Origin of the sequence: Curtobacterium sp. USHLN213 (assembly GCF_037144815.1) — a bacterium.
In the GTDB taxonomy this organism is placed as follows: Bacteria; Actinomycetota; Actinomycetes; order Actinomycetales; family Microbacteriaceae; genus Curtobacterium.
Map to the genome: position 1 here is coordinate 288,182 of NZ_JBBCYQ010000001.1, position 57,436 is coordinate 345,617.

General features: G+C 72.0%; 53 protein-coding genes and 1 tRNA gene (2 of these 54 cut by a window edge). 19 read left to right on the forward strand and 35 right to left on the reverse strand.

Annotation, left to right across the window (positions count from 1 at the left end; all coding sequences use genetic code 11):
- The 17 genes from WFH25_RS01280 to WFH25_RS01360 all read right to left on the reverse strand — a co-directional run.
- A protein-coding gene (locus WFH25_RS01280) for an Ig-like domain-containing protein (protein ID WP_336696562.1) crosses the window boundary here: on the reverse strand, positions 1-1,226 show its beginning. It extends 4,627 nt beyond the left edge of the window; the window shows 1,226 of its 5,853 coding nt (coding positions 1-1,226); it begins with the start codon at positions 1,224-1,226; its stop codon lies beyond the left edge, outside the window.
- Positions 1,223-2,635: a serine/threonine-protein kinase gene (locus WFH25_RS01285; RefSeq protein WP_071296246.1), complete on the reverse strand. Its 1,413-nt coding sequence runs from the start codon at positions 2,633-2,635 to the stop codon at positions 1,223-1,225. The genes WFH25_RS01280 and WFH25_RS01285 overlap by 4 nt, the downstream gene beginning before the upstream one ends.
- 129 nt (positions 2,636-2,764) lie before the next feature.
- Positions 2,765-3,586 (reverse strand): PP2C family protein-serine/threonine phosphatase, encoded by an 822-nt coding sequence (locus WFH25_RS01290; RefSeq protein ID WP_070416284.1) that lies wholly within the window; start codon positions 3,584-3,586, stop codon positions 2,765-2,767.
- A gap of 3 nt (positions 3,587-3,589) precedes the next feature.
- Positions 3,590-4,498, reverse strand: coding sequence for a hypothetical protein (locus WFH25_RS01295; RefSeq protein ID WP_336696563.1), 909 nt, complete (start codon positions 4,496-4,498; stop codon positions 3,590-3,592).
- Between the two features lie 54 nt (positions 4,499-4,552).
- Positions 4,553-5,110, reverse strand: a complete 558-nt coding sequence (locus WFH25_RS01300) for a hypothetical protein (RefSeq protein WP_139202004.1) — start codon at positions 5,108-5,110, stop codon at positions 4,553-4,555.
- 109 nt (positions 5,111-5,219) lie between these two features.
- Positions 5,220-5,993 (reverse strand): YaaA family protein, encoded by a 774-nt coding sequence (locus WFH25_RS01305; protein WP_336696704.1) that lies wholly within the window; start codon positions 5,991-5,993, stop codon positions 5,220-5,222.
- The gene (locus tag WFH25_RS01310) at positions 5,990-6,253 is read right to left on the reverse strand and encodes a F0F1 ATP synthase subunit epsilon (protein ID WP_022905458.1); all 264 of its coding nucleotides are present in this window, start codon (positions 6,251-6,253) and stop codon (positions 5,990-5,992) included. The genes WFH25_RS01305 and WFH25_RS01310 overlap by 4 nt, the downstream gene beginning before the upstream one ends.
- A gap of 1 nt (position 6,254) precedes the next feature.
- Complete coding sequence (gene atpD, locus WFH25_RS01315) at positions 6,255-7,709, reverse strand: F0F1 ATP synthase subunit beta (protein WP_022905457.1); 1,455 nt, start codon at positions 7,707-7,709, stop codon at positions 6,255-6,257.
- Positions 7,710-7,756: 47 nt separating this feature from the next.
- A complete protein-coding gene (locus WFH25_RS01320) occupies positions 7,757-8,659 on the reverse strand; it encodes a F0F1 ATP synthase subunit gamma (RefSeq protein WP_071296243.1) in 903 nt (300 codons plus the stop codon).
- Positions 8,660-10,288 (reverse strand): F0F1 ATP synthase subunit alpha, encoded by a 1,629-nt coding sequence (atpA, locus tag WFH25_RS01325; RefSeq protein WP_070416289.1) that lies wholly within the window; start codon positions 10,286-10,288, stop codon positions 8,660-8,662.
- 107 nt (positions 10,289-10,395) lie between these two features.
- Positions 10,396-11,190 carry a F0F1 ATP synthase subunit delta gene (locus WFH25_RS01330; protein ID WP_070416290.1) on the reverse strand — a complete coding sequence of 265 codons (795 nt, stop codon included), beginning with the start codon at positions 11,188-11,190 and terminating at the stop codon, positions 10,396-10,398.
- A 2-nt stretch (positions 11,191-11,192) separates the two neighbouring features.
- Positions 11,193-11,756, reverse strand: a complete 564-nt coding sequence (locus WFH25_RS01335) for a F0F1 ATP synthase subunit B (protein WP_070416291.1) — start codon at positions 11,754-11,756, stop codon at positions 11,193-11,195.
- A gap of 9 nt (positions 11,757-11,765) precedes the next feature.
- On the reverse strand, positions 11,766-12,002 hold the full coding sequence (gene atpE, locus WFH25_RS01340) for an ATP synthase F0 subunit C (RefSeq protein ID WP_070416292.1): 237 nt from the start codon (positions 12,000-12,002) through the stop codon (positions 11,766-11,768).
- Between the two features lie 67 nt (positions 12,003-12,069).
- Entirely contained in the window at positions 12,070-12,930 is an 861-nt protein-coding gene (gene atpB / locus WFH25_RS01345; RefSeq protein WP_374115161.1) for a F0F1 ATP synthase subunit A, read from the reverse strand.
- Between the two features lie 104 nt (positions 12,931-13,034).
- Positions 13,035-13,514, reverse strand: coding sequence for a hypothetical protein (locus tag WFH25_RS01350; RefSeq protein ID WP_229085036.1), 480 nt, complete (start codon positions 13,512-13,514; stop codon positions 13,035-13,037).
- Complete coding sequence (locus tag WFH25_RS01355; RefSeq protein WP_070416293.1) at positions 13,511-14,737, reverse strand: MraY family glycosyltransferase; 1,227 nt, start codon at positions 14,735-14,737, stop codon at positions 13,511-13,513. Before WFH25_RS01355 ends, WFH25_RS01350 begins: the two co-directional genes overlap by 4 nt.
- The gene (locus WFH25_RS01360) at positions 14,734-15,408 is read right to left on the reverse strand and encodes an L-threonylcarbamoyladenylate synthase (protein ID WP_070416294.1); all 675 of its coding nucleotides are present in this window, start codon (positions 15,406-15,408) and stop codon (positions 14,734-14,736) included. The genes WFH25_RS01355 and WFH25_RS01360 overlap by 4 nt, the downstream gene beginning before the upstream one ends.
- Before the next feature lie 37 nt (positions 15,409-15,445).
- Between WFH25_RS01360 and WFH25_RS01365 the strand changes: the two genes are divergently transcribed.
- The gene (locus WFH25_RS01365) at positions 15,446-16,138 is read left to right on the forward strand and encodes an HAD family hydrolase (protein ID WP_336696564.1); all 693 of its coding nucleotides are present in this window, start codon (positions 15,446-15,448) and stop codon (positions 16,136-16,138) included.
- A gap of 271 nt (positions 16,139-16,409) precedes the next feature.
- Here the strand turns inward: WFH25_RS01365 and prmC are convergent, their stop codons facing one another.
- From prmC to argS, 9 genes are all read right to left on the reverse strand, one after another.
- Entirely contained in the window at positions 16,410-17,297 is an 888-nt protein-coding gene (prmC, locus tag WFH25_RS01370; RefSeq protein WP_442892394.1) for a peptide chain release factor N(5)-glutamine methyltransferase, read from the reverse strand.
- Between the two features lie 20 nt (positions 17,298-17,317).
- Complete coding sequence (prfA, locus tag WFH25_RS01375; RefSeq protein ID WP_070416296.1) at positions 17,318-18,400, reverse strand: peptide chain release factor 1; 1,083 nt, start codon at positions 18,398-18,400, stop codon at positions 17,318-17,320.
- A gap of 3 nt (positions 18,401-18,403) precedes the next feature.
- A complete protein-coding gene (gene rho, locus WFH25_RS01380; RefSeq protein WP_336696565.1) occupies positions 18,404-20,641 on the reverse strand; it encodes a transcription termination factor Rho in 2,238 nt (745 codons plus the stop codon).
- Between the two features lie 161 nt (positions 20,642-20,802).
- The gene (thrB, locus tag WFH25_RS01385; protein ID WP_071296240.1) at positions 20,803-21,762 is read right to left on the reverse strand and encodes a homoserine kinase; all 960 of its coding nucleotides are present in this window, start codon (positions 21,760-21,762) and stop codon (positions 20,803-20,805) included.
- A 32-nt stretch (positions 21,763-21,794) separates the two neighbouring features.
- Positions 21,795-22,874 (reverse strand): threonine synthase, encoded by a 1,080-nt coding sequence (gene thrC / locus WFH25_RS01390; protein WP_070416299.1) that lies wholly within the window; start codon positions 22,872-22,874, stop codon positions 21,795-21,797.
- A 44-nt stretch (positions 22,875-22,918) separates the two neighbouring features.
- Complete coding sequence (locus WFH25_RS01395; protein WP_071302517.1) at positions 22,919-24,226, reverse strand: homoserine dehydrogenase; 1,308 nt, start codon at positions 24,224-24,226, stop codon at positions 22,919-22,921.
- Positions 24,227-24,270: 44 nt separating this feature from the next.
- Positions 24,271-25,674, reverse strand: a complete 1,404-nt coding sequence (gene lysA / locus WFH25_RS01400) for a diaminopimelate decarboxylase (protein WP_336696566.1) — start codon at positions 25,672-25,674, stop codon at positions 24,271-24,273.
- 58 nt (positions 25,675-25,732) lie between these two features.
- Positions 25,733-26,488, reverse strand: coding sequence for an LmeA family phospholipid-binding protein (locus tag WFH25_RS01405; RefSeq protein WP_070416302.1), 756 nt, complete (start codon positions 26,486-26,488; stop codon positions 25,733-25,735).
- A gap of 234 nt (positions 26,489-26,722) precedes the next feature.
- Complete coding sequence (gene argS, locus WFH25_RS01410) at positions 26,723-28,393, reverse strand: arginine--tRNA ligase (protein ID WP_336696568.1); 1,671 nt, start codon at positions 28,391-28,393, stop codon at positions 26,723-26,725.
- Between the two features lie 59 nt (positions 28,394-28,452).
- Between argS and WFH25_RS01415 the strand changes: the two genes are divergently transcribed.
- The 5 genes from WFH25_RS01415 (at position 28,453) to WFH25_RS01435 (ending at position 35,696) form a co-directional block, all read left to right on the forward strand.
- Positions 28,453-29,028, forward strand: a complete 576-nt coding sequence (locus WFH25_RS01415) for a hypothetical protein (RefSeq protein WP_336696569.1) — start codon at positions 28,453-28,455, stop codon at positions 29,026-29,028.
- Positions 29,029-29,139: 111 nt separating this feature from the next.
- Positions 29,140-29,211: transfer RNA gene (locus WFH25_RS01420), tRNA-Arg, on the forward strand.
- 135 nt (positions 29,212-29,346) lie between these two features.
- The gene (locus WFH25_RS01425) at positions 29,347-30,408 is read left to right on the forward strand and encodes a Gfo/Idh/MocA family protein (RefSeq protein ID WP_336696570.1); all 1,062 of its coding nucleotides are present in this window, start codon (positions 29,347-29,349) and stop codon (positions 30,406-30,408) included.
- Positions 30,409-30,453: 45 nt separating this feature from the next.
- Positions 30,454-34,380: a Pls/PosA family non-ribosomal peptide synthetase gene (locus WFH25_RS01430; protein ID WP_336696571.1), complete on the forward strand. Its 3,927-nt coding sequence runs from the start codon at positions 30,454-30,456 to the stop codon at positions 34,378-34,380.
- Complete coding sequence (locus tag WFH25_RS01435) at positions 34,305-35,696, forward strand: M1 family metallopeptidase (protein WP_336696572.1); 1,392 nt, start codon at positions 34,305-34,307, stop codon at positions 35,694-35,696. Before WFH25_RS01430 ends, WFH25_RS01435 begins: the two co-directional genes overlap by 76 nt.
- 25 nt (positions 35,697-35,721) lie before the next feature.
- Here the strand turns inward: WFH25_RS01435 and WFH25_RS01440 are convergent, their stop codons facing one another.
- A complete protein-coding gene (locus WFH25_RS01440) occupies positions 35,722-36,018 on the reverse strand; it encodes a helix-turn-helix domain-containing protein (RefSeq protein ID WP_071296233.1) in 297 nt (98 codons plus the stop codon).
- A gap of 45 nt (positions 36,019-36,063) precedes the next feature.
- Here WFH25_RS01440 and map point away from each other — a divergent pair, with 45 nt between their 5' ends.
- Positions 36,064-36,831 (forward strand): type I methionyl aminopeptidase, encoded by a 768-nt coding sequence (gene map, locus WFH25_RS01445; protein WP_071302524.1) that lies wholly within the window; start codon positions 36,064-36,066, stop codon positions 36,829-36,831.
- On the opposite strand, the gene WFH25_RS01450 is transcribed toward map, so the two are convergent.
- Both WFH25_RS01450 and WFH25_RS01455 read right to left on the reverse strand, forming a co-directional pair.
- Positions 36,815-37,378 carry a 4'-phosphopantetheinyl transferase family protein gene (locus WFH25_RS01450; protein ID WP_336696573.1) on the reverse strand — a complete coding sequence of 188 codons (564 nt, stop codon included), beginning with the start codon at positions 37,376-37,378 and terminating at the stop codon, positions 36,815-36,817. The genes map and WFH25_RS01450 overlap by 17 nt on opposite strands.
- A gap of 24 nt (positions 37,379-37,402) precedes the next feature.
- Positions 37,403-37,606, reverse strand: a complete 204-nt coding sequence (locus WFH25_RS01455; RefSeq protein WP_022905704.1) for a hypothetical protein — start codon at positions 37,604-37,606, stop codon at positions 37,403-37,405.
- A 274-nt stretch (positions 37,607-37,880) separates the two neighbouring features.
- Between WFH25_RS01455 and WFH25_RS01460 the strand changes: the two genes are divergently transcribed.
- The 5 genes from WFH25_RS01460 to WFH25_RS01480 all read left to right on the forward strand — a co-directional run bounded on the left by WFH25_RS01460 (position 37,881) and on the right by WFH25_RS01480 (position 43,306).
- The gene (locus tag WFH25_RS01460) at positions 37,881-39,806 is read left to right on the forward strand and encodes a TPM domain-containing protein (protein WP_336696575.1); all 1,926 of its coding nucleotides are present in this window, start codon (positions 37,881-37,883) and stop codon (positions 39,804-39,806) included.
- 56 nt (positions 39,807-39,862) lie between these two features.
- Entirely contained in the window at positions 39,863-40,588 is a 726-nt protein-coding gene (locus tag WFH25_RS01465; protein ID WP_070416310.1) for a PspA/IM30 family protein, read from the forward strand.
- Positions 40,589-40,633: 45 nt separating this feature from the next.
- The gene (locus WFH25_RS01470; protein WP_092386930.1) at positions 40,634-41,455 is read left to right on the forward strand and encodes an arginase family protein; all 822 of its coding nucleotides are present in this window, start codon (positions 40,634-40,636) and stop codon (positions 41,453-41,455) included.
- Between the two features lie 88 nt (positions 41,456-41,543).
- Positions 41,544-42,947 carry a dihydrolipoyl dehydrogenase family protein gene (locus tag WFH25_RS01475; protein ID WP_071296229.1) on the forward strand — a complete coding sequence of 468 codons (1,404 nt, stop codon included), beginning with the start codon at positions 41,544-41,546 and terminating at the stop codon, positions 42,945-42,947.
- A gap of 2 nt (positions 42,948-42,949) precedes the next feature.
- Positions 42,950-43,306: a Fe-S oxidoreductase gene (locus WFH25_RS01480; RefSeq protein WP_175496070.1), complete on the forward strand. Its 357-nt coding sequence runs from the start codon at positions 42,950-42,952 to the stop codon at positions 43,304-43,306.
- A gap of 465 nt (positions 43,307-43,771) precedes the next feature.
- Here WFH25_RS01480 and WFH25_RS01485 read toward each other — a convergent pair whose 3' ends face one another.
- Together WFH25_RS01485 and WFH25_RS01490 are read right to left on the reverse strand one after the other, a co-directional pair.
- On the reverse strand, positions 43,772-44,599 hold the full coding sequence (locus WFH25_RS01485) for an ABC transporter ATP-binding protein (protein ID WP_217637400.1): 828 nt from the start codon (positions 44,597-44,599) through the stop codon (positions 43,772-43,774).
- A complete protein-coding gene (locus WFH25_RS01490; RefSeq protein ID WP_336696577.1) occupies positions 44,596-45,492 on the reverse strand; it encodes a siderophore-interacting protein in 897 nt (298 codons plus the stop codon). Before WFH25_RS01490 ends, WFH25_RS01485 begins: the two co-directional genes overlap by 4 nt.
- Before the next feature lie 65 nt (positions 45,493-45,557).
- On the opposite strand from WFH25_RS01490, the gene WFH25_RS01495 reads away from it, so the two are divergent.
- The 7 genes from WFH25_RS01495 (at position 45,558) to WFH25_RS01525 (ending at position 53,222) form a co-directional block, all read left to right on the forward strand.
- Positions 45,558-46,505 carry an alpha/beta fold hydrolase gene (locus WFH25_RS01495; protein ID WP_336696578.1) on the forward strand — a complete coding sequence of 316 codons (948 nt, stop codon included), beginning with the start codon at positions 45,558-45,560 and terminating at the stop codon, positions 46,503-46,505.
- 57 nt (positions 46,506-46,562) lie between these two features.
- Positions 46,563-48,098, forward strand: coding sequence for an ABC transporter substrate-binding protein (locus WFH25_RS01500; RefSeq protein WP_071302530.1), 1,536 nt, complete (start codon positions 46,563-46,565; stop codon positions 48,096-48,098).
- Positions 48,099-48,135: 37 nt separating this feature from the next.
- Positions 48,136-49,089 carry an ABC transporter permease gene (locus tag WFH25_RS01505; protein WP_071302531.1) on the forward strand — a complete coding sequence of 318 codons (954 nt, stop codon included), beginning with the start codon at positions 48,136-48,138 and terminating at the stop codon, positions 49,087-49,089.
- A complete protein-coding gene (locus WFH25_RS01510) occupies positions 49,086-49,985 on the forward strand; it encodes an ABC transporter permease (RefSeq protein ID WP_336696579.1) in 900 nt (299 codons plus the stop codon). The genes WFH25_RS01505 and WFH25_RS01510 overlap by 4 nt, the downstream gene beginning before the upstream one ends.
- On the forward strand, positions 49,982-50,800 hold the full coding sequence (locus WFH25_RS01515; RefSeq protein ID WP_070416319.1) for an ABC transporter ATP-binding protein: 819 nt from the start codon (positions 49,982-49,984) through the stop codon (positions 50,798-50,800). Before WFH25_RS01510 ends, WFH25_RS01515 begins: the two co-directional genes overlap by 4 nt.
- Entirely contained in the window at positions 50,797-51,579 is a 783-nt protein-coding gene (locus WFH25_RS01520) for an ABC transporter ATP-binding protein (protein WP_336696580.1), read from the forward strand. The genes WFH25_RS01515 and WFH25_RS01520 overlap by 4 nt, the downstream gene beginning before the upstream one ends.
- A 107-nt stretch (positions 51,580-51,686) precedes the next feature.
- Positions 51,687-53,222 carry a DUF4832 domain-containing protein gene (locus WFH25_RS01525; RefSeq protein WP_336696581.1) on the forward strand — a complete coding sequence of 512 codons (1,536 nt, stop codon included), beginning with the start codon at positions 51,687-51,689 and terminating at the stop codon, positions 53,220-53,222.
- 52 nt (positions 53,223-53,274) lie between these two features.
- Here WFH25_RS01525 and WFH25_RS01530 read toward each other — a convergent pair whose 3' ends face one another.
- The 4 genes from WFH25_RS01530 to WFH25_RS01545 form a co-directional block, all read right to left on the reverse strand.
- On the reverse strand, positions 53,275-53,943 hold the full coding sequence (locus WFH25_RS01530) for a ThuA domain-containing protein (protein ID WP_336696583.1): 669 nt from the start codon (positions 53,941-53,943) through the stop codon (positions 53,275-53,277).
- Positions 53,940-55,808 (reverse strand): heparinase II/III domain-containing protein, encoded by a 1,869-nt coding sequence (locus WFH25_RS01535; RefSeq protein ID WP_336696584.1) that lies wholly within the window; start codon positions 55,806-55,808, stop codon positions 53,940-53,942. The genes WFH25_RS01530 and WFH25_RS01535 overlap by 4 nt, the downstream gene beginning before the upstream one ends.
- 14 nt (positions 55,809-55,822) lie before the next feature.
- Positions 55,823-56,806 (reverse strand): hydroxyacid dehydrogenase, encoded by a 984-nt coding sequence (locus WFH25_RS01540; RefSeq protein ID WP_336696585.1) that lies wholly within the window; start codon positions 56,804-56,806, stop codon positions 55,823-55,825.
- Between the two features lie 176 nt (positions 56,807-56,982).
- Positions 56,983-57,436, reverse strand: the 3' portion of a protein-coding gene (locus tag WFH25_RS01545; RefSeq protein WP_336696586.1) for a substrate-binding domain-containing protein. The gene runs 656 nt beyond the window's last position; only the last 454 of its 1,110 coding nucleotides appear in the window; its start codon lies beyond the right edge, outside the window; the stop codon is at positions 56,983-56,985.

Here is a 57,436-nt window from a genome sequence, read left to right on the forward strand (position 1 = left end):
TCGTAGTCGTTCAGCAGGACCGGGAGGCTCGTGGTGCGTCCCGGACGAGCGCCCAGGTCGTCGTCGACCGCCACCGGCGGCTTCTGGTCCTTCTCGACCTCGGGGTCGTCGTCGGACACCTGCTCCTGCTGCTGGTCCTCGTCCTTCTTGATGAGGTCGGCCCAGTTGTCGATGAGCTGTCCGCTCCGGTCGATCGCCCAGGAGCGCCCGCTCTGCGGGTCGTTCGCGACGACCGTCTCGCCGTTGTGCAGGATCTGCAGGTCCCCGGTGCCCGCGGTGCTCGCGAGTCGCTGCAGCCCGGACCCCTTGCAGGTGTCGATCGCCTGCCCGCCGGCCCACGCCGCGTACGTGCAGGAGCCGACGACCATCGGTCGTGCAGCACGACCGGAGACCTGCATCGCAGTGCTGCTGACGTCGCCGGATGCCGAGACACGGACGAGCCCGGCGGTGCCGGCGACGACGACCTCGGACGAGCTGTCCGTCGAGTGCTGCAGGGCGGGTGCACTGCCGACGCGGTCACCGAGGTCGACCGTGCGACCGTCCACCGACATCCGGCCCGAGCTGCGGTCGAGCACGGCCAGGTGGTCCCCGAAGGACGCGACCTGGAAGTCGTCGGCGCGGTCCATCTTCACCGTCCACCGTTTCGCGACCGTCGGCGTGGTGCCGACGTCGACGAGTGCGGCGGTGCCGGTCTTCGGCGAGTAGACGGCGACGTGGTCGTCCGAGGCGTCGAAGACGGCATTCGCGCCGAGCGTCAGGTCGGCCTTCGTCGACGCGTCGAACTCGCCGAGGTCCTTCGCCGGGGTCGCCCAGAGCTCGCCGGTGTCCCCGTTGCCGATGACCGCCGTGGACCCCGCGAAGAAGACCTGCGGCGTCCCGGCCGGCAGCGTGACCGGGTCGGCCACCGTGGCGTCGGCCACGTCGACCTTCGCGACGGTGCCCTTCGTCTCGTCGACGCTGTAGACCGTGGAGCCGCGCTGCAGGACGGACAGGTCGTCGCTCGCGGTCTCGACGGCGGTGTTCAGCTGCAGGACCCCGGTGTTCGCCCGGCCGACCGCACCGTACTCGGCGGACGGCACCCACACGGTGCCGTCACCGAGGTCGACCCGCTGCGTGTGGTACCCGGTCGACGCGATGGCCGCGGTGGCGACGACCGCGCCGACGACGACCGAGGCGCCGACCGTCACCGCTGCGGAACGGTGCTTCGCGAGGAACGCCCGGATCACCCGGCGCTCCCGATCGTGGCGCACTTCTGGGCGCTCGCGACCCCGGTCTTGCCGTCACGGTTGACCGCGACGGCGATGCACTCCTCGTCGCCCTTCTGACCCGAGACGACGAAGCTGGTGCCGGTCTGCTGGCTCGCCGCACCGTTCGACGAGATGACGTAGGTGTCCCCCGTGCGCAGGCCCGGGTCGGCCCAGGTGAAGGTCACGGACGACGGTGACGGCTCGGCGCGCACGTCGGCGACCACCGGGATCGCGCCGGAGCCGAGGCGACCGATGACGAGCACGGTGGCGACGGCGAGTGCGGCGACCACCACGACCGCGATCGAGGTCGCCCAGACCAACGTCGACCGCGTGCGGCGGCGGGCGCGCGTGACGGAGCCGGTGCGGTGGACGGTGCCGACGCTCTGCGCCGCGGCCCCCGCCGATCCGCCCTGCAGCGCCTTGCGCGTGCGCCGACGTGCACCCACGCGGGTCGGGGGCTGCAGCTCGCGGATCATCGTCCGGTCACCGTGCGGTGTCGGCGTCGCGACGGCCCACGCCTCGACCGCGACGTCCGCCGAGGTCTGCGGGATGCCGAGCTCGGCCTCGACCTGCTGGAACCCACGGACGAGCTCCATGACGGTGGACGGCCGACCGGCGACCTTGCGCGACATCGCGGATGCGAGCAGCCGCTCGAGCGACGGCGGGACGTCGGTCCGCCCGGTGGGCTTCACACCGCCCTTGTCGATGCGCCCCATGAGGTCGGCCGCGCCGTTCTTGCCGCCGCGGACCTCGAAGGGGCTCCGGCCCGCGAGCAGGGAGAAGACCGTCGCCGCGAGCGAGTAGACCTCGGACTGGATCGTGCCGCGGGACTCGTCGATGAGCACCTCGGGCGCGGACCACGGGATCGACATGCCGATCGGCTCGTCGGGGTCGGCCTCGCCGATGGTCGCCGCGATGCCGAAGTCGGACAGCACCGGGTTGCCGTACGCCGTGAGCAGGATGTTCGACGGCTTGATGTCGCGGTGCAGCACGCCTTCGCGGTGCGCGGTCTCGAGCGCGGATCCGATGCGGATGCCGATCGCGAGCACCTCGGACACGGGGATCGGCTCACGGCGGTACCGCTCGCTGAGGGATGACGAGCAGAGCTCCATCACCAGGTACGGCCGGCCGTCGGAGGCCACGCTCGCCTGGAACACCGTGAGGATCGACGGGTGCGTGCTGAGTCGCGCCATGAGGTTCGCCTCGGCCTGGAACATCTGCCGGACGCGGTCGTCCACGACCTCGTCGAGCAGGACCTTCACGGCGACCTGCCGGCGCGGCATGTCCTGCTCGTAGAGGAAGACGTCCGCGAAGCCACCGGAACCGAGGACGTGCACGGGGCTGAAGCCCGCGATGACGGGCGGGGTGGACGGCAGGCGTCGCGCCATCGTCCCCTCCTCCCCGGCCGAGCGGCCAGCTCTCTCGTCACGGCCATGCCATTGTACGAACCGTGGGTGACCGACATTCCGCACACTGCGCGCAGCCCGAGGTCACCCGTCCCCCAGTTCGGGGGGCACTCAGTGCCGCGGCAGCGTGTCCTCCACGTCGCCGTCGTCCGGGGCGTCGTCCACCTGGAGGACGACGACCGTCACGTTGTCCCGACCGCCCGCGACGACCGCGTCGCCCACCAGACGCTCGGCGAGGTCCTGCGCCGCCGGCACGCGTGCGGCGATCCGGGCGATCCCGGCGTCGCCGAGTTCCTTGGTGAGCCCGTCCGAGCACACGATGTACCGGTCCCCCGCACGGAGCGGCAGGGTCCACCAGTCCGGCTCCGGCGGCTCGCCGAAGCCCACGGCCCGTGTGATCACGTTGCTGTCCGGGTGCCGCTCGGCATCCTCGGCGCGGAGGAGGCCGGCGTCGACCATCTCCTGCACGACCGAGTGGTCGACGGTGACGCGTCGGAGGACGCCGCCCTCGATCCGGTAGGTCCGGGAGTCGCCGACGTTGAAGACGAGCGCGGCCGGCTGTCCCTGCGCGGCGACGAGCGCGATGCCGGTGACGGTCGTCCCGGCGCCGATCGCGTTGCCGCCCGCTGCGCGCTCGATGTCGGCGGTGGCGAGCAGGAGCGCCCGCTGGATGGACTGCCGCGTCGTGAACGCGCTCTCCGTCGCCTGCTCGAGGCGGCGGACCACGGCGTCACTCGCACGGTCGCCCGCGAGGTGGCCGCCCATCCCGTCGGCGACGACGAAGAAGGGCGCCCCGACGATGTAGCTGTCCTCGTTGTGGTCACGGCGCCGACCGACGTCGGTCGCGGCTCCCCACGAGAGCGTCAGGGTGGCGCCGTCGGCACCGGGGACGTCGATGGCGTGCGCAGTCGCTGCTCGGCCGAGTTCGGTCACGTTTCAGGATCGCTCTCTGGGGGTTCGGGGCGTGCCGGCGGGTGGGTCGGTCGGCCACGTGGGAAGGGGTGGGAGGTCCCTCGACGACGGTGCGACCCGCAGGTGTGGCGAGAGGACCTCGATCACGTTGCCGTCACCGATCTCGACAACCGTACCCGTCAGCACGACGTTCGACGCACCCGCCGGCATCCGGAACGGCGCCGACCCGGCGGGCCGCACGACGGTCCCGTTGGTGGACCGGAGGTCGTCGACCACGGCGGCTTCGCCCTCGGCGTGCAGCATCACGTGCGACGACGACACCTGGCCGCTCGACGACGGGACGGACACCAGTTCGGGAGCCGGACCGCGCAGGATCCGCGGCAGCGCGGGCCTCCGGCCGACGATGACGGGGTGGTCGAGTCGGATGACGCGGTCGCCGATCCGCACGGACGGCACCCTGGTCGTCGGTGCGGGGACGTCGGACGGGAGGCGCGGCTCGCCCCCGACGGGCGTCCCGCCCTGGGTGGTGGGGTGCGTCCGGGCCCCGACCACGGTGTCGTCGATCGACCCGTCCCCCGGGCGCGGCGCGCGACCGGGCCGCAGCACCGTGTCGTCGAGGGAACCGGTCGCCGGAGCGGCAGGCGCACCCGGCACGGGCGGCACCGGACGGATCACCGTGTCGTCGACGTCCTGCGCGTCCGAGACGCCGTCCACCACCGGCGCGGCCGGCAACGGCGGCACCGGACGGATCACCGTGTCGTCGACCGAGTCGGTGGCCGGAGCGCCCGGGACTCGGGACGCACCGGGGACGGGCGGGACCGGACGGATCACGGTGTCGCCCAACAGGTCGTCCACCGACGCGTGCACCGGTTCGTGGGACGCGGCGGCGCGGGGTCGACGGACGACCGTGTCGTCGATGTCGTCGTCGCGCACCCGAGCCCTCCAAGCGTGATCGAGACAACCGTAGACGATCCTGTCCGCCCACCGTCATCCACGGTCCCACGCGGGACCGCTCCCCGCCCGGACCGAGCGCAGCACCAGGCCCGCCAGCGGATCGTCCGCCCGGGTGTCGAGGGCGTGCTGCGCCCGCGTCTGTGCCCGCGCGGCGGACCCGAGCGCCCAGGAGCACCACGCCGCCACGGCCAACGCCCCCGCGGCGCCGGCGGCCGAGTCGGCCGACGGGTCCTCCGCACGCCAGTGCCGCCAGGCATCGGCGCACCGGTCGCCGGCGGTCCGGAGTCGCGCCCGGTCCGGCTCGGGACCGAACCCGCACAGCGCCGGCGGTGTCGGGTCGGAGAAGGGGTCGAAGGCGGCCACCGCACGGGGCTCGATCGGCCCGGGCTCGGCGAGGAACCGGATCACCGCAAGCCGGGTCGCCAGTGCTCCGCACGCCGTGACGACCGCGATCGACGCACCACGCGACGACGGTGCGTCGCCGGGCGCGACGAGGGCCGCGCAGGCGGCGGGGAGGGTGACGGCGGCCGCGATCTCGCGCGGGTAGCGCACTGCGGCGTCGGGGTGGCTTCGTGTCGTGACGGGGATCATGCACGTCATCGAAACGCACGCCGCGCCTCCAGGACCCGCCGGCGTGGGCACCTGTGGAACGCGACCCGCCCCACCCGTCCTGTGGAGGACGAGCGGGGCGGAACCGGGATCAGACCGTCGCGGGCTCGAGGCTCTCCGCGACGAGGTCCCACGAGCCGTCGTGCTCCTCGAGGACGACACCGTGCGCGCCGGCCCAGTCGAGCAGCTCGGCCGTCGTCGTGGCCGCTGCGCCCGTCCGGGCGAGGAGCGCGACCAGGCGACCCTTCGCGGTCTTGTTCCAGTGGTTCAGCGCCTTGCGCCGGCCGGAACCGTCGACGCTCACGACGCGCGGGACGACCGCGCCCGTGACGGGGCCGAGTTGCCGGTACCCCTCGGAACGCAGGTCGAGCACGAGCCCGTCCGCCGTGTGTGCCGCGAGCACCCGGGCGGACGGCTCCGGCCAGTGCGACGCGAGCCGGACGGACCCGAGCCGCGAGTCGTGGGAGAGCCGGTAGGCCGGGACGAGATCGCCACCGCGGACGGGACCGAACATCGCGGACTGCACGACCACGTGCTCGAACCACCACGCACGCGTCGCAGCGTCCGCGTCGAGCGAGCCGAGCGGGTCGTAGAGCACACCCGTGTACCGGTCGATCGCCGGCATCGTGCCCGACGTGTCGAGCTCGAGGTTGCGGAACCGCTCCCCGATCGACTTCGGGCCGAGCTTCAGGGCCGTCCGGGCCGAGGACTCCTCGGAACTGACGGAACGGGCCGCGGTGATCACCGCGGCCCGTTCAGCAGCCAGTTCCGGGAACGACAGCGCACGCAGGTCGAGCGTGCGGTCCGTGTCCCCGCCCTCCCGCTTCGTCTCCGAAGGCGGGAGGAGGACGGTCAGTCCGGTCAGGACGCCAGCGCGGCCTGCCGCGCCACGATCGTGACCGTGTCGTGCTCGACCGACAGGAAGCCGTCCTCGGCGTCCGCCGCCACCGTCGAGCCGTCGGCTCGGGTGATGCGGACCTGTCCCTGCGCGAGGGTCGCGAGCAGCGGCTCGTGTCCCGCGAGGATACCGATCTGGCCCTCCGTCGTGCGAGCGACGACCATGGTGGCGTCGCCCGACCAGACCTCGCGGTCGGCCGAGACGACGCTCACGGTGAGTGCCGCCATGTCAGCGGTTCTCCTTCTGGATCTGCGCCCACTTCTCTTCGACGTCGTTGATGCCACCGACGTTGAAGAAGGCCTGCACGGCCACGTGGTCGAACTCGCCGTCGGCGATGGCGCGGAAGGACTCGATGGTGTCCTTCAGCGGGACGGTCGAACCCTCGACGCCCGTGAACTTCTTCGCCATGTACGTGTTCTGCGAGAGGAACTGCTGGATACGACGAGCGCGCTCGACCGTGATCTTGTCCTCTTCGGAGAGCTCGTCGACACCGAGGATGGCGATGATCTCCTGCAGTTCCTTGTTCTTCTGGAGGATCTGCTTGACGCGCGTGGCCGTCTCGTAGTGGTCGGCACCCAGGTAACGGGGGTCCATGATCCGCGAGGTCGACGTCAGCGGGTCGATCGCCGGGTAGAGACCCTGCGAAGCGATCTCACGCGACAGCTCGGTCGTGGCGTCGAGGTGCGCGAACGTGGTCGCCGGCGCCGGGTCGGTGTAGTCGTCAGCCGGCACGTAGATCGCCTGCAGCGAGGTGATCGAGTGACCACGCGTCGAGGTGATGCGCTCCTGGAGCACACCCATCTCGTCGGCGAGGTTGGGCTGGTAGCCCACCGCGGACGGCATGCGACCGAGCAGCGTGGAGACCTCGGAGCCGGCCTGCGTGAAGCGGAAGATGTTGTCGATGAAGAGGAGCACGTCCTGCTTCTGGACATCGCGGAAGTACTCCGCCATCGTCAGCGCCGACAGGGCCACGCGCAGACGCGTTCCCGGCGGCTCGTCCATCTGGCCGAACACGAGGGCGGTCTTGTCGAAGACGCCCGCCTCTTCCATCTCGCCGATGAGGTCGTTGCCCTCACGGGTGCGCTCGCCGACACCGGCGAACACCGACACACCACCGTGGTCCTGCGCGACGCGCTGGATCATCTCCTGGATGAGGACCGTCTTGCCGACGCCCGCACCACCGAAGAGGCCGATCTTGCCACCCTGCACGTACGGGGTGAGGAGGTCGATCGACTTGATGCCGGTCTCGAACATGGAGGTCTTCGACTCGAGCTGGTCGAAGGCCGGGGCCTTGCGGTGGATCGGCCAGCGCTCGGTGATCTCGAGCTTCTCGTCGGTGTTGAGCACGTTGCCCAGCACGTCGAAGACCTTGCCCTTGGTGACGTCGCCGACGGGGACCGAGATCGGAGCGCCCGAGTCACGGACCTCCTGGCCACGGACCAGACCGTCGGTCGGCTTCAGGGAGATGGCGCGGACGAGATCGTCGCCGAGGTGCTGCGCGACCTCGAGGCCGATCTCCTGCGACGAGTCACCGATGGTGATGGTCGTGAACAGGAGGTTGTACATCTCGGGGATGGCGTCGTGCGGGAACTCGATGTCGACGACGGGGCCCGTGACACGGGCGATCCGGCCGACACCGGGCGCCGACGACGTCTCGACCGCGGTGGTTGCGGTGTCGGTCATGGCTGGTGCCTTCCTGAGGGTGGGTAACTGTCCGCGAACGACGCGGACTACTTCTTCTTCGACGAGAGGGCGTCGGCGCCGCCGACGATCTCGGAGATCTGCTGGGTGATCTCGGCCTGTCGGGCGTTGTTCGCGAGACGCGTGAAGTCGCGGATGAGCGAGTCGGCGTTGTCGCTCGCCGCCTTCATCGCCTTCTGCCGGGCGGCGTGCTCGGAAGCAGCCGACTGCAGCATGGCGTTGAAGATGCGGCTCTCGATGTAGACCGGGAGCAGCGCGTCGAGCACCGCATCGGCGTCCGGCTCGAACTCGTAGAGCGGGAGCGGCTCGTCGTTCGACGGCGCCTCGACCCCCTCGACGACCTCGAGCGGGAGCAGCCGGACGACCTGCGGCTCCTGCGTGGCGAGGCTCAGGAAGCGGTTGAAGACGATGTGGATCTCGTCCACGCCACCCTCGGCCGTGTCCTGCAGGAACTTCGCCACGACGGCGTCACCGATCGACTTCGCGGTCGAGAACTCCGGCTGGTCGGTGTTGCCGACCCACTGCTGCTCCGACGCGCGCTCACGGAACGCGAAGTACCCGACGGACTTGCGCCCGACCAGGTAGAACACGACGTCCTTGCCCTCGCTGCGGAGCAGGGAGGCGAGCTCCTCGCCCTGCTTGAGGACGTTCGTGCTGAACGCACCGTTCAGGCCGCGGTCCGACGTGAACAGCACGACGGCTGCACGCGTCGACGACTCCGGCTCGGTGGTCAGCACGTGGTCGACGTTCGAGAACGTCGCCACGGCCGACACCGCTCGCGTCACGGCCCGCGAGTACGGACCCGACGCGGCCATGCGGGCCTGCGCCTTCTGGATCCGCGACGCCGAGATCAACTCCATCGCGCGAGTGACCTTCTTCGTGGTCTTCGCGGACTTGATTCGCTGTCGGTAGACCCGGACCTGCGCTGCCATCTAGCGACGACCCTTGACGATCTGCTCCTGGTCGACGTCGTCGGCCGAGGCGGCCTCGAACTGCTCGGACCCGAGCGTCTTGCCGTCGCTCGTCTGGAAGCTCTTGGAGAACTCGTCGATCTGCTTGGTCATCTCGGCGACGGTGTCGTCGCTGAGCTGGTTCGTCTCACGGAGCGTCGTCAGGACGTCCGAGTTGCGACGCAGGTGGTCGAGCAGCTCCGACTCGAAGCGCAGGACGTCGGCCACGGGGACCTCGTCGAGCTTGCCGTTCGTGCCGGCCCAGATCGAGACGACCTGCTCCTCGACCGGGTACGGCGAGTACTGCGGCTGCTTGAGGAGCTCGGTCAGACGGGCACCGCGCTCCAGCTGACGACGCGACGCCTGGTCGAGGTCGGACGCGAACATCGCGAAGGCCTCGAGCGAGCGGTACTGCGCGAGCTCGAGCTTGAGCGTGCCGGAGACCTTCTTGATCGACTTGACCTGCGCGTCACCACCGACACGGGACACCGAGATGCCCACGTCGACGGCCGGACGCTGGTTCGCGTTGAACAGGTCCGACTGCAGGAAGATCTGGCCGTCGGTGATGGAGATGACGTTGGTCGGGATGTACGCCGAGACGTCGTTCGCCTTCGTCTCGATGATCGGGAGACCCGTCATCGAACCGGCGCCGAGCTCGTCGGACAGCTTCGCGCAACGCTCCAGCAGGCGGGAGTGCAGGTAGAAGACGTCACCCGGGTAGGCCTCGCGGCCCGGCGGACGACGCAGGAGGAGCGACACCGCACGGTAGGCCTCGGCCTGCTTCGACAGGTCGTCGAAGATGATCAGGACGTGCTTGCCCTGGTACATCCAGTGCTGGCCGATGGCGGAGCCGGTGTACGGGGCGAGGTACTTGAAGCCGGCCGGGTCGGAGGCCGGGGCGGCGACGATGGTGGTGTACTCCATCGCGCCGGCGTCCTCGAGCGCACCCTTGACGGAGGCGATCGTGGAGCCCTTCTGACCGATGGCGACGTAGATGCAGCGGACCTGCTTGTCCTCGTCGCCCGACTCCCAGTTGGCCTTCTGGTTGATGATCGTGTCGATCGCGATGGCCGTCTTGCCGGTCTGGCGGTCGCCGATGATCAGCTGACGCTGACCGCGGCCGACGGGGATCATCGCGTCGATGGCCTTGATGCCGGTCTGGAGCGGCTCGTGCACCGACTTGCGGGACATGACGCCGGGCGCCTGCAGCTCGAGGGCACGACGACCCTCGGCCGGGATCTCGCCGAGACCGTCGATCGGAGCGCCGAGCGGGTCGACGACGCGACCGAGGAAGCCGTCGCCGACGGGAGCCGAGAGGACCTCGCCCGTGCGGGTGACTTCCTGGCCCTCTTCGACACCGGCGAACTCGCCGAGCACGATGGCGCCGATCTCGTCCTCGTCGAGGTTCTGCGCGAGGCCGAGCGTGCCGTCCTCGAAGCGGATGAGCTCGTTCGCCATGACGCCGGGGAGGCCCTCGACGTGCGCGATGCCGTCGCCGGCGTCGATGACGTGCCCGACCTCGGCCGTGGAGGCCTTCGTCGGCTCGTAGTTCGAGACGAAGTCCTTCAGGGCATCACGGATCTCATCGGGGCTGATGGTGATGTCTGCCATGGGATTTTCCTTGTTGGTTTCCGGGGCCCTTCGGCTCCGAGAGGGTGACGCTGCCTGACTCGGCAGTTCCCGTTGTGGACTTGGGAGGAGCGGCTTCGACGGTACGCCTAGCCGGCGAGCTGGAGCCGGAGCTCCGAGAGCCGCGTGGACACGGTGCCGTCGATGACGTCGCCGCCGATCTGCACCCGGACCCCGCCGACGACCGAGGGGTCGACCACGTGGTTGATGCTGATGCCCTTGCCGTGCTGCTCCGCGAGGGCCCGGGCGACGCGAGCCGCCTGGCCGTCCGTGAGCGGCGTCGCGGTGATGACCGTCGCGACGAGCTTGCCGGCCTGCTCGGCCACGATGCGCGAGGCGTCGCGGACGAGTTCACCGATGCGACGACCACGCGGCTGCTGCACCAGGTGCGACAGGATCACGATGGTCTGCTCCGATGCCTTGCCGCCGAGCAGCCGCTCGACGAGGGCGCTCTTCTCCGACGGGCTGCCGAGCTTGGTGCCCAGCGCCAGCTCGAGGTCGGCGTCCGAACGGACGGCGGTCTCGAAGGAGAACAGTTCGGCTTCGATCGGCGTGCCGGACGCTGCCGTGGCGGCGACGGCGCGGATGCCCGCGTCCTCGATGCCGACGAGCAGGTCCTGGTGCGAGGACCAGCGCGAGCCGGCCACCGCGGTCAGGACCGCACGCGTCGCGGCGGACTGGCCGGCGAAGACGCGGTCGAGGACCACCTTCTTGCCGGCCGGGTCGGCCGTCGGGTCGGACAGCAGACCGAGCAGCTGCGGCGCACCGGCGATCGCACGCCCTGCGGCGAGGATCTCGGCACCGGCGGCGAGGTCGGCCGCACCGCCGAGGTCGGCGAGCACCGCCCTCGTCGACGCCAGTGCTTCCCTGGTGGCGCTGCGCATGCTCAGCGCTCCCCGGCCGACGATGCCGACGAACCCTGCGAGGCTTCGAGGTCAGCGAGGAACCGGTCCACGACCGCGGTCGACTTGGCGTCGTCCTTGAGCGACTCCCCGATCACGCCGGAGGCGAGGTCGAGGGCGAGGGTGCCCACCTCGGTCCGGAGCGACTGGAGCGCGCTCTGACGCTCGGCCTCGATCTGTGCCTGCGCGTTGGCGGTGATGCGTGCTGCATCGGCCTGCGCCTGCTCGCGGAGCTCGTTGCCGATCGCGTTGGCGTCGGAACGGGCCTGCTCACGGATGCGCGATGCCTCGGCACGGGCCTCGGCGAGCTGCTTGTTGTACTCGTCGAGCGCGGCAGCGGCCTGCTCCTGAGCAGCCTCCGCCTTCTTGATGCCACCCTCGATGGCCTCGGTGCGCTCGTCGAGCATCTTCGTGATCCGCGGGATGATGACCCGCCAGAAGACCAGCAGGATGACGACGAACGCCACCGCGGACCACACGATGTCGTACAGCGGCGGTACGAGGGGATTGTGCGTCTCCTCGGCCGCGATGATGAGTGCGTTCTGCATCGAGAGGCCTTAGTTGGTGAAGATGAAGTACGTCGCGATACCGATGAAGGCGAGGGCCTCGGTGAAGGCGATACCGATGTACATGAGGGTCGTCAGGCGGCCCTGGAGCTCCGGCTGGCGAGCGACGGACTCGATCGTCTTGCCGACGACGATGCCCACGCCGATGGCCGGGCCGATCGCCGCGAGGCCGTAGCCCACCGTCGCGATGTTGCCGGAGATTTCCGCGAGAACGGTCGTTGCGTCCACGTGTTTTCCTTTCAGGATGCGGCCCGGCGGATGCCGTGCCGTATTGGGGGTCAGTTCAGGTCGTTGGTCAGTGCTCGTCAGCCAGCGCGAGCTGGATGTACACAGCGGTCAGCAGCATGAAGACGTACGCCTGCAGCAGCGCGACCAGGATCTCGAAGAAACTGAACGCGATGCCGAACGCGAGCGTCCCGACTCCGAACGCCTTGAAACCGAGCGAGGCGTCGAAGAAGAAGAACTGCGTGGCAGCGAAGAAGAGGACGAGCAGCAGGTGGCCGACGACCATGTTCATCAGGAGTCGCAGGGTCAGCGTCACCGGACGGAGCACGAAGGTCGAGACGAGCTCGATCGGCGTCACGATGATGTACAGGTACCACGGGACCCCAGGCGGGAACAGCGAGTTCCGGAGGAAGGTGCCCGGGTGCTTGCGCAGACCCGCGTAGATGAACGCCACGTAGGCGACGATCGCGAGGATCATCGGGTACGCGATACGGCTGGTGCCCTGCAGGTTGAGCCCCGGGATCAGACCCGTGAGGTTCAGGAACAGCACGGAGAAGAAGATCGTGGCCAGCAGCGGGAGGAACCGCTTGCCGTCCTTCTCACCCAGGTTGTCGAAGGTGTTCCGGCGGACGACGTCGAACGCGTACTCGATGAGCGCCTGGCCGCGGCCGGGGACGAGCTTGAGCGAACGGGTCCCGATGATGCCGATCAGCAGCAGGACCGCGACGGCGATGAACCGGATGATGACGAGTCGGTCGATCTCGAAGGGCGTCCCGGCGAAGAAGATCGCATCCGGGAAGAACTCGTTGATCGACGGACCATGGAACTCGGCGGCCTTGCTGCTCCCCGCCGCAACGGTGTTACCCGCAGCGGTGAGGGACAGGGGAAGAGCGTGGGATAGCAGCGCTGTCTCCTGTGTCGGCGCGCGCACGCATGGCACGCGATGGTGGACGTTGTGGAGGCTCGTCCGCTCCGAGCAATGCTCCGGACGCGGACTCCGAGAAGCCTATCAGGTGCGAGAGGCTTCCCGGGCTCTCAGTTGCGGGGCGCGTCCTTCTCAGGAGACGCGGAGTCTCCGGGAAGGCTGACCCCGATCGGGATCCGGGCCTTCGCGACCGCGACCACGTCGATCACGAGCGAGCCGACGACCCCGACGATGATCGCGATCGCGAGCACCGGGAAGTCCACCCAGGCGCGGTCGCGCAGCAGGACGAGGACGACGATGAACACGACGAACTTGAGCAGCCACGTGCCCATCACGATCCCGAAGAACGCGCCGGAGATCATCTGCCCCTTGGAGACCCGCAGCGCCACCAGCACGCTCACAGCGGTCAGCCCGAGGAACACGACGCTGAGGACGGCTCCGAGCAGGCCACCGGCGAGCCCGGGACCGCCGGCGACGAGCAGCCCGACGACTCCCCCGACGACGGCGAGTCCGACGGCCAGGAGCGCGCCCCAGGTGATGATGCGGCGGAACACCGGCCGGACGTGGTCGAGCGCGTTCGGTGCGGTCACGAGTTGTCTCCTGGGATCGAGCGGTCGTTGGCGGCCCGGTCGAGCGGGTCGAGGCTGGCGTCCACCACGGCGGTCGACCGGGTGGCGACCTGTGCGGCGAACTCGGCGCGTTTGCGGCCGAGCGGGGCGAAGGTGGCGACGGCGCAGACGATGAAGCCGACGGCGACGAAGACGACCACCCAGTACCAGTCCACGAAGAGGAACAGCAGGCAGCCGATCGCCACGGTGGCCGTCCAGGCGTAGAAGATGAGCACGGCGTGGAAGTGCGAGTGCCCCATGTCGAGCAGGCGGTGGTGCAGGTGCTTCCGGTCGGCCGAGAACGGCGACTTGCCCGCACTGAGCCGACGCGTGACGGCGAGCCCGAAGTCGAGGATCGGCACGATGAGGATCGCGAACGGCAGCAGGATCGGGATGAACGCCGGCAGCAGCGCCTGGCGTGTCTGCACCGCGGCCGGGTCGATGTTGCCCGTGACCGAGACCGCGCTGGTGGCCATCAGGAAGCCCACGAGCAGGGCTCCGGCATCCCCCATGAAGAGCTTCGCGGGGTGCCAGTTGAGGATGAGGAAGCCGAAGCAGGCACCGACGAGCACGGCGGTGAGCAGTGACGGCAGGTTGAAGAAGAACTCCGTCTGCACGACCACGCGGTTGATGAAGAACGTGTAGAGGAAGAACACGCCGCCGGCGATGATCGCCACCCCGGCGACGAGGCCGTCGAGGCCGTCGATGAAGTTCACCGCGTTCATGACGAGCACCACTGCCAGCACGGTGAAGATCAGGCTCATGTAGGACGAGCCGACCCCGAGCGTGTTCCCGATCGGCAGCGACACGATCGCCACGCCCTGCCAGGCGAGGATCCCCGCGGCGATGATCTGCCCCGCGAGCTTCGTCATCCAGTCGAGGTCCCAGATGTCGTCGGCGACGCCGAGGACCACGATGATGGTCGCGCCCCCGAGCACCGCCAGCACGCGACCCGGCTCGGAGAACACCAACCGGAAGTAGTCGGTACCGGCGATCGACGGGAAGAGGAACCACGCCGCGAGCAGGGACACGATGACGCCGATGTACATCGCGATGCCGCCGAGCCGGGGCGTCGGCGTGCGGTGCACGTCCCGCTCACGGACCTTCGGGTACCACTTGTACTTCAGCCCCAGCTTCCAGACGATCCAGCTGACGCAGAAGCTCACCACGGCCGCGATGGCCCCGGCGAGCAGGTAGTACTTCATCCGACGAGGTCGGCTCCGACGACCCTGGTGATCTCCTCGTCCGGGATCACACCGTGGCGGACGATCCGGAGCTTGCCGCCGTCGGAGAGCCCCGTGGCGTCGACGATCGTCGAACCGGTCGACTCCGCGAACCCCTCGTGCGGCTCGAGTGAGCCCCCGTCGAGGTACACCGCGACGCTGTCGCCGAGCATCGCCTCGGCCTGGTCGGCGTCCATCGCGGCCGGGTCCCCCGTCGTGTTCGCCGAGGACACCGCGAGCGGACCGACCTCCTGCAGGAGTTCGAGCGCGATCCGCGAGTCCGGCATCCGGAGCGCCACGGTACCCCGTGTCTCGCCGAGGTCCCAGTCGAGGGACGGCTGCGCACGGAGGATCACGGTGAGGCCACCGGGCCAGAACTCGTCGACGAGGTCGCGCACCTGCTGCGGGATGTCGCTCGCGAGCGCGTCCAGGGTCGGCGGTCCGGGGATGAGCACCGGCGGCGGCGACTGCCGGGTGCGTCCCTTCGCGTCGAGCAGTCGCTGGACGGCGGCCGCGCTGAAGGCGTCCGCGGCCACGCCGTAGACGGTGTCGGTGGGGACCACGACGAGCTCTCCGCGCCCGAGTGCGGCACGTGCGAGCCGCATCCCGGTCAGGAGCCCGTCGGAGTCGGTGCAGTCGTATCGGGATGCCATGACTCGACGATGATAGTGCGACACAATGGGTGGCATCGTGAACGAGTCCCCTGCGCCCCGCCTCCTGTTCCTCTTCGACATGGACGAGGTCCTCGTCCGGTACGACTGGCAGGTGCGGATGGCCGCACTCGCCGAGTTCACCGGGCACGAGTTCGCGGAGCTCCGCCGCCGGTGGTGGGACTGCGGCAACGAGCAGCGCGCCGAGGCCGGCGGGTACGCCGACGGCGACGAGTACCTCGCCGCCTTCGCCGAGGCCATGGGCTGCGACGTCCCCGAGACCGAGTGGGCGCGGATCCGCGGCGCCGCGATGACCGAGCTGCCCGACCGGATCGAGGCGGTGCGCGTCGCGAGCGAGCACGGTCGGGTCGGCCTCCTGACGAACAACGGACCGCTGGCCGGCCGGTGGATCCACCGCTGGGCGCCGTCCCTCGCGCCCGTCTTCGGCGAGCACCTCGACACCACGAGCAACTTCGGGGCGCGCAAGCCCGAGCCGGAGGTCTACCGGCGCGCGCTCGAGCACCACGGTGTCCCGGCCGAGCGCACGTTCTTCGCGGACGACATGCCGATCAACGTCGAGGGCGCGCAGCGCGTCGGCATCCACGCGGTGCTCGTCGAGGAGCACACCGACCTGCGCGAAGCCGTCCTCGCCTTCGTCGCGGAACAGCACGCCGCCGCGCCCGTCGCGGAGCAGCCGGACCGCAGCGCGAACGTCCCGTCACGCGTGCGGTAGGAAGCGGAAACGCGCGTACCGGGCAGGAACGAACGACCAGGTACGCGCGGAACGGCACCGACTCACGGCGGCGGGCTGACCGGCGGAAGTGATCCGCGCCTCCAGGCCCGGACCGCTGCTCGATCCTTCCCATCATGCGTGCGGTAGGAAGCAGAAACGCGCGTACCGGGCAGGAACGAACGACCAGGTACGCGCGGAACGGCCCACCATGCGCGGAGCGGCCCACAGGACCACGCACGCACACCGCCCAGGAGGCGCGGCTCGACCCCGCCTAGCGCGTCGCCGTGGTCGTGCGGTCGCGTCCCGTCAGGTCGACGTGCGTCTCCGGGGAACGGAACCCCCGGCGCGCCAGGACCTCGCGCACGCCGGCGCCCTGCGGCTCGGCGTGCTCGATGACGACGACTCCCCCGGGGACGAGCAGGCGCCACGCGGTGTCGGCGAGGGCACGCACCGCGTCGAGTCCGTCCGGACCGCCGTAGAGTGCGACGGCCGGGTCGTGGTCGCGGACCTCGGGGTCGATCGGCACCGCGTCGTCGGGCACGTACGGCGGGTTCGACACGACGACCGACACCGTGCCGTCCAGGTCGGGCAGTGCGTCGGCGAGGTCGCCCTCGACGAGGCGGACCGTCCCGCCGTACGCGTCGATGTTGCGCCGCGTCCACGGGAGCGCCTCGGGCGACCGTTCGACCGCGTACACGACCGCGTTCGGCACCTCGGTGTCCATGGCGATGGCGATCGCGCCGCTGCCGGACCCGAGGTCGACGGCGACCGGCGACGGCACGGGCACCGCGCGGAGTACGTCGATGCCGAACTGCACGACGCCCTCGGTCTCGGGCCGCGGGACGAACACGCCGGGTCCGACGGCCAGGGTCAGCGCCCGGAAGTACGCCTCGCCGGTGATGCGCTGGAGCGGCTCGCGGGTGACGCGTCGGGCGACGGCGTGCCGGAAGCGCTCGACGTGCTCGGCGGCGATCGCGCCGCCGGTCATCGCACGGGCCTGCACGGCGCCACGCGAGGTGTCGGTCGCCCAGGCGAGCAACAGTTCCGCGTCCACCTGCGGGGTCGGGACGCCGGCCGCGTCGAACGCCGCGACCGCCTCGCGCAGGAGGCGGTCCGCGGCGAACGCGACGGGCGTGTCGGAGGCGGGTCGCGCCTCCAGGCCGTCCGAGGGGACGTCGCTCACGCGTCCTGGTCGCCGATGGCGGCCAGTCGTGCCTCTTCGTCCGCCTGGATGGCGGACTGGATGACGGGTTCGAGCGCACCGTTCATGACGCGGTCCAGGTCGTACGCCTTGTACCCGGTGCGGTGGTCCGCGATGCGGTTCTCCGGGAAGTTGTACGTGCGGATGCGCTCCGAACGGTCCATGCCGCGGATCTGCGACTTGCGCGCGTCCGAGGCGATGGCGTCGAGCTCCTCCTGCTGGCGCGCGAGGATGCGGGCACGCAGGACGCGCATGCCGGCCTCGCGGTTCTGCAGCTGCGACTTCTCGTTCTGCATCGCGACCGTGATGCCCGTGGGCAGGTGGGTGATGCGGACCGCGGAGTCGGTCGTGTTGACGGACTGTCCCCCGGGCCCGGAGGACCGGTAGACGTCGATCTTGAGGTCGTTCTGGTTGATCTGGACCTCTTCGGGCTCGTCGACCTCGGGGAAGACGAGCACGCCGGTCGTCGAGGTGTGGATGCGCCCCTGCGACTCGGTCGCCGGCACACGCTGCACACGGTGCACGCCGCCCTCGTACTTGAGGTGCGCCCAGACGCCCTGGGACGGGTCGGTCGCGTTCGACTTGATCGCGACCTGGACGTCCTTGTAGCCACCGAGGTCGGACTCGGTGCGCTCGAGCATCTCGATCTTCCAGCCCTTGGACTCGGCGTAGTGCGAGTACATGCGCAGGAGGTCGGCCGCGAAGAGCGCCGATTCCTCGCCGCCCTCGCCGCCCTTGATCTCCATGATCACGTCGCGCCCGTCGTCGGGGTCGCGCGGGATGAGCAGCCGGCGGAGACGCTCCTGGCGCTCCGACAGCTGCTCCTCGAGCGCCGGGACCTCGTCCGCGAACGCCTCGTCCTCACGCGCGAGCTCCTGGGCGGCGGCGAGGTCGTCCCCCGCCGCCTTCCAGGACTCGTACGCGGACTTGATCTGGTTGAGCTCGGCGTACCGCCGGTTCACCTTCTTCGCCCGGGCCGCATCGGCGTGGAGCGCGGGGTCCGACAGCTGCTGCGTCAGGTCCTCGTGTTCCGCCAGCAGCCCTGCCACCGACTCGAACACGCGTTACTCCTGGTGACCGTTGTGGTGCCCACCGGTCGTGGGGACCGACTTCTGCACCTGGACCAGGAACTCGACGTTCGACTGCGTCTCCTTGAGGTTCCGCAGCACGATCTCGAGGGCCTGCTGCGGGTCGAGCCCGGCGAGGGCCCGGCGCAGGCGCCACGTGATCTTGACCTCGTCGGCGGAGAGCAGCTGCTCCTCGCGACGGGTGCCGGACGCGTTGACGTCGACGGCCGGGAAGATCCGCTTGTCCGCCAGGTGACGGTTGAGGCGGAGCTCCATGTTGCCGGTGCCCTTGAACTCCTCGAAGATCACCTCGTCCATCTTCGACCCGGTCTCGACGAGCGCCGTCGCGAGGATGGTCAGCGAACCGCCGTCCTCGATGTTGCGCGCGGCGCCGAAGAAGCGCTTCGGCGGGTAGAGGGCCGACGAGTCGACGCCACCGGAGAGCACGCGACCGGAGGCCGGCGTCGCCAGGTTGTAGGCGCGGCCCAGACGGGTGATCGAGTCGAGGAGCAGGACCACGTCGTGGCCGAGCTCGACGAGGCGCTTCGCACGCTCGATGGCGAGCTCGGCGACCGTGGTGTGGTCTTCTGCCGGACGGTCGAAGGTCGAGGCGATGACCTCGCCCTTCACCGTGCGCTGCATGTCGGTGACCTCTTCGGGCCGCTCGTCCACGAGGACGACCATGAGGTGCGCCTCGGGGTTGTTCTTGGCGATCGCGTTGGCGATGGCCTGCAGCACGACCGTCTTGCCGGCCTTCGGCGGGGAGACGATCAGGCCGCGCTGGCCCTTGCCGATCGGCGACACGAGGTCGATGATCCGCGTGCTGAGCTTCGAGGGCTCGGTCTCGAGGCGCAGGCGCTCGTTCGGGTACAGCGGGGTGAGGTCCTGGAAGTCGACGCGCGCGGCGGCCTCTTCGGCGGTCTGCCCGTTGACCGAGTCGACCTTCACGAGCGCGTTGTACTTCTGGCGGCTCTGCTGTTCGTTGTCGCGCGGCTGCTTGATCGCACCGACGACCGCGTCGCCCTTGCGCAGGTGGTACTTCTTCACCTGGCCGAGGGAGACGTAGACGTCGTTCGGTCCCGGCAGGTACCCGGTCGTGCGCACGAAGGCGTAGTTGTCGAGGACGTCGAGGATGCCCGCGATCGGGATGAGGACGTCGTCCTCGGTGATCTCCGGCTCGAACTCGTCGTTCTGCCCGCCGCGGCCGCGCTTGCGGTCACGCTGGCGACGGCTGCGGCCGCCCTCGGTCTCGTCGGCGTTCTGCTGGGCCTGCTGCTGCTGCTTCTGCTGACCCTGCTGGCCCTGCTGCTTCTGCTGGCCGTTCTGCTGCTGGCCGTTCTGCTTCTGCTCGTTCTTGTCGTCCGGCTGGGCGTTCTTCTGCTCGCCCTGCTGGCCCTGGCCGTTCTGGCCGTTCTGGCCGTTCTGGCCGTTCTTCTGGGCCGCGTCGGTCTTCGGGGCGTTGTCGCGACCGTTCTGGTCGCCGCCCTGCTCGCCGTTCTCGGCGTTCTGGCCACGGCCACGACCGCGACCACGGCTGCGACGACCGCGGCGCGAGCCGCCCTCGCCCTGCTGGTCGTTCTGGTCGCCCGACTCGGTGCCGTGCGCGGACTGCTCCTGGTGGTCGCCCGCGGCGTCCTGCTGGGTCGGCTGCTCGGCCTGGTCCGGCGTCTGCTCGGAGCGCTCGGTGCGCTCGGCCTGCTGGCCGTTCTGCTGGTCGCGCTGCCCGCGGCCACGACGCTGGCCGCCGGTCTGCGCGGCTTCCTGGGCGTCCTTCTCGGCGCGGACCTGGTCGAGCCCGGCGAGGAGGTCCTCGGTGCCGGTCTGACCGTGGTTGGTGTGCTCGGCGGCCGAGGTCGGCGCGGCGCTCACGGTGCCGCCGGAGGAGGCACGGCGCGAACGGCGGGCCCGCGAGGACGCCGGCTGCTCGGCCGGGGCCTCGGTCGCTGCCGGTGCGTCGGCGACGGCCTCAGCGGCGGGTGCTGCGGGGGCCTCGGTCGGCTCCGGCAGCGTCGGCTGCTCGGCCACGGGGGCCTCGACCGCGGGTGCGGCCGGCTCGGCGGGAGCGTCGTCCGTCACGGGACGCTTGTCCTCGATCGAGGCGATGAGGTCACCCTTGCGGAGCTTCGAGAGCCCCGTGATGCCGAGGGAGGAGGCGATGCGCTGGAGTTCCGGGAGCCGGAGGGCGCGCAGATCGCTGGGGATCTCCACCTGGGTGGAGTCGTTGACGTTCGTCAAGGTCGGTGTTTCCTTTCGAACCGCAGAACGCGGAGAGTTTCCACCGTCCCGGATGCACGGGTATGCATCGACCGCCGTTCAGACGACGGACCGGGATTCGGTGATCAGAAAGAGATTGCCCCCGCGCACCGGACCCAGCATGGCGAGGAAGTTCCTGCTGCCTACGCGGGTTCGGCTTGGAGCGCCGAGTGCGGCACCACTGTAGCACCACCGAGGTCGACGGCCAGCATGAGCGCCCGCCAGTCGGATTCCCCGTGTCGCGACACGAGGTCGGCCGCGGTGAGTCGCTGCGCGGGGTCGCTGCCGAGGACCAGGAGGCTCGGGCCGGCTCCGGAGACGACCGCCGCCAGGCCGTGCTGCCGCAGCAGGCCGATGAGGGCGTCGGTCTCCGGCATGGCGCTGGCACGGTAGGCCTGGTGCAACCGGTCCTCGGTCGCCGCCAGGAGCAGCTCGGGGCTCTGGATGAGCGCGGCGACGAGCAGGGCGGAGCGGGACACGTTGAACGCGGCGTCCTCGTGCGGGACGCTCGCCGGCTGCAGGGAGCGCGCGAGCTTCGTCGAGAGCGTCGAGGTCGGCACGAAGACCACCGGCGAGACACCGCGGTGGACGAGCAGGCGCTTGTACGCCGGGCCCTCCGCGGTCATCCACGCGATGGTCAGCCCGCCGAACAGCGCCGGCGCGACGTTGTCCGGGTGCCCCTCCATCTCGGTCGCGAGCGTGAGCAGGGTCGAGGCGTCGAGGTCGACGACGCCCTCGAGCAACCCGCGCGCGGCCATCAGCCCGGCGACGATCGCGGCCGCCGACGACCCCATGCCGCGGCCGTGCGGGATGGCGTTCACCGCGTGCAGCTCGAGGCCGGGCTGCTGTGCGACGCCGGCGTGCTCGAGCCCGCGGCGGACGGCGCGGACGACGAGGTTCGTGTCGTCGGTGGCGACCTCACCAGCGCCGACACCGTCGACCGTGACGGTCGCGCCGGGCTCGGGCCGGACCCGGACGACGACCTCGTCGTAGAGCGACAGGGCGAGGCCCAGGGAGTCGAACCCCGGTCCGAGGTTCGCGGAGGTCGCCGGGACCCGTACGCGGACCGCCCGTCCGGCCGGTACAGCGATCTGGGCGGTCATGCCCTCCCCCGGTCCGGACGAGCGGTCGGGGCTCACTCGGCGCCGACCAGTCCGAGCACGTCGGCGACCGACTTGGTGTCGACCGGGACGCTCGTCGGGGTGACCTCGCCGCCGTCCTGCGTGCGGAGGGCCCACTGCGGGTCCTTGAGGCCGTGGCCGGTCACCGTGATGACGACCTTCGCGCCCTTCGGCACGACGCCGGCGTCGGCACGCTCGAGGAGCCCGGCGACGCCGATGGCCGAGGCGGGCTCGACGAAGACGCCGACCTCGGCGGAGAGGATGCGGTGCGCGGCGAGGATCGCCTCGTCGGTGATGGCACCGAAGTAGCCGTCGGTCTCGTCACGGGCCTCGAGCGCGAACTCCCACGAGGCCGGGTTGCCGATGCGGATCGCGGACGCGATGGTGTCCGGGTTGCGGACGACCTCGCCGCGGACGATCGGGGCCGAGCCCGCGGCCTGGAAGCCGAACATGCGCGGGAGCCTGGACGACCGACCGGCGGCCACGTCCTCGCGGTAGCCGCGGGAGTACGCCGTGTAGTTGCCCGCGTTGCCGACCGGCAGGAAGTGGAAGTCGGGCGCGTCACCGAGGACGTCGACGACCTCGAACGCGGCGGTCTTCTGCCCCTCGATGCGGTCGTTGTTGACCGAGTTCACCAGGTGCACCGGGTAGTTCGCGGCGAGGTCGCGCGCGATGTCGAGGCAGTCGTCGAAGTTGCCCTGCACCTGCAGCAGCTGGGCGTCGTGGGCGACGGCCTGGCTGAGCTTGCCCATGGCGATCTTGCCCTCGGGCACGAGCACCGCGGCGGTGATGCCGGCGTGCGTGGCGTACGCGGCGGCGGAGGCGCTGGTGTTGCCGGTCGAGGCGCAGATGACGGCCTTCGCACCGTGCTCGACGGCCTTCGAGATCGCCATGGTCATGCCGCGGTCCTTGAACGACCCGGTCGGGTTCATGCCCTCGAACTTGACGTAGACCTCGGCCCCCGTGCGCTCGGACAGGCGGCGCGCCGGGATGAGCGGGGTCCCGCCCTCACCGAGCGTGACGACGGGCGTCGCCTCGGTGACGTCGAGACGGTCGGCGTACTCGCGCAGGACACCCTGCCACTGGTGGGCCATGAGGCTCCCCTTCTTGTCGGTTCTGGAGTTCGGTCGGGCGCGGGTCAGGCGCCGACGACGCGGAGGACGCTCGTGACCTCGGCGACGACGTCCTCGTTGCGGAGGGCGACCACCGTCGCGGCGAGGTCGGACTCGCGCGCCAGGTGCGTGCCGATGACGAGGGTCGCGGTCGCGTCGGACCCGGTCGCGACGGTCTGCTCGACGGTCTCGACGCTGACGCCGTGCTTCGCGAGGACGCCGGCGACGGTCGACAGGACACCCGGGGCGTCCGTGACGTGCAGCGTGATCTGGTAGCGCGTGCGGACGGTGCCGATCGGGAACACCGGCAGCGCGGACTGGGTCGACTCGGCGATGCCGGGGCCACCGATGACGTGTCGGCGCGCGGCGGACACCAGGTCGCCGAGGACGGCCGAGGCCGTCTCGACCCCGCCGGCACCGGCGCCGTAGAACATCAGGTCGCCGGCGGCCTCGGCCTCGACGAACACGGCGTTCTTCGCCCCGTGCACGCTCGCGAGCGGGTGCGACTCGGGCACGAGGGCCGGGTACACGCGGGCGCTGACGCCCTCGGTGCCCTGCTCGTCGGTCAGGCGCTCGGCCGTCGCGAGGATCTTCACGACGTACCCGGCCTTGCGCGCGGCCCGGACCTGCTCGATCGTCACCGAGGTGATGCCCTCGCGGTGGACGGCGGCGAGCGGCACCGAGGTGTGGAACGCGAGCGACGCCAGGATCGCGGCCTTCTGCGCGGCGTCGTAGCCCTCGATGTCGGCGGTCGGGTCGGCCTCGGCGTACCCGAGCTCGGTGGCGGTCGCGAGGGCGTCCTCGAACGTCGAGCCCTCGCGGTCCATCAGGTCGAGGATGAAGTTGGTCGTGCCGTTGACGATGCCCATGATGCGCTCGATGCGGTCACCGGCGAGGGAGTCGTGCAGCGGTCGGATGATCGGGATCGCGCCGGCGACGGCGGCCTCGTAGTAGAGCTGTGCGCCCACCTGCTCGGCGACCGCGAAGAGCTCCGGGCCGTGGGTCGCCAGGAGGGCCTTGTTGCCGGTGACGACGTCGGCGCCGGACTGCAGCGCCTGGAGCACGAGCGTCCGTGCCGGCTCGATGCCGCCGATCAGCTCGACGACGATGTCCGCGCCGAGGATGAGCGACGCCGCGTCCGTCGTGAAGAGCTCCTTCGGCAGGTCGACGTCGCGCGGGGCGTCGAGGTCGCGCACCGCGATCCCGACGAGCTCGAGGCCGGCCCCGGCGCGCGAGGCGAGCTCGTCGCCGTGTTCGAGGAGCAGCCGCGCCACCTGGGAACCGACCGAGCCGGCTCCGAGCAGCGCGACGCGGACGTTGCGGTATTCGATCATCTGGTGCGGGTCCTGTTCGTGGGGAGTCGGGTCGTCCGAGGGGCTCAGGCCCCCGGGACCACCCCGGTGTCGCGGGCGAGGAGGTCGTCGATCGACTCGCCACGCACGAGGATACGGGGTACGCCGTCGGCGACCGCCACGACCGGCGGGCGTCCGACGTGGTTGTAGTTGCTCGCCAGGCTCCAGCAGTACGCACCGGTGGCGGCCACGGCGAGGAGGTCCCCGCGGTGCACGTCACCGGGCAGGTACTCGTCGTTCACGACGATGTCGCCGGACTCGCAGTGCTTCCCGACCACCCGGGTGAGGACCGCGGGGGCGTCGGACGTCCGGGCGAGCCGGGCCGTGTAGTCGGCGCCGTAGAGCGCGGGTCGGGCGTTGTCGCTCATGCCGCCGTCGACCGACACGTACGTCCGGGTGGCGGGCTCCTGCTCGTCGTCCGTGAGCGTCACGGGCTTGATGGTGCCGACGCGGTAGAGCGTGATGCCCGCGGGCCCGACGATGTACCGGCCGGGCTCGACCGCGACCTCGGGGACCGGGATGTCCCGCTCGGCGCAGGCCTCGGCCACGATGGTCGCGAGCGCGTCGGCGACGTCCTCCGGCTCGAACGCCGAGTCGGCCTCGGTGTAGTCGATGCCCCAGCCGCCGCCGAGGTTGAGCTCCGGCACCGGACCGGTCGCCACGAGCGTGGCGTGCACGTCCATCAGGCGACGTGCGGCCTCGCGGAAGCCGGACTCGTCGAAGATCTGCGAGCCGATGTGCGAGTGCAGGCCGACGAAGGCGAGCGAGGGCTCGGCGCGCACGGCCTCGGCAGCGGTGACGGCCTCGGTCAGGGGGATGCCGAACTTCTGGTCCTCGCGCGCGGTGGCGAGGTACTCGTGCGTCGACGCGTGCACCCCGCTGTTGATCCGGATGCGCACGCGCTGCACGACCCCGGCGTCGGCCGCGGCACGGGCGACGCGCTGCACTTCCTCGTGGCTGTCGAGGACGATGGTGCCGACGCCGACCTCGACCGCGCGGGCGATCTCGGCGTCCGACTTGTCGTTGCCGTGGAAGCCGAGCAGCGCCGGGTCGACTCCCCCGGCCAGGGCCACCGCGAGCTCGCCGCCGGTGCACACGTCGACGCGGAGGTCGGCCTCGACCATCCACGCCGCGACCTGCGTCGTCAGGAACGCCTTGCCTGCGTAGTAGACGTGCGCCCGGGTGCCGATCCGCTCGAACGCCTCGGTGAAGGCGTTCCGCACCCGCACCGCACGGGACTGCACGTCGCGTTCGTCGACCACGTACAGCGGCGTGCCGAACTGCGCGACCAGGTCGGACGCGGCGATCCCGCCGACGACGAGCTCGCCGTCGTCGGTCCGGGTCGCGGAGGCGGGCCAGATCCGCGCGGTCAGCGCGGAGGCGTCCGTCGGGAACCGCAGGTGCTGCGGGGCAAGGGGGTTCTCGCTCACGGGACCCGATCCTACCGAGCCGAGCCGCGCCTCCTGGCCGTGTGACGCAGCCACGTGCTCAACCGCACGAACCGACCGTCTGCAGCCCCGCCTCGTTGAGCGGCAGCGAGTCGGCCGTGACGCGCACCGTCGCCTCGGAGGCGGTGACGTCGAGCGACCGCACGAGGAGCCCCGACGGCAGGAACTGCGCCGTGCAGACCTCGACGGGGACGTTCGTGACGCCCGGGATCGAGTCCACCTTGAGGCCGAGCGACGAGTTCGTGATCCGCACCGTCTTCGGCGTGATCGTGATGCCCTTGCCGTCGTCCTGCGCGGCGACGTCGCCCTTCGCCGCGTAGGTGATGTCGTAGCCGAGGACCGCGGTCTTGCCGGAGAGCTCCACGCCACCGTCGACCAGGCTGAGCCGGTCGAACAGCGGGCTGTACTTCGACAGGTCCTTCACGGACGCGGCCGCGAGCCGGACGTGGCCGTCGACGTCGCGCACGTCGCCCTTGCCGTCGACGGGCACGTCACGCGCGGTGACGTCGGCGGCGAGCGGGATGCCGTCGATCGTGAGCTTCTCGGAGGAGATCTCGACCTCGTCGAGCTGCCCGCTGATCAGCTGCGGGATGACGATGCCCTTCGCGTGCGCCTCGACCTCGCCGGTGGCGCCGGACGGCAGCGACTGCTCGACCTGCTGGGCGATGATGCGGTCGACGACCCCGCGGAGGACGAACTCGGCGATCACGACGAGCGCGGCGAGGACGACCACGACGACGATCAGCACGACGGGCCAGCGACGGCGCTTCCGGGGGGTCACGGTGGCGGCGGACATGCGTCCCACCTTGCCAGGTGGCCCCGGCAGCGAGCCTGGAGGCGCGGCGTGCGCCCGGCGCGCCGGGCCCGGCGTGCGCCCGGCGCGCCGGCCGCGGCGTCCGCGCGGTCGCGCCGGCCGCGTGCGCCCAGCGCCCGCCGCACAACGAAAGTCGCCCCGAACCACGGCATTCCGCAGTTCGGGGCGACTTTGGTTGTGCGCAGCGCTCCGCGCCGGCCGGGCGCACGCCGACCGCTACATGCGCTCCGGCGCCGTCACGCCGAGCAGGCCCAGCCCGTTGCGGACGACCTGGCCGGTGGCGTCGTTCAGCCAGAGGCGCGTGCGGTGCAGGTCGGTCACGGCCTCGTCCCCGAAGGGCGTGACCCGGCAGGCGTCGTACCAGCGGTGGTAGAGCCCGGCGAGCTGCTCGATGTACCGCGCCACACGGTGCGGCTCGCGCAGCTCGGCAGCCTGGCGCACCACGCGCGGGTACTCCGCCAGGGCGCCGAGCAGGGCCCCCTCGGTGTCGTGCGTCAGGAGCGAGGCGTCGAAGGCCGACCGGTCCACCCCGGCGTTCGCGGCGTTGCGGGCCACGGACTGCGTGCGGGCGTGGGCGTACTGCACGTAGAAGACGGGGTTGTCGTTCGTGCGCTTCGTGAGCAGGTCGAGGTCGATGTCGATCGCGGTGTCGCTGGCGAACCGGACGAGCGAGTAGCGGCCGGCGTCCACACCCACGGCGTCGACGAGGTCCTCCATCGTGACGATCGTGCCGTTGCGCTTCGACATGCGCATCGGCTCGCCGTCCTTGAGCAGGTTGACCATCTGCCCGATGAGGATCTCGAGGTTCTTGCCCGGCTCGTCCCCGAACGCGGCGCACATCGCCATCATCCGGCCGACGTAGCCGTGGTGGTCCGCGCCGAGCATGATGAGGTTCCGCTCGAACCCGCGCTCGCGCTTGTCGAGGTAGTACGCCAGGTCGCCGGCGATGTAGGCGGGCTCGCCGTCCGACTTGATGACGACGCGGTCGCGGTCGTCGCCGAAGTCGGTGGTCCGGAGCCACTCGGCACCCTCGGCCTCGTACATCACGCCTGCCGAGCGGAGTCGCTCGATGGCGCGCTCGACGGCCTTCGACTCGTGCAGGGCGTTCTCGTGGAAGTACACGTCGAAGTCGACGCCGAAGTCGTGCAGCGACGACTTGATGTCGGCGAACATGAAGTCGACGCCCTCGCGCCGGAAGAGCTCCTGCGCCTCGTCGCGCGGCAGGTCCTTGACGTCGACCGACGGGTCGAGCGTCGCGATCACGCGCGCCGCGATCTCGGCGATGTACGCGCCGCCGTAGCCGTCCTCGGGCGTGGGCTCACCGAGCGCCGACGCGACGAGGGAGCGAGCGAAGCGGTCGATCTGCGCGCCGTGGTCGTTGAAGTAGTACTCGCGGGTGACGAGGCCGCCCTGCGCCTGGAACACCCGCGCGAGGCTGTCGCCCACCGCGGCCCAGCGCACGCCGCCCATGTGGATCGGCCCGGTCGGGTTCGCGGACACGAACTCGAGGTTGATCCGCACGCCGTCGTACAGGTCACCGTGCCCGAAGGACTCGCCGCCCTCGACGATCGTGCGCGCGATCTCGCCGGCAGCGGCGGCCTCGAGCGTGATGTTGATGAAGCCGGGGCCCGCGACGTCGACCGAGTCCACGCCGTCGAGCTCGGTCAGCTCGCCGGCGATCTCCGTCGCGAGCTCGCGCGGGTTCGTGCCGAGCCGCTTCGCGAGCTGCATCGCCGCGTTCGAGGCCCAGTCGCCGTGCGCGCGGTTCTTCGGACGTTCGAGTGCCGCGTGGGACTCCTCGATGGTCACGGTGTCGGACGCGCCTCGTCGCTCGACGATCCCGGTCAGGATCGACAGGTACGCGGCGGAGAGTTCGGCAGGAGTCACGAGGGTCGAGTCTACCGGGACGCACAGGTCCTCCCCGGTCGATGCACCATCATGTCGGGATGACCACCCGCAGCCGCGTCCGGGCGATCAGCGTCGCCCTCCTCACCGTGTCCGCGTCCGTCGCCCTGGTGGGGTGCTCCGGCGGCGGCTCGGACGGCGCCACGCCGAGCGCCACGGCGGGTCCGATCGGGAAACGGGTCGCACAGACGTGCACCGAGCTCCTGCCCGCCGACGCCCTGTCCGTCTACGGGAAGACGTTCACCCTCGACGACGACTTCACGCCGGAGAAGGGGACCCCGGCGGCGCGCATCGCCGAGCAGCGCGGCCGCGTGTGCCACTGGAGCGCGACCGACGACGCCTCGACGACGATCACGGTCGCCGTCGCCGACCTGCCTGAGAAGTCGCTCACGAACCTCAAGGACGCGCTCTACGAACGGGGCGGATCCGTGCCGACCTACCGGGTCGAGGGGTACTTCTCGCTCACCGACGGCGTCGGGCGCGCGGACGCTTTCGCCGACCCGTACTGGATCACCGCGACCTCCACGCTCTTCACCGAGCCCGGCGGCGCGCAGCCGGTCGTCGACGCGGTGCGGAGCGTCGTGCAGCCGAGCGCGTCCGCGACGCCGGCCGGCTGACCCGACACGGGTCGGACGGGAGGCGCGGGGCGGGCCCGACCCGCGCCTCCCGTCACGACACGCGTGGTCTCGGACAGCCGTGCGGACCTGCTACGGTTGGTTCCACCCAGGGCCCCCATAGCTCAGGGGATAGAGCACTGCCCTCCGGAGGCAGGGGCGGAGGTTCGAATCCTCCTGGGGGCACAGTGACATTCCCGCGCAAGGCGAGTTCTTCGCTTCGCTCAGGACGCGCCGCGCGATGTCGGCTTCGCCGACCTTCCCTCTGGGAGCAGTCGGGGCGGGGCCATCAGGGGCGCACAACGCGGTAGCGTCGGGCGCATGAGCCTCGTGTTCCCGGAACCTGGTGTTGCGCCGCTGCGAGGCGGGCCGAGGCTCGGGTGGGGCGTGATCGGGCCCGGCGAGATCGCGGGCGACTTCACGTCGACGCTCCACGCGAACTCCGACCAGCGCGTCGTCGCCGTCGGCTCCCGCTCCCCCGAACGCGCCGCCGCCTTCGCCCGGCGACACGGGATCCCCGGCGTGCACGGCTCGTACGAAGCCCTCGTCGCCGACCCCGCCGTCGACGTCGTCTACGTTGCCTCACCGCACCCGCAGCACCTCGGCCACGCGCTCCTCGCGATCGCCGCGGGCAAGCACGTCCTCGTCGAGAAGCCGATGACCACGTCCGAGGCGGACACCCGCACCCTCGCCGAGGCCGCCCGCAGCGCCGGGGTGCTCGCGATGGAGGCGATGTGGACCCGGTACCTCCCGGGGACCACCGTCGTCGCACGGCTCCTCGAGGACGGCGCCCTCGGCGACGTCCGGCTCGCGTCCGTCGACGTCGGCTGGCCGCACCACCCCGACCCCGCCGACCGCATGTTCGACCCCGCCGCCGGCGGCGGCGCCCTCCTCGATGCCGGCGTGTACGGGCACTGGTTCGCACGGTTCGCCACCGGCGCCCCGGTGACCAGCAGCACGACGGGAGCGGTCTCCGGACGCGGGGTGGACCTCCAGTCCGTCACCGTGTCGACGTCGGCCGGCGGCGCGCAGGCCGTGGTGACCACGACGATGACGGCGTGGACGCCCGGACTCGCGGTCATCGCGGGGAGCACGGCCACCGTGCGGTACACCGACCACTTCGTGTTCCCCGCGTCCTTCGCGCTGCACCACGGCGCGGAGGCGGCGCACTGGGATGACGAGAGCGGCCTCCGTGGCAGACAGGGCCTCGTCTGGCAGACCGCGGCGCTCGCGCAGTACGTCGCCGAGGGGCGCACGGAGTCCTCGCTGCACTCGCTCGACGACTCGATCGGGCTCGCTGCGACGCTCGACGCGGCGCGGTCCGCGCTCGGTCCCCGGGCGGATGCCACCGGTGTTTCCGAACGCGACACGTCCACCCCCTAGGATCACGGGCCGGTCGACCCCGCACGCGACCGGGAAGAGGACTCGATGACCGCAGCCACCGGGAACCCGCAGCACGAACTCGCCCGGGGCGCCGACGCCCCGGCACCACGGACCCTGCTCGACGTCCTCACCGCGACCGCCGCCGAGCACCCCGACGCCACCGCGCTCGAGGACCCGGCCGGCACGATCGACTACGCGACGCTCGTGCGACTGGTGCACGAGCAGGCCGACGACCTCGCGCGACGCGGGGTCCGACGGGGCGACCGGGTGGGTGTCCGGATCCCGTCCGGCGGGCGCGACCTGTACGTGTCGATCCTCGCGGTGCTCGCCGCCGGCGCCGCGTACGTCCCGGTGGACGCGGACGACCCCGAGGAACGCGCCACGCTGGTGTTCGGCGAGGCGGACGTGGTCGGCGTGATCGGAGTGGGCGGCGTCCTGCGTGACCGCGACGGCGCGGAACTCCCGGTGACCGACCCCGCGGCGAGCGCCGAGCTCCCCCGGCAAGACGACGACGCGTGGATCATCTTCACGTCCGGGTCGACCGGCGTGCCCAAGGGCGTCGCCGTGACGCACCGGTCCGCGGCGGCGTTCGTGGACGCCGAGGCGCGGATGTTCCTGCAGGCCGCGCCGATCGGTCCGGGCGACCGGGTGCTGGCGGGTCTGAGCGTGGCGTTCGACGCGTCGTGCGAGGAGATGTGGCTGGCGTGGGGGCACGGTGCGTGTCTGGTGCCGGCGCCGCGGTCGCTCGTGCGCACCGGGGTGGACCTCGGGCCGTGGCTCATCGCGCACGGGATCACGGTGGTGTCGACGGTGCCGACGCTCGCGGCGCTGTGGCCGGACGACGCGCTGGAGCAGGTGCGGTTGGTCATCTTCGGTGGTGAGGCCTGCCCGCCGGAGCTCGCTGCGCGGATCGCGAGCCGCGAGCGGGAGGTGTGGAACACGTACGGTCCGACCGAGGCGACGGTGGTGGCGTGCGGTGCCCTGCTCGACGGGAGCACGCCGATCCGGATCGGGTTGCCGTTGGACGGCTGGGACCTCGCGGTGGTGGACGCGGCGGGTGCCCGGGTGGAGCCCGGGGGCGTCGGGGAGCTCGTCATCGGCGGCGTCGGGCTCGGGCGGTACCTGGACCCGGCGAAGGACGCCGAAAAGTACGCGCCGTTCCCGGAGCTCGGGTGGGAGCGGGCGTACCGGAGCGGGGACCTGGTGCGGTACGACCCCGAGGGACTCGTGTTCCAGGGTCGTGCGGACGACCAGGTGAAGCTCGGCGGTCGTCGCATCGAGCTCGGGGAGATCGACGCGGCGTTGCAGGGGCTGCCGGACGTGGCCGGGGGTGCTGCCGTGGTGCAGCGGACGCCGGCGGGCAACCAGGTGCTGGTCGGGTACGTCGCGCCGGTCGCGGGTGCGACGGTGGACGTGGCGGCGGCGAACGCTCGACTGCGCGAGGAGCTCCCGGCGGCGCTCGTGCCCCTGCTCGCGGTGGTGGACTCGCTGCCGACGCGGACCTCGGGCAAGGTCGACCGTGCCGCGCTCCCGTGGCCGTTGCCGGGGTCGTCGGACACGGCGATGCTCCCGGACACGGTGGCGTGGATCGCCGAGCGGTGGTCCGCGATCCTCGGGGTGCCGGTGGCGAGCGTCGACGACGACTTCTTCGCGCACGGCGGCGGGTCGCTGACGGCGGCGCAGCTCGTGTCGGCGATCCGTGAGCGTTTCCCGACGACGACGGTGGCCGACGTGTACGACCACCCGCGGATCGGTGCGCTGGCGGACGCGCTCGACGACTCCGGCCCGGTGACGTCGGTGCCGCGTGACGTCCGGCCGGTCCCGCCGGCGACGGGTGTGGTGATGACGGTGCTCGGGCTGCCCCTGCAGGTGCTCCGTGGTCTGCGGGTGCTGACGTGGACGGCGCTCGTGGCGGCGGTGCTGCACGCGACGACGCTGCCGTCCGTCCCGGTGCTGCCCTGGCCGGCGCTCGTCGTGGCGCTCGTCCTGTTCGTCACCCCGGCGGGGAAGATGGCCGTGACGGTCGTCCTCGTCCGGGCCCTCCTCGTCGGGGTGCGTCCGGGTGACCACCCCCGTGGCGGGTCGGTGCACGTGCGGGTCTGGCTCGCGGAGCGGATCGCCGAGGCGGTGGACGGCCCCTCGACGGCCGGTGCGCCGTGGATCAGCTACTACGCCAGGGCCCTGGGCGCGACGATCGGCAAGGACGTGGACCTGCACGCGCTGCCGCCGGTGACCGGGATGCTGACGGTCGGCAAGCGGGCGTCGATCGAGCCCGAGGTCGACCTCGCCGGACACTGGGTGGACGGCGACGTGTTCCGGCTCGGCCGGGTCCGGATCGACGCGGACGCCGTGGTGCACAGCCGGACGACGCTGCTGCCGGGTGCGCACGTGGGCGTCGGTGCCGAGGTGGAGGCCGGTTCCGCGGTCGCCGACCGGGTCCCCGACGGGGAGCGGTGGGCGGGGTCGCCGGCGGAACGCGTCGGGTCGGCTCGGCACGACCGGGAGGCGCGGCCCCCGTCCCGACGCCGGTGGCTGCTGTCGTACGGGGCCGGGTCGCTGGCCGTGGCCGGGTTGCCGGTGATCGGTGTCGCCGCGGGGGTGGGGCTGGTGTGGCTCCTCGTCGGACCGGTCGCGTCCCTCCAGCGGGCCGTGCTGCTCGCGCTGGCGTGGGTACCGGTGGGGACGGTCGTCGCGGGGCTCGTGTACGCGGCACTCGTCGTGGCCGCGGTGCGGTTGCTCGGGATCGGTCTGCACGAGGGTCGGCACCCGGTGCGCTCCCGGATCGGCTGGCAGGTGTGGACGACCGAGCGGATCCTCGACGGCGCCCGGACGCTGCTGTTCCCGGTGTACGCGTCGCTCGTGACCCCGCTCTGGCTCCGACTGCTCGGGGCGCGGGTGGGACGGAACACCGAGATCTCGACGGTCCTGCTCATCCCGGCGCTCACGCAGATCGCCTCGGGGGCGTTCCTCGCCGACGACACGATGGTGGCCACGTACGAGCTCGGCGGCGGTCGGGTGCGGATCGGTCGGTCGAAGGTGGGGCGGCGGGCGTTCCTCGGCAACAGCGGGATGACGGGCGCCGGACGTTCGGTGCCGCGCGAGGCCCTGGTCGCGGTGCTGTCCGCCGTCCCGAAGAAGGCGAAGCGCGGATCGTCGTGGCTCGGCTCTCCCCCGGTGCGGCTCCGGCGCGCGACGGCGGAGTTCGACGAGGAGCGCACGTTCCGGCCGCCGCGGTCCCTCAAGGTCGCTCGAGGCTGCTGGGAACTCCTGCGCCTCGTCGCCCCGATGGTGTCCGCGGGGATCGCGCTCGGGGTCGTCGGCACGCTGCTCGCGCTCTGGACGGCAGTCGGCATCGGGTGGACGGTGCTGCTCGCCGGGCCGGTGCTCATCCTCGCCGGTGCCGTCGCGGCCGTGGTGTCGACGATCGCGAAGTGGTCCTTCGTCGGCCGGATCGCCGCCCGCGAGCACCCGCTCTGGTCGTCGTTCGTGTGGCGGAACGAGGTGCAGGACACGTTCGTCGAGACCGTCGCCCGGCCGTGGTTCGCCGAGCAGGCGACGGGGACCCCGGCCCTCGCGGCGTGGCTCCGCAGTCTCGGGGCGACGATCGGCCGCGGCACCTGGCTCGAGACGTACTGGCTCCCGGAGGCCGACCTCGTGACGATCGGGTCCGGAGCCGCCGTGGCCCGCGGCACGGTCGTGCAGACGCACCTGTTCCACGACCGGGTGATGCAACTCGACGAGGTGCGTCTCGACCCGGGTGCGACGCTCGGGCCGCACAGCGTGGTGCTGCCGGCGGCGGGCATCGGACCGGGCGCCACCGTCGGGCCGGCCTCGCTCGTGATGCGCGGCGAGCAGGTGCCCGGCGGGACGCACTGGTCCGGCAACCCGATCGCTCCGTGGACATCGGCGCCGCCGGTGCCGGCGCGGTCGTCCGTCGAGCACGTCGCCGTGGCAGACTCGACGGCACCGTGAAGCCCGCCTCGACGAACCCAGACGCCGACCCGTACACCCCGCACAGCGGCGACCGACGGTGGAGCGCCCACCACTACGAGCTCCGTCTGGAGTACCGCGTCGCGACGAACCGCCTCGACGGCACCGCGACGATCACCGGCCGTGCGCACGAGGACCTCGACCGTGTCGTCCTCGACCTGCACGGCATGACGGTCGACCGGGTGGACGTCGACGGCAAGCGGGCGAAGAAGCACACGACCGCGACGCACAAGCTCACCGTGACCCCGGCCGAGCCCGTCGCCGCCGGCACGGACTTCACCGTCCACGTGCGGTACCGCGGCACACCGCACCCGCTCCGCAGCCCGTGGGGCCAGATCGGCTGGGAGGAGCTGACCGACGGCGTCATCGTCGCCGCGCAGCCCACCGGCGCCCCGTCGTGGTTCCCGTGCAACGACCGACCGGACGACAAGGCCACCTACCGGTTCGAGATCACCGCCGAGGCCGCGTACGACGTCGTCGCGAACGGCGAGCTGCTCGGCAAGGAGCGCGCCCGCGCCGGCACGACGTGGACGTACGCCACGACCGAGCCGATGGCGACGTACCTCGCGACGGTGCAGATCGGGCGCTACCGCACGACGAAGCTCCGCGGCTCCGACACCCCCGTCGCGCTGCACCACCCGGCCGACCTCGGCACGGCCGCGAAGACGGACTTCGGACGGGTGCCGGACATGCTCGCCCTGTACGCCGACCGGTTCGGGCCGTACCCGTTCGCGTCGTACGGCGTCGTGGTGACCGACGACGAGCTCGAGATCCCGCTCGAGGCGCACGGCCTGGCGGTCTTCGGCCGGAACCACGTCGACGGCGAGCACGGCACCGACCGGCTCATCGCACACGAGCTCGCGCACCAGTGGTTCGGCAACTCCGTGACGGTCGCCAGGTGGAAGGACATCTGGTTGCACGAGGGCTTCGCCTGCTACGCCGAATGGCTCTGGTCGGAGCACCGCGGTGGCGACTCGGCGGACACCCTCGCGGCGACGTACCGCGACGGGCTCCTGGAGCAGCCCGAGGACCTCGTCGTGGCCGACCCGGGCCCGAAGGACATGTTCGACGACCGGGTCTACAAGCGCGGCGCCCTGGCCCTGCATGCCGTCCGCCGGTCGGTCGGCGACGATGCGTTCTTCGCCGGGTTCCGGACGATCACCGAGCGACACCGGTACGGGTCGGTCGCACCGGAGGACGTGCACGCCGCGTTCGCCGACGCAGCAGGGACCGACGTCGACGCGGTCCGGGCCGTGACGGCACCCTGGCTCGACGAGCCCACCGTCCCCGCGCTCTAGGGAACCGTCGGCGGCGTCGCGTGCATCAGCTCGCGGTCTCGACCAGGTCCGGAGCGCCGCCGACGTCGGGCGTCTCCGGGGTACCGTTCACCTCGGCCCACACCGCGTCGAGGGACAGCCCGACGACCCCGGCGACGGACGCGATCGTCGAGAACGCCGGCGTCGCGATGCGCCCGGTCTCGATCTTCCGCAGCGTCTCCGGCGAGATCCCGGCCCGCAGCGCCGTGTCGAGCATCGAGCGCTCCCCGCGGGCACGACGGAGCAGCGCTCCGAGCCGCCGACCACGGGCGACCTCGGCGGGGCTGAGCGGGAGACGGACCATGTGCCCACACTAATACCGGTCTTCCAGTACCGGTATGATCATCCCATGATCGAGATCCTCACCCCGGCCGAGGTCGACCGGGCCCGCGCCACCGGAGCCCTCGTCGGCACGATCCTGCAGACCCTGCGCGAGCGCACCCGCGTCGGCACGAACCTGCTCGAGATCGATCGGTGGACGAAGGCGATGATCGAGGACGCCGGCGCCGAGTCCTGCTACGTCGACTACGCCCCGTCGTTCGGACGCGGGCCGTTCGGCCACCACGTGTGCACCGCCGTCAACGACGCCGTCCTGCACGGACTCCCCCACGACCGGACCCTGCAGGACGGCGATCTGCTGACGCTCGACCTGGCCGTCTCGCTCGACGGCATCGCCGCCGACGCCGCCGTCAGCTTCGTGGTCGGCACACCGGACCCGGCCGACCTGGCCCTCATCGACGCCACCGAGCGCGCCCTCGCCGCAGCGATCGAGACCGCCGGCCCCGGGGTCCGCACGGGCGACCTGTCGCACGCCATCGGCACGGTGCTCGAGGGCGCCGGCTACCCCGTCAACGTCGAGTTCGGCGGCCACGGCATCGGCTCGACGATGCACCAGGACCCGCACGTGTCGAACACCGGGCGACCCGGACGCGGCTACACCCTCCGCCCCGGGCTGCTCCTCGCGCTCGAGCCGTGGGTGATGGCGGACACCGACGTGCTCGTCACCGACCCGGACGGCTGGACGCTCCGCAGCGCCACGGGAGCACGCACCGCGCACACCGAGCACACGGTGGCGATCACCGAGGACGGCGTCGAGGTCCTCACGCTCCCACGCTGACCGGAGCCCCTCCCGCCGCGACCGCGAGCACCACGTCGACCGCGGGGAACAACACCGAGACCGGCTGCGACATCCCGTCCAGGGCCGCCGTGCCCCGACCCAGGTCGACGTCGACGCGGGTCGGATCCACCCGGAGTCCTCGGCCGTCACGCTTGAGGACGGCCTCCTTCACCGCCCAGCACGCCGCCCGGGCAGTGTCGTCGCCGGACCGGGCGAGTTCCCCGGGCGTGAACGCGTCGAGCGGGGCTGCTGCGACCCGCGACACGCGCTCGAGGTCGACGCCGATCCCGGGTGGTCCGACGGCCAGTGCGACGAGGTCGGTGGTCCGTGCGAGGCTCACGCCGACGGCGGAGCCGTCGACCTCGGCCCAGGGGCGGCCGTGATCCGTCGCGGCGCAGTGCGGGCAGACGCGCCCCGCGCGCACGGCCGATACGTCGACACCCGCCGCCGACGCGACGGCGGTGAGCAGCGCCTCCCGGTCCGCGTCGGGACTGCCGCCGGACCGCCGGATCGTCACCACGACGGTCTGGAGGCGCGGGAGACTCACGCAGGCGAGCCTACGTCGGGTGGTTCAGGCGTGGGTGAGCGCGATGAGCGCGACGTTCATCGTGCTGTAGAGCCCTTCGGACCGAGTCGCCTGGCGCACCCGTCCGCGGAGGACCTCGTAGCGGCCGTCGTGCTCGCGCACGAAGCCGATGACACCGCTCGCCGGCGTCGACACACGGTGGTAGCCGTCCTCGAGTGGGACGACCTCGGTGCTGGTTGTTCGCTCCATTGCAGTTCCCCTGTCTCGTTCGTCGTCGAACGCTCCCCGAGCATACCCCGGTCCGGGGTACAACACCTGCACAGGCCCGGGGTTCCACGAGGGTTCGCCCGGAGTCTGTCCGAGCGCTGCGCGGCGTGGATAGACTCCGGGCAACAGCGCTCCGGGGCGCGGTTCCGGGGGTACTCGGACCGTGACCACGGCGACGGACGGAGGACGGATGCGAGCGGTCCAGGGCGGATCGGCCACGGGCAGGACGAGGACCGACAGGGGGACGCCGGGGCTGGTGGGACGCATCGCTGCGGCACTCCTGGCCGTGTTCCTCGTACTGGCGCCGGCGGCGACGGCGCGAGCGACCGCGCCGGTCGACCTCGGTGGCGCGTACGTCCTCGACGAGGCCGACGTGCTCAGCTCCTCGCAGCAGTCCCGGATCGAGAACGCCGTGCAGCAGCTCTACACGGACACGAAGACCCAGCTCTACGTCGTCTTCGTCCCGACGTTCACGAACCCGTCGGACCACACCGAGTGGGGCGCCGCGACGATGTCGGCGAACCAGATCGACTCCGACGGCATCCTGCTGTCGGTCGCCGTCGACGACCGGAACTACGACGTCCAGCAGACGAACGAGACGAGCATCTCGTCGTCCGACGTCCAGTCCGCGGTGGACGACGACCTGCTGCCGGCCCTCAAGCAGAGCGACTGGTCGGGTGCCGCGCTGGCCTTCGCGAACGGCCTCGCCGACACCCAGGCGCCGCCGGACCTCACCTGGCTGTGGATCCTCCTCGCCGTCGTGGTCATCGCGGTCGTCGTCGTGGTGCTCGTCATCCGGACGCGGAACAAGCGCCGGACGGCCGCCGCGACGAAGGCGCAGGAAGCGTCCCTCGCCGACCTCGAGCGGACCGCCGGCGGCGCCCTCGTGACGATCGACGACGAGCTGCGCACCGCCGAGCAAGAGGTCGGGTTCGCCACCGCGCAGTTCGGGGCCGACGCCGCGAAGCCCTTCGCCGAGGCGGTCGCCGCGGCGCAGCAAGCCGTGCGCAAGGCCTTCACGTTCCAGCAGCAGCTCGACGACGAGATCCCGGACTCCCCGCAGCAGCGCGCCGACTGGGCGAACCAGATCATCGCCATCTGCGAGCAGGCGCACGCCTCGATCGAGGAGCAGACGGAGTCGTTCGACAAGCTCCGCTCGCTCGAGGACGGCGTCGAGGAAGCCGCTGCCGCGCTCGCGCAGGCCGTCGCTGCCGCCCCGGCATCGGTCCAGCAGGCGAGCGCCTCGTTGGACCGGGTCCGCTCGGCGTACACCGGCCGGACCCTCGCGACCGTGTCGGACAGCGTCGACCAGGCCGAGCAGGTCCTCGCCTACGCGACCGAACGGTCCCAGGCGGCCACCGCAGCGATCGCCGCGGGCGACAAGGGCGAGGCCGTCGTCGCCGTGCGCGACGCCCAGCACGCCCTCGCGCAGGTGCAGCAGCTCACGTCGAGCGCGAGCGCTGCCGAGGCGAGCTTCGCCGAGGCCACCGCACGCGCCGAGGCGATGCGCGTCGACATCGAGGGCGACGTCGCCGCGGCGCGCACCCTCACCGTCGGCGGACCGGAACTCGCCGCCGCGGTCACCCGTGCCGAGACCGTGCTGCGGCAGGGCTTCGACCCGAAGGACCCGATCACCGCGGTCGACGCCCTCACCAAGGCGAACACCGAGATCGACCAGGCCATCGCCGCGGCCCGTGGCGCCGAGGAACAGCAGCGTCGGGCTTCCCGTGCGCTCGACGACGCGCTCCGCGACGCCCGGAACCGGATCAGCCAGGCGCGCGAGTTCATCTCGCTGCACCGCGGCGGGGTCGGACCGACGGCGCGGACGCGGCTGTCCGAGGCGCAACGAGCACTCGACGACGCCGTCCAGCTCGCCACGACGGACCCGGGGCAGGCGCTGCAGGCAGCGCGTGCGGCCGAGCAGTACGCGGCGGCCGCGATGGACGCCGCGAACGACGACATGGGCGGCTGGGGCGGTGGCGGCGGCTTCGGCGGCGGTGGCGGCAACGGCGCGCAGCTCGGCGGCCTCGTCACCGGCATCGTGCTCGGTGGCCTGCTCGGCGGTCGCGGCGGCAGTTACGGCGGCGGCTCCTTCGGGGGTGGCGGCTTCGGCGGCGGCGGCGGCTTCGGCGGGGGCGGCGGAGGCGGCGGGGGCGGTTTCTCCGGCGGCGGCCGCTTCTAGACCGGGCACCACAGACCAACAGCACCACACCAGTCCTTCCACGAAAGGGAACAGCAATGGCAAAGCAGACGATCTTCGGGCGGATCTCGACCCTCGTCCGGGCGAACATCAACCAGCTCATCGACGACGCCGAGGATCCCCAGAAGATGCTCGACCAGCTCGTGCGGGACTACACGAACAACATCGCGGACGCCAAGACGGCGATCGCGCAGACGATCGGCAACGTCCGACTGCTCGAGCAGGACCACGAAGAGGACAAGCGAGCAGCGGTGGAGTGGGGCCAGAAGGCCGCCAACGCCTCCTCCGCTGCGGACAAGTACCGCACCGAGGGCAAGACGGCCGAGGCGGACAAGTTCGACAACCTCGCCAAGATCGCGATCGGCAAGCAGATCGCGGCCGAGCAAGAGGTCAAGGACGCCGAGCCGAACCTCGCCTCGCAGAACGAGGCGGTGGAGAAGCTCAAGTCGGGCCTCGCCGGCATGGAGCAGAAGCTCGAGGAGCTCCGCTCGAAGCGCGACAACCTCGTCGCCCGGTCGAAGACGGCCGAGGCGCAGTCCAAGGTCAACGACGCGCTCGGCAACATCGACGTGCTCGACCCGACGAGCGACCTCGGCCGCTTCGAGGAGAAGGTGCGCCGCGAAGAGGCGAAGGTCCTCGGCCAGCAGGAGCTGCAGTCGTCGAGCCTCGACTCGCAGTTCGAGAGCCTCGAGGACGTGGGCAAGGACGCCGAGGTCGAGGCACGACTCGCCGCCCTGAAGTCCGGCGGTTCGTCGAGCATCTGACGCGCTCCTCGGACGACGCCGGACCCCGCCTGACAGACTGGCACGATGCAGTTCCTCGTGGTCGGTCAGTGGCAGGGTTCGGCGTCGTCCCGTGCGATGCGCCTCGGGGACGGAGCCGCGGCGATCGCGGCCGACCTCCCGCGCGCGTCGACCACCGTGGTCGACGTCCCGGCGGGCGCCGGCGATCGTCTCGAGACGGCCGTCGCCCGGTACACCTCGGTGCTGTCGGTGGCCGAACGCGTCGCCGAGGAGACCACGGTGTCGAGCGAGCCGGTCCTCGTCGTCGGCGGTGACGGTGCGAGCGTGCTCGGTGCCACGGTCGGGCTCGGACCGGACACCGCCTTCGTGCGGATCGCGGGGTCGAGCGGCTTCCGGGCTCTCAACCGCGCCCAGCCCGTCGCCGCCGAGACCGCCGTGCTCCGCATCCTCGTGGACCGCCCCGACGACCTGTTCCCGGCCCTTCCGACCCTGGCGGCGTCGTCCGTCGTCGTCGCCGGCGTGCGTGGGGTCGAGGACGCCGAGGCAGGTGCCCTCGACCGTGCCGGGATCGCGCACCTCGACGTCGACGCCGCCACCCCGGACGCGATCGCGGCAGCGGTGGACGCCACCGGTGCCCAGGCGGTGTTCGTGCACGTCGACCTGGACGTCCTCGACCCGTCAGAGGTCGACGGGCTGCTCGAGCCCGTCCCGTTCGGGTTGGACGGCGCCGGACTCGTCGAACGCATCCAGGCCGCCACGCGCGGACGACGACTGGCGGGCGCGGCCCTCACCGGGTTCGCGCCGGTCGACCCGGACCGCGCGGTCGACGACCTCGGCGTCATCCTGCGTGCGGTCGGCGCGCTGACGAGCGCGTCCCGCACCGCCTGACGGTCCCGACACTCCCCCGCGGACCCGTTCTCCACGGGTACGCACCGCGCCCGGCATGACCCATGCCGATCCGCGTACGCTCGGCGACATGACGGACTACGACCTCATCGTGATCGGCGCCGGCGCAGTCGGCGAGAACGTGGCGGACTACGCCAAGAAGCGCGGCCTGTCGGTCGCCATCGTGGAGGCCGAGCTCGTCGGCGGCGAGTGCTCCTACTGGGCGTGCATGCCGTCCAAGGCCCTGCTGCGCAGCGGGCACGCCCTCGCCGCGGCGAAGCGGCTCGACGGTGCGAAGCAGGCGGTCACGGGCGACCTCGACGCGGCGCACGTGCTCGCCCGACGGAACTCCTTCACCTCGGACTGGAAGGACGACGGCCAGGTCTCGTGGCTCGAGTCCGCCGACATCGACCTCATCCGCGGCCACGCTCGGATCACCGGCGAGAAGACGATCGAGGTCGACGGCACGACGTACACGGCAGCCGCGGCGATCGCGGTCGTCACGGGCTCGCTGCACACCCTCCCCGACGTCCCGGGGCTGGCCGACGCGACGCCGTGGGGCACGCGCGAGGCCACCAGTGCGCAGACGGTGCCCGAGAGCCTGCTCGTCATCGGCGGCGGGGTCTCCGGCTCGGAGCTCGCGACCGCGTGGGCGTCCCTCGGGGCGAAGGTCACGCTCGTCGCACGGCACGGGCTGCTCGGCGGCATGGAGCCGTTCGCGGGAGAGCTCGTCGCCGACTCCCTCCGCGAGCTGGGCGTCGACGTCCGCACCGGCGTGAACCCCACCCGCGTCGACCGCGACGAGCACGGCCTCGTCACGACCACGCTCGACGACGGCTCGACGGTCATCACGAGCGAGGTCCTCGCCGCGACCGGACGCGCCGCGACCACGAAGGACCTCGGCCTCGAGTCCGTCGGGCTGACCGCGGGCGACTGGCTGCAGGTCGACGACACGATGCTCGTGCAGGGCACCGACTGGCTCTACGCCGTGGGCGACGTCAACCACCGTGTGCTCCTCACCCACCAGGGCAAGTACCAGGCGCGTGCCGCGGGCGAGGCGATCGCCGCTCGGCACCAGGGCACGCCGCTGCACACCGAACCGTGGGGTGCGCACGTCGCCACCGCCGACCACGCTGCCGTCCCGCAGGTCACCTTCACCGACCCCGAGGTCGCGAGCGTCGGCCTGACCGAGGCCAAGGCCCGCGAGCAGGGGCTGAACGTCCGGGCGGTCGAGTACGAGCTCGGCAACGTCGCGGGCGCCTCGCTGCAGGCGGACGGCTACACCGGGCGGGCGAAGATGGTCGTCGACGAGGACCGCGGGGTCGTCGTCGGCGTGACCTTCGTCGGCCAGGACGTCGCCGAGATGCTGCACGCCGCGACGATCGCCGTCGTGGGCGAGGTCCCGGTCGACCGCCTCTGGCACGCCGTCCCCGCCTACCCGACGATGAACGAGATCTGGCTGCGACTGCTCGAGACCTACGGCCGCCCGGAGTAGCGGTGCGGAACCCCCTGCTCGACTCCCCCGTGTCCCGGGCGGGGTGGGCGTTCGCGACCGCGGTCGGCCTCGCCGTCGGCGTCCCGCTCTCCACCGGGAAGGTGCGGGTGGTCGACGGGCTGATCGTGTGCACCGGGCTGCCGCGGTGGGTGTTCCGCCGCGGTGGCACCTGCGTGGGGTCCGTCTACCTCACGCGGGACAACGACGGCGACCGGGTGCTCCGGCACGAGCGGGTGCACGTCGACCAGTGGCGGCGGTACGGGATGCTCATGCCGATCGTGTACGCGCTGGCGGGGCAGGATCCGCTGCGGAACCGGTTCGAGATCGAGGCCGGGCTCGAGGACGGCAACTACCGCTGACGCGCGGCGCCCGCCCCGAGCGGGCGAAATCCGTCCCGTTCGACGCCGGCGAGCAGCAGGTCCCGCCCGGTCGGCAGACGCGAGCGGCTGACCGGCTGCGGGCCGGCCCGCCCCAAGCCGACCCGGCGCAACCCGGGCCGGCCCGGCCCGGGCCGTGCCGAGCGGGCGAAATCCGTCCCGTTCGGCGCCGGCGAGCAGCAGGTTCCGCCCGCTCGGAGTACGCGAGCGGCGTGTCGCGCCCGCTCGGGGAGGGCCCCGCCCGGAAGGAAGTGCATCCGAAGCCACGGCCGGACGGGAGGCTCGGCTCAAGCCCGCCCCGCGCCTCCCGTCCGACGGTCGCACCGCACCGGACGCGCCGCCCCGAGCGGGCAGAATACGTCCGGTTCGGCGCGGGCGAGCGGCAGGTTCCGCCCGGTCGGCAGACGCGAGCGGCGTGTCTTGCCCGCGCGCCCCGCGCGCGGCGCGTCAGGCCGCGGGGCGCCGCGGCACCACGAGGGGCGTGCCCGTCTCGGGGTCGGCGACGACCACGCACGGCAGCCCGAACACGTCCTCGACGAGGTCGGCCGTCACCACCGACGCCGGCGGCCCCGACGCCACGATCGACCCGTCACGCATCGCGATCACGTGTGTGGCGTACCGCGCCGCCTGGTTGAGGTCGTGCAGCACCGCGACGACGGTCCGACCGGCCGCGTGCAACGCCGACGCCAGCTCGAGCACGTCGTACTGGTGCGCGATGTCCAGGAACGTGGTGGGCTCGTCGAGCAGGACGATGTCGGTCTCCTGCGCGAGCACCATCGCGATCCACACCCGCTGACGCTGCCCACCGGACAGCTCGTCCACGCTGCGGTCGGCGAGCGACACGGTCGACGTCTGCTCGAGCGCGGCCTGCACGGCCCGCCGGTCCGACCCCGACGAGGGGTGCAGCAGGTCCTGGTGCGGGAACCGCCCGCGGGACACCAGGTCGCGCACGGTGATGCCGTCCGGCGCGATCGGGGTCTGCGGGAGCATCCCGACGCGGCGCGCGACGGCCTTCGGGCGGAGGGAGGAGATCGGCGACCCGTCGAGGTACACGGTGCCGGCGGTCGGCTTGAGCGTCCGCGCGAACGACTTGAGCAGCGTCGACTTGCCGCAGGCGTTCGGCCCGACGATGACGGTGAGTTCACCGTCTGGGATGTCGACGTCGAGCGCGGACACCACGACCCGGTCGTCGTACGCGAGCGTCAGCCCCCGGGCCCCGAGCGCGGTCGCCGGCACAGACGACGCAGCCCCGGCACCGTCGACGGAAGCGCTCAATTCTCGGCCTTGCCGTGCCGCCAGTACCCCATGAACGCGACCTGCTTCCGGTCGAGCCCGACACCGCGCACGAGGTGCCGGCGGAGTTCCTTGACGCACCCGGCCTCGCCCGCGATCCAGGCGTAGACGGGTCGCGGCTCGTCGCCGGCCGGGATGTCCCAGAGCACCTGCTCGTCGACGTCGACGTCCGCGAGCTCCCCCGCGTCGCCGCACGCCGGCCCCGCCGCGACGGTCGACGCCCAGGCGTGCACCTGGTCGGTCATCCGGACGCCGTGCGAGGCGCCGTTCCGGGCGATCCAGCGGACCTCGACCCCGGCGGGCGCGGACACGGGCAGCCGGTCGGCGTCGGTCGGGACCTCGATGAAGACATGGCCGACGGTGGCGACGTCGAGCGCCTCGAGGATGGCGCAGATGGCCGGGGCGGCGGTCTCGTCGCCGGCGAGCAGGATCCGGTTCGCGGCGCCGGGGTCGAACTCGGCCGCACCGGTCGGGAGCTCCGCGGGCGACGACGGCACCGCCGGCCCGACGATGCGCAGTTCGTCGCCGACCCGGCACGCCGAGACCCAGCGCGAGGCGGGTCCGGTGTCGCCGTGCGCGACGAAGTCGATGTCGAGCTCACGGGCGTCCGGTCGGAAGGAGCGGACCGTGTAGGTGCGGAGCGGGTTCCGGACCGCGTCGGGCAGGGCACGCCAGGCGCCGTACCAGTCCTCGCCGTCGGGCAGGTCCGTGAAGCCGTGCCCGGGGATCGGCAGCACGATCTTGATGCGCTGGTCGAGGCCGACGGACGAGAACTCGGCGAGGGCGTCGCCCGTCAGGGTCACCCGGACGAAGTGCGGGGTGAGGGACGTGACGGCTGCCACGCGGACGGAGAAGACACGGTACCGGGCTGCCACGACGGCAAGTATGGCATGCCTTACCTAAGAGACCCAAGGGTCCGCACGGTGCGAGGATCGTCCCCGTGCCCGATGCCGACGACGAATTCGCAGACCTGGCCGACCTCGCCCACGCGAGCGGCGTGACGGCGCCGATGCGCGCCTCCAGGCAGGTGGTCCGCACCACCGACGGACAGGAGATCGCCGCGATCCGCTGGGACACGGCGGACGACCAGGAGGCGCGGATCACCTACCTGCACGGGCTCGGCATCGACGCCCACAGCTTCGACCAGACCGCGCTCGCCGTCGGCGAGCCGGCGGTCGCCGTGGACCTGCCCGGCCACGGCCGGTCCGGGTGGCGCGACGACGCGGACTACGGGGCCGGCGCGACGGCACCGAGCGTGCTCGCGGCCCTCGACGCGCTCGGGGTCCGGCCGGGGATCGTCGTGGGGCACTCCCTCGGCGCGATCCTCGCCGCCCGACTGGCGGCGACCGCACCGGAGCGCGTCACCGGACTCGTGCTGGTCGACATGTCGCCGGACTTCGCCCAGCGGGCCGTCGACCGGATCGCCCGCGCGCTCGAGGCCGAGGAGCCGTTCACGTCGCTCGAGCAGGTCGTCGACCGCGCCGTGGAGGCCCGCGTCGGCGACGACCGCGCGGTGCTCCTGCGCGAGGCCCGGCACACCACGCGACTCGGGGCCGACGGGCGGCTCGTGCGGCGCCACCACTTCCCGCACCTCCCCGCCGGCCGCACCTCGTCGGTGGGGCGGTTCGCTGACGCGTGGCCGGACCTCGAGGCCCTCGACGTCCCGATCCTGCTCGTCCGCGGCGACCGCGGTTACGTGTCACCGAAGCTGCACGCGCAGTTCGCCGAGCGCCTGCCCGACGCCGAGATCGTCACGGTCGAGGCCCGGCACGCCGTGCAGAACCAGGCCCCCCTCGAACTGGCCACGGCGATCCGGGCATGGGCGGAACGTAACGGTTTGTTGCACCGGATCGAAGAACCGTCGCCGGAGCACCCCGGCCGCCGCTAACCTCGTGCAAGCGCGCGCGACGACCGTCGCCACCGCGCCGGAAGGAACCCACCACCCATGAGTCCGCTCCCCGCCCGCAGCACCTCTCGCCTCGGCCGTGCGGCCCTCGCCGCCACCGCGGTGGCCGTCGCCTCGGCCCTCGTGCTGACCGGCTGCTCCGGATCTTCGAACGAGGACGGCGGCACCGACGCCACCGTCCGCGTCGGTCTCGTCCTCGAACCGACGAGCCTCGACATCCGCACGCAGTCCGGTGCCGCTCTCGACCAGGTGCTCATCGACAACGTCTACCAGGGGCTCGTCGGCCGCACGGCGGACGGTGACGTCCGCGACGTGCTGGCGTCGAAGCACGCGGTGTCGGACGACGGCCTGACGTACACGTTCACGCTGCGCGACGGCACCACGTTCCAGGACGGCAAGGACGTCACCGCGGCCGACGTCGTCTGGTCGCTGCAGCAGGTCAAGTCGAACGATTCGTACGTCGACTCCGCGCAGCTCGCCAACGTGACGTCGATCACGTCACCCTCCGCCGACACGGTCGTCCTCACGCTGGCGAAGCCCGACTCCGACCTGCTCTGGAACCTCACGGGGCGCGCAGGTCTGGTACTCGAGAAGGCCGCGAAGAACGACCTGTCGGACACCGCCAACGGCACCGGTCCGTACGAGGTGTCGAGCTGGAAGCAGGGCGACTCCCTCACCTTCGAGCGGAACGCCGACTACTGGGGCACGAAGGCGAAGGTCGCCAAGGTCGTCTTCCGCTACATCACGCAGCCGTCCACCGCGGTGAACGCCATGGCGAACGGCGACCTCGACGTGCAGACCGCCGTCGACGGCACGCTGAAGAGCCAGCTGCAGAACAGCTCGGACATCTCGCTGCACACCGGCAAGACGACCGACAAGTACACGCTCGCGTTCAACGACCAGAAGGCGCCGTTCACCGACAAGCGGGTGCGACAGGCGATCCGGCAGGCGATCGACGCGAAGGCGATCATCAAGGCGATCGGCGGCACCGGCGTCGAGCAGGGCGGCCCGATCCCCGAGCTCGACCCCGGCTACCAGGACCTCACCGACATCGACGCGTACGACCCCGCGAACGCGAAGAAGCTCCTCGCCGAGGCCGGCCACCCGAAGCTCGACCTCACGCTGACGTACGCGAACATCTACTCGGCGACGATCGGCGACGTGCTGAAGTCGCAGCTCGCCGACGTCGGCATCACCCTGACGGTCAAGCGCGTCGACTTCGCCACCTGGCTGTCGCAGGTGTTCGAAGCACCGAAGAGCGGCACGCGCGACTTCGACCTGTCGATGGTGAACCACGTCGAGGCGCGCGACTTCGGCAACTGGGCGAACCCGGAGTACTACTTCGGCTACGACAACGCCGAGGTGCAGTCGCTCTACGCCGACTCGGTCGCCGCGACGGACGAAGCCGCCAAGGTCGCCGACCTGCAGAAGGCGGCGCGGATCGTCAGCGAGGACGCCGCCGGCGAGTGGCTCTACACGGCGACGTCGATCACGGCGGTACGGAAGGGCGTCACGGGCTTCCCGTACGACGGCACGAACTCGCGCCTCGACCTGTCGAAGCTCGCCGTCAAGTGAGGCGGGCACGGACCACGGCTCGCGTAGCATCGGTGTCGTGACCCGGTTCCTCATCGGGCGGGTGCTCCTGCTCGTCGTCGGCCTGCTCGTGGCCAGCGTGATCATCTTCGCGACGCTCCGGGTGCTGCCCGGCGACGTGGCGCAGATCGTCGCGGGCACCCAGGCGTCGCCGGCGCAGGTGGCCGAACTGCGCCAGCAGCTCGGGCTCGACCGACCGGTCGTCGTGCAGTACCTCGACTGGATCGGCGGGCTGTTCCGCGGCGACCTCGGGCGGTCCCTCGTCACCGACGGACGGGTCGCACCCGAGATCGCCCAGAAGCTCAGCGTCACGCTGCCGCTCGCGGCCATGTCCCTCGTCGCCGCGCTCGTCATCGGAGTGCCGCTCGGCGTGCTCGCCGCGGTGCTGCGGCGTCGCCCGGGCGGGGCCGTCATCGCCTTCGTGGCGCAGGCGATCGCGGCGATCCCGATCGTGTGGGCCGGCATGCTCCTCGTGGCGCTGTTCGCCGTCACGCTGCACTGGCTGCCGACGCAGGGCTTCCCGCTCGACGGGTGGGACGAACCCGGTCGGGCGTTCGCCGCGCTCGTGCTGCCCGCGCTGACGATCGGCGCCGTCGAGGGTGCGGTGATCCTGCGCTTCACCCGCTCGGCGACGCTCGGGGTGCTCGACGCCGACCACGTCCGCACGGCGGCGGCGATCGGCCTCACCCGGACGCAGGCGCTCGTCAAGCACGGGCTCCCGTCGGTGGCGCTGACCGTGCTGGCCGTGCTCGGCGTGCAGATCGCCGGGCTCCTGGTCGGGGCCGTCGTCGTCGAACAGCTCTTCTCGCTTCCCGGCGTCGGACGCATGCTCGTCACCGACGTCGGGCGCCGTGACATCACGAAGGTGCAGTCCGAGCTGCTCGTGCTCACCGGGCTCGTGCTCCTCGTGGGCTTCGCGGTCGACGTCGTGCACCGCACGCTGGACCCCCGACAGCGCGAGGTGTCCGAGTGATCCGCCGGCTCCTCGCCCGGCCGACCGGGGTCTTCGCCGTGGTCGTCCTCGGCCTGCTCGTCGTCCTCGCCGTGGTGTCGCTCGTGTGGACGCCGCAGGACCCCTTCCGCGCCGACCCCTTCCACCAGTGGGAGCCGCCGAGCCCCGCGCACTGGTTCGGCACCGACGCCTCCGGCCGGGACATCGCGAGCTACCTGCTCGCCGGCACCCGCACGACCGTGCTCGTCGCGGTGGGCTCCGGCGTGATCGCGAGTGTCGTCGGCATGGTCCTCACCGCGATCGGCTCGCTCACCGCGCGCTGGGTCCGCGAGGGCACGGCCGTCCTGCTCGACATCCTCGTGGCGTTCCCGACCCTCCTCACCGCGATGCTGCTCACCGCGATCGCCGGCGGGTCGCTCGGCGTCGTGATCGTCAGCGTCGGCCTGTCCTTCGGCGTCACGATCGCCCGGGTGGCCCGCGGGGAGATCCGCCGCATCGCCCGCAGCGACTACGTCACCGCCGCGCGGGCGTCGGGCGTGGGCGGTGCCGGGGTGCTGTTCCGCCACCTCGTGCCGAACGCGGCGCCGCTGTTCACCGTGCAGCTCTCGCTCGCGATGGCCACCGCGGTCCTCGCGGAGGCCGGGCTGTCCTACCTCGGGTACGGCGCCGGCTCGAACACGGCCTCATGGGGCAGCATGCTCGCCGACCTGCAGACGTACATCGGCGTGCACCCGTGGAGCGCCACCTGGCCCGGTGCGGCCATCGCCCTGGTCGTCGCGGCACTGTCGCTGCTCGGCGACGCCGTCCGCGACGCGACGGACCCGCGCCTGACCACGAACGACCGCGCGGCCGGTGGCGGACCCGCGCCCCGCACGCCGGACGACCCGGCCGCGACGAGCACGGGGGTGACCGCATGAGCGACGCGACCACTCCGGGTACCGCAGCCTCCGGGCTCGAGGTGCGTGGGTTGACGGTCCGCATCGACCGTCGGACGATCCTCGACGACGTGACGTTCACCGTGCCTCCTGGCCGCCGCGTCGGCGTGATCGGCGCGTCCGGGTCCGGCAAGTCGATGACCTCGCTCGCCCTGATGGGACTCGAGCCGACCGGCGCGACCGTCACCGGCAGCGTCCGGTTGGACGGCACCGAGCTCGTCGGCCTGCCCGACCGCGAGCGCGCCCGCCACCGCGGCGCCGGCATCGGGATGGTCTTCCAGGAACCCGGCACCGCGCTCGACCCGCTCCGCCGGGTCGGCGCGCAGATCGCCGAACCGCTGCGGCTGCACCGCGGACTCGACCGGCGTGCCGCAGCGGCCGCCGCGCTCGACCTCGCCGTCAGCGTGGGGCTGCCGGACCCCGAGTCACTGTTGCGGCAGTACCCGCACCAGCTCTCGGGTGGGCAGCGGCAGCGGATCTGCATCGCGATGGCGATGGCCGGTCAGCCGTCCTACCTCGTGGCCGACGAACCCACCACGGCGCTCGACGTCACGACCGAGGCCCGGATCCTCGAGCTGTTCGAGGGCCTCACCGCGGGCATGGTCTTCGTCACGCACGACCTCGCGGTGCTCGCCCGGATCGCGGACACGGCCGTCGTGCTCGACGCCGGCCGGGTCGTCGAACACGGGTCGGTCGCAGGACTCCTCGCGGCGCCGCAGCACCCCGCGACGGCCGCCCTCGTCGACGCCGCCCGCGCCACCGCCCGTCGTGCCCCTCGGACCGGAGGCTCCGCATGACCGACGTCCTGCACGCCCGCGACCTGCACCGCACCTACCGACTCCCCCGCCGCGGACCGTTCGAACCCGGGCCCGTCCGGACCGCGGTGGACGGCGTCGACCTGACGGTCGCGCCCGGCGCACGCCTGGGGATCGTCGGCGAGTCCGGATCGGGCAAGTCGACGCTGGTGCGGCTGCTCGCCGGCCTGGAGGCGCCTTCCGCAGGCACCGTGACCGCCTCCGGTCGTCCGGTGGTGGCGTCCGGGTCCGCGGCCGCGATGCGCTGGTTCCGTCGCGAGACCGGGGTGGTCTTCCAGGACCCGTACGCCTCGCTCGACCCGCGGATGCGCGTGGGCGCGATCGTCGCGGAACCGCTGCGGGCGCTCCGGATCGACGGTTCGCACGACGCGCTCGTCCGGGACGTCCTCGCGCGCGTCGACCTCCCCGCCGACGTCGTCGACCGGTACCCGCACGAGTTCTCCGGCGGCCAACGGCAGCGCATCGCGATCGCCCGGGCCGTCGTGCACTCGCCGCGGATCCTGTTCGGGGACGAGCCGATGAGCGCCCTCGACGTGGTGGTCCGGGCCCGCGTGATCGAGCTGTTCCGGTCGCTCGCGGACGACCTCGGGCTGACGCTGGTGCTGGTGTCGCACGACATCGGCGTGGTGCAGCGGCTGTGCGACACGGTGGCGGTGATGTCCGCGGGGCGGATCGTCGAGCACGGGTCGGTGTCCCTGCTCGATGCGCCCGAGCACCCGGTGACCCGGACCCTGGTGGAGGCTGCGCCGACGCTGCCGTAGCGCCGGCGATGTGCGACTCCTGTTCGACTGGGCGGGAGTCCTTGCCCACTGTGCGGGACCCTCGGGAGCATCGACGTGCATCGATCGCTTCTCGAAGGGGAGAACGCATGAGCACGTCGAACGACATCACCAGACGGACGGCACTCGGTCTCGGCATCGTCGCCACCGCATCGGCCGCGAGCGGGGTCCTCGGACCAGGGCACGGCCGACCACACCTCGCCGCCTCGGTCACGAAGGAGTTCACGGCCGACACGACCACGCTGCTGAAGAACCCGCTCAACGGCTGGGCGCTGTACGGCTCGTCCACCCCGGCGGCGGACTACTGGACGCAGTACGACGACGTCCCGCTGCCCGACGGCACCACGATCACCGTGTCCGACCACGCCTCGGTGCTGTACATGCGGGTGTCGTGGACGATCCTCGAACCGTCAGAGGGCGTCTACGGATGGGACACGAACGCTGCCTTCGCGGGCATCCTCGCCGAGGCCCGCCGTCGGGGACTCCGGCTGGCGTTCCGCGTGGTGGTCGACAGCCGCGACAAGGCGTCGAACTTCACGCCCGACTGGGTGCGGGCCGCGGGTGCCTCCGGGTACGAGACGCAGACCGGCAGCAAGACGGTCTGGTCGCCCTACCCGGACGACCCGGTGTTCCAGGCGAAGTACGCGGCGTTCGTCGCCGCCTTCGCCGCGCAGTACGACGACCCGGAGACGACGGACTTCATCGACGGGTACGGCCTCGGCAAGTGGGGCGAGGGACACTCGATGCTCTACCGGGACGCCGCGAACCGCGAGCCCGTGTTCGACTGGATCATCGACCTGTACCAGCGGCACTTCACCACGGTGCCGCTGGCGTTGAACTACCACCGGATGATCGGCGGCGGGAAGGACTGGGGTGCGCCGGACCCCGAGAGCGAACGGATGCTCGACGGCGCGTACGAGAAGGGGTACGTCCTCCGCCACGACGCCTTCGGGATGACCACCTACTACTCCGACTGGGAGAGGTCGATGGCCGCGAAGTGGCGGTACCGGCGCCCGATCATCATGGAGGGCGGGTGGGTCACCGCCCAGCACGACGTCACGCAGGACCCCCGCGGCTACGAGACGGTCGCCGACGTGCGGCAGGGCGAGTTCGACGACTCCGTCGAGGCCCACGTCAACATGATGGACTTCCGGAACGGCGAGACACTCTCGTGGTTCGCCGCCGAGACCGCCCCGCTCACGCAGCGCTTCGACGCCGAGGGCGGGTACCGGCTCTACCCGTCGAAGGTCGTCGCCCCGGACGCGCTCCGTGCCGGCGGTACCGCTGCGATCACCCACGAGTGGACGAACCTCGGGTGGGGCTTCCTGCCGACGAACCTCCCGGTCTGGAAGCACAAGTACAAGGCCGCGCTCGCGCTGCTCGGGGCGGACGGAACGCCCGTCCGGGTCGTCGTGGACGCGGCGTCCGAGCCCTCGGACTGGCTGCGGGGCACGCCCACCGCGTACTCGTACACGCCGTCGGTCGCCGGCGTCGCCCGCGGCTCCTACCGCTGGGGCGTCGCGATCGTGGACACGACCCGGTCGGACACTCCGGCGATCGCGCTCGCGGCGCAGGGGACGACGACGAACGGCTGGCTCGTCGTCGGGGACGTCACGGTCTCCTGAGCCGTCGTGACCGTTCCGGTTCGCGATCCCCCGCGATCGCGAACCGGAACGGTCACGAGCCGGACTCGATCAGGAATCCCAGCGCCTGTGCGACCAGCCGGCGGTGATCCGGCGAGGCGAACGACGCCCCGGCGTGGCCGAGGCCGTCGTAGACCGTGACGCCGCCGCCCGGACGCTCGTGCACCCAGATCAGCGGGTGTCGGACACCGTCGTGCTCGTGGTCGACCAGGACCCGGACCGCCGCCGAGATCCGCTGGTGGGAGTACCGCTCGTCGTCGAGCGAGAAGTCGCCGATGCCCGCCGTGACCGGGTGCTGGTCGTCGACCACGTGCACGGTGCACGGTCCGGACGGCGGGTGCATCGTCGTGCCGCGCACCCACACGCCGCCGAGGGCCCGTTCCCAGTCGTCGTCTCCGGCGAAGGACGTCGACGACACGTGCACGACGAGCATCGGCACGCGGCTCGCGAGCAGCCGACGGAACCCCGGGTCCGCTGCGGGCAACGGCACCGGCAGGCCGTCCCGCGGCAGGCCGAGGTCCACGACCACGAGCGACGGCAGCGGGCCGACCCCGAAGGACTCGAGCGTCCGGTCGACGTCCGACGACGACGACAGCCCGATCCCCACCTGGGCCGCGATCGCCGTCAGCGCCGCGGTCGTCTCGTCGAAGGGGTGCCAGGGGTCCGTCCACCGTCCGACCCCGCCGAGCAGCACCGCACTCACGCGGTGGCCCGGGTGATGCGGACGGTGTGCGACCCCGCGCGGGCGGGCTCGCGTTCGACGAGCAGGACCCGGTGCAGCGCCGCGCCCCAGGCCGCCCGCAGCTTCTCGTCGTCGAGCTCGCGTCGCTCCGTGCGCACCTCGAAGCGCGCGCCGTCGACCGCCACGTGTGCCGGCCCGACGTCCAGACCGCCGGGGGTCACCACCGGTTCGTGGAGCGTCAACAGCACGAGCGTCATGACGCCCGGTTCCGCGAACGCCCACTCGTCCTGCAGCTCGACGACCTCGGCGGCCCGGTCGAGCGAGGCGATCCGCACCGCGCGCACCAGCCCGGACGCCGCGGGGTACGCCGCGGTCAGGTCCGTGGACAGCGTCGCTCGGTCGCCGTCGTCGGCGAACTCGGTGCCCGTGGCCCGGAACGACTCGCCCTCGTGCTGCTCGACCCCGTTCGGCCACGGCACGCTGTGCCAGCTCGACCGCATGGTCCAGATGCCGTACCGGTGCTCGGGCATGAACGTCTCACGGCGGTACACCCCGACACCGGCGTCCACGACGACGGGTTCGCCATCGAGCGAGACGATGACGGACCCCGCGTCGTTGTGGTTGTGGCTGACGGCGTTGTGGCCGCCCTTCGCCGACAGGAAGAAGGCGCCGGAGCGGGCAACGGCCACCTCGGTGCCGGGCAGGTACAGCGACGTGGGCATGCCCGGCGCTGCGGGTCCGGCGTCCTGCCACCCCGGTGCCCGGAGCTCGGCGAGGGTGCGGCGGAAGAGCGCTGCGAGCTGCCCGTCGAACCGCAACGCGTGCCGGCGCCCCATCCACCGGGCGTGCTGCACGACCTCGTCGTCCCCGACGCGTGCACCGAACCGGGCCAACAGGTGCCAGTTCGCGTTCTCGGGCAGCACCGGCGACCCGTCGGAGTGGTTGACCTGGCGGTGGGCGTCGATCTGCATGCCCATCGGGAACCGTGCCGTGGCGGCCACCGGTTCCACCACGAAGCCGTCGAAGGCCCCGTCGGTGAGCTGCTCGACGAGGTCGAGGGCCTCGAACAGCGTCGCACCGGCCCACCACCAGTAGGTCGCGCCCTCGTCGCAGCTGCCGTCGGCGTCGTACCCGGCCCGGAACCGGTCGAGGATGACGAGCGCGCGGTCGATCGTCGCTCCGAGTCGCTCGGCGTCGGGCTCCACCACGGCAGCACAGACGAGCACGTTCGACACGATCCACGGCGCCCAGTTGTTGGGCGGCCCGTCGACCCCGTGCCAGAAGTACTCCTCGCGTTCCCACGGGTCCAGGACGCGGCGGCGGACCTCGTGGTGCACGTGGGCGCGGATGCCCGGCGCGTCGCGTTCGAGCCGCTCACCGGCGATCGCGTCGATCGCCGCCAGCATGCCGCCGACGTACGCGTCCGACAGGTCGAGCACGTCCCGGCCCGGCACCGGCAGGAACGGCCGCTCGCCGCTCTCCGGCAGCGCGTAGTGCGACGGCAGGCACCACGCGCGCAGTTCGCAGATCCGCCAGACCTGGTCGGCGAGGACCGTCGCCCACTCGTCCTCGTCGGTCACCGCGAGCGCGAGCGCGGCCGAAGCGGCCGACTCGAGCAGGTTCCGCTGCGCGCGCTCGTACGGCTGCCGGTCGCCGTCCCGGCTGTAGCGCGCCCAGAGCGAGAGGGTCGGGAAGGCGACCGCGGCGGCGTCGCGACGGTCCCTCGCCACCGCGAGCAGCGCCTCCTGGTCCGCCGTCCCCACGTCGGCCCACGCGGCGCGGTCGGTGACGGGAGGCGCGGGTCGCCACGTCCTCGGTCGGAGCGCCCGGCGGGCGGTCGCGGTGAAGCGGTCGGTGAGGGTCTGGGCGTCGACGGTGACGGTCATGGGGGTTCCAGCGGTCAGGCCTGGACGGCGAAGCCGTCGGGGACGATGGGGTCGGTGAAGGCGCCGGTCGCGGCGAAGGCGATGGTCTCGCGCACCGCGTTCTCGGCGAGCCGGCGGAGCTCGTTGCCGAGTGAGCCCGCGATGTGGGGCGTGATGAAGGTGTTCGGCGTCGAGCGGAGGCGCGCGTCCGGCGGCAGGAGCTCGGGTTCGGTGACGTCGAGCACGGCGGCGAGGTCACCGCGGTCGAGTCGGTCGGCGAGGGCGTCCTGGTCGAGGATCGCGCCACGGGCGGTGTTCACGACGGTGGTCCCCGGGCGGAGCAGGCCGATGACGTGCCGGTCGATCATGCCCCGGGTGGACGGCAGCAGCGGCGCGTGCAGCGTGACGATGTCGCTCGTGACGGCGAGCGTGTCGAGGTCGACCACGGTGACACCGAGCAGCGTGGCCTCGTCGTCGTCGAGGTACGGGTCGCTGACGAGCACTCGGACGTCGTGTGCCCGGAGCCGCTCGATCACCGCACGGCCGACGCGGGAGGCACCGACCACGCCGACGGTGATGCCGTGCATACCGACGACCGGCCAGGACCCCTCGACGTCGACGGGCCCGGTGGCGGACCCGAGGGCGGCGGCGGTCGCGAACGCGCGCTTGGCGGCGAGGACGATCATCGCGACCGTGAACTCGGCGACCGGCACGGCGTTCGCAGCGGCGCTCGAGGTCACCGCGATGCCCCGGGACCAGACGTCGTCGTCCACCACGGGTTTCACCGACCCGGCGGAGTGCGCCACGGCGCGCAGCCGCGGCATCCGGTCGAGGCGGCCCGCGTCGAGCTCCGGACTCCCCCACCCGGTCACGAGGACCTCGACCTCGGTGAGGAGCACGGCGTCACGCGGGTCGTCCGGGTCGAGCGGGCGGTCGGCGATGAGCCGGATCGCCTCGGAGGCGTGGAGTGCGGCGAGGTTCCCGTGGTCGAACACCCGCGCGAAGGTCGTCTCCGGCATCACGAACGCGACCGGTACGCGGCCTGTTCCGGGCGGGGGCACGGGTTCGGACACCCGCGGTACGGCGCGGTGCGTGCGGGGGTGTGACGTCATCGTCGGCGGCTCCTCGTAGGCGGTCGGCGATCACCATGCCAGCGCCGCGCGGTGTTCGATGTCAAGAACGGCCGCGCAAACGATCACGAAGCGAACACCGGCGCGACCGAGGACCCGCGCACGCTCAGCGTCGGCGTCAGGGTCATGTGCCGTCGGGCGAACGCGGTCTGCGCCGTGGCCGAGATCCGCTCGAAGCACATCGTCGCCGCGAACCGGCCGACGTCGTTCTTCGGTGGCGCCACCGCGGTGAGCGGGACCCCGGCGAGCGCGGCGACCTCGTCGTCGTAGGCCACCACGGAGAGGTCGCCCGGGATCGTCAGGCCCATCTCGGTGACGGTCTCGACGAACTCCACGGCGTAGTGGTCCGAGTGCACGAACACCGCGGTGGTGCCCGTGTCGATGCAGCGTCGGACGAACGCCCGTGTGGCCTCGCCGACCGCGTGCGTCTCGTCGATCACCTCGACGGGTGCGTCGGTGCCGAGGCCGAGCTGGCGGACGCTGCGCTCGTAGCCGGTACGGAGCTGCGGGGTCGTCGGG

What these genes read in the sequence shown, in the direction of transcription:
- WFH25_RS01335 (WP_070416291.1), bottom strand. Translation starts at nt 11,756, where the DNA reads ATGCAGAACGCACTCATCATCGCGGCCGAGGAGACGCACAATCCCCTC.
- WFH25_RS01515 (WP_070416319.1), top strand. Translation starts at nt 49,982, where the DNA reads ATGAGCGACGCGACCACTCCGGGTACCGCAGCCTCCGGGCTCGAGGTG.
- map (WP_071302524.1), top strand. Translation starts at nt 36,064, where the DNA reads ATGATCGAGATCCTCACCCCGGCCGAGGTCGACCGGGCCCGCGCCACC.
- WFH25_RS01425 (WP_336696570.1), top strand. Translation starts at nt 29,347, where the DNA reads ATGAGCCTCGTGTTCCCGGAACCTGGTGTTGCGCCGCTGCGAGGCGGG.
- atpD (WP_022905457.1), bottom strand. Translation starts at nt 7,709, where the DNA reads ATGACCGACACCGCAACCACCGCGGTCGAGACGTCGTCGGCGCCCGGT.
- WFH25_RS01465 (WP_070416310.1), top strand. Translation starts at nt 39,863, where the DNA reads ATGGCAAAGCAGACGATCTTCGGGCGGATCTCGACCCTCGTCCGGGCG.
- WFH25_RS01415 (WP_336696569.1), top strand. Translation starts at nt 28,453, where the DNA reads ATGACCACCCGCAGCCGCGTCCGGGCGATCAGCGTCGCCCTCCTCACC.
- WFH25_RS01430 (WP_336696571.1), top strand. Translation starts at nt 30,454, where the DNA reads ATGACCGCAGCCACCGGGAACCCGCAGCACGAACTCGCCCGGGGCGCC.
- WFH25_RS01470 (WP_092386930.1), top strand. Translation starts at nt 40,634, where the DNA reads ATGCAGTTCCTCGTGGTCGGTCAGTGGCAGGGTTCGGCGTCGTCCCGT.
- WFH25_RS01520 (WP_336696580.1), top strand. Translation starts at nt 50,797, where the DNA reads ATGACCGACGTCCTGCACGCCCGCGACCTGCACCGCACCTACCGACTC.
- WFH25_RS01320 (WP_071296243.1), bottom strand. Translation starts at nt 8,659, where the DNA reads ATGGCAGCGCAGGTCCGGGTCTACCGACAGCGAATCAAGTCCGCGAAG.
- WFH25_RS01500 (WP_071302530.1), top strand. Translation starts at nt 46,563, where the DNA reads ATGAGTCCGCTCCCCGCCCGCAGCACCTCTCGCCTCGGCCGTGCGGCC.
- WFH25_RS01300 (WP_139202004.1), bottom strand. Translation starts at nt 5,110, where the DNA reads ATGATCCCCGTCACGACACGAAGCCACCCCGACGCCGCAGTGCGCTAC.
- WFH25_RS01330 (WP_070416290.1), bottom strand. Translation starts at nt 11,190, where the DNA reads ATGCGCAGCGCCACCAGGGAAGCACTGGCGTCGACGAGGGCGGTGCTC.
- WFH25_RS01355 (WP_070416293.1), bottom strand. Translation starts at nt 14,737, where the DNA reads ATGAAGTACTACCTGCTCGCCGGGGCCATCGCGGCCGTGGTGAGCTTC.
- WFH25_RS01440 (WP_071296233.1), bottom strand. Translation starts at nt 36,018, where the DNA reads ATGGTCCGTCTCCCGCTCAGCCCCGCCGAGGTCGCCCGTGGTCGGCGG.
- WFH25_RS01535 (WP_336696584.1), bottom strand. Translation starts at nt 55,808, where the DNA reads ATGACCGTCACCGTCGACGCCCAGACCCTCACCGACCGCTTCACCGCG.
- WFH25_RS01360 (WP_070416294.1), bottom strand. Translation starts at nt 15,408, where the DNA reads ATGGCATCCCGATACGACTGCACCGACTCCGACGGGCTCCTGACCGGG.
- WFH25_RS01395 (WP_071302517.1), bottom strand. Translation starts at nt 24,226, where the DNA reads ATGATCGAATACCGCAACGTCCGCGTCGCGCTGCTCGGAGCCGGCTCG.
- WFH25_RS01475 (WP_071296229.1), top strand. Translation starts at nt 41,544, where the DNA reads ATGACGGACTACGACCTCATCGTGATCGGCGCCGGCGCAGTCGGCGAG.
- thrC (WP_070416299.1), bottom strand. Translation starts at nt 22,874, where the DNA reads ATGGCCCACCAGTGGCAGGGTGTCCTGCGCGAGTACGCCGACCGTCTC.
- atpA (WP_070416289.1), bottom strand. Translation starts at nt 10,288, where the DNA reads ATGGCAGACATCACCATCAGCCCCGATGAGATCCGTGATGCCCTGAAG.
- thrB (WP_071296240.1), bottom strand. Translation starts at nt 21,762, where the DNA reads ATGACCGCCCAGATCGCTGTACCGGCCGGACGGGCGGTCCGCGTACGG.
- WFH25_RS01405 (WP_070416302.1), bottom strand. Translation starts at nt 26,488, where the DNA reads ATGTCCGCCGCCACCGTGACCCCCCGGAAGCGCCGTCGCTGGCCCGTC.
- WFH25_RS01285 (WP_071296246.1), bottom strand. Translation starts at nt 2,635, where the DNA reads ATGGCGCGACGCCTGCCGTCCACCCCGCCCGTCATCGCGGGCTTCAGC.
- WFH25_RS01455 (WP_022905704.1), bottom strand. Translation starts at nt 37,606, where the DNA reads ATGGAGCGAACAACCAGCACCGAGGTCGTCCCACTCGAGGACGGCTAC.
- WFH25_RS01540 (WP_336696585.1), bottom strand. Translation starts at nt 56,806, where the DNA reads ATGCCGGAGACGACCTTCGCGCGGGTGTTCGACCACGGGAACCTCGCC.
- WFH25_RS01310 (WP_022905458.1), bottom strand. Translation starts at nt 6,253, where the DNA reads ATGGCGGCACTCACCGTGAGCGTCGTCTCGGCCGACCGCGAGGTCTGG.
- WFH25_RS01525 (WP_336696581.1), top strand. Translation starts at nt 51,687, where the DNA reads ATGAGCACGTCGAACGACATCACCAGACGGACGGCACTCGGTCTCGGC.